Genomic DNA, 57,671 nt, shown 5'->3' with positions numbered 1-57,671 from the left:
GCTAATATGGCCCAGCTCAGTGGCGGCGCCGAGCGTGCCGTTGATGAGTGTGCCGCTGTCGATGATGCCCAGTCCCACGCCCTCGCCGATCAGATAATACGCGAGATTCGAGCAGGAGCCACTGCGGTCGAACAGATAGTTGGCGAGCGCGCCGGCCCTGGCATCCTGCTCGATGAAAACGGGAACGCGGAAAGCGCTCTTGAATTCACGCAGGAAATTGACCGTGCGCCAGGCGCGCATCGAGGAAACGAGCACGGTGCGCCCGACGGTGCGCAGATAAGGCCCGGGAACTGCCATCCCCACGGCGATGATGCGCGGGTCGTTGCCGAGCAGTGCATCCACGCTGGTATGCACGAGCTGTATGGTCTGCGGAACCGTGTCGTTGGTGACGGTGGGCAGATCGCGCAGCGAAAGACACAATCCGGCGAGATTGAAGACCCCGATCTGCACGATGCTGCGCGCGAACTTGACGCCGATGAAATGGAAGAGGTTCTCGTCAAGCCGCAAGCCGATGGAGCGCCGGTTCTTATCGCCTTCGATGTCGCCGGTCTCTTCGATGATGCCGGCGTCGAGCAGGCGGGCAGTGATCTTGGTGATGGCGGCAGGAGTGAGCCCCAAGGCCTTGGATATCTGCGCGCGTGAGCATATGCCATTGCGGAACAGGTGGTGCAGGATGCGCGACCTATTGGATTCGGAAACCTTCGCTTGGGATGTGACGGTCTGTACCGTGCGCATGACACCCCCTTAGAGCTTTGGCATCGAATTCGTTCCTCGTTGAATCAGAACTCACAGTATAGGTTAATCGAGTTAATTCTCTGACGCAAGTCGCGTGTGTCACTTGCAAGTCGCGTGTCGTCGCGCCACGCCTGTGGCGAAACTTGCGGGTAACGACACGTCATTTATACTCAGTGGGATGCCGGCCCCGACACGGGGCCATGTGATCCGGCCGTGGTTTGGCTCGATCCGATACACACAGCAGATAGCTCATCGATAGAGAGGAAAGCAGTGAAGTACAAGAAGACTCTGGCAGCGTTCGCAGCGATCGCGACGCTTGCCTCGCTTGCCGCATGCGGCGGCGTGAAGGACAGCGGTTCCGCAGGCAGCGGTTCCGCCATCACCATCGGCACCACCGATAAGGTCGTCAGCCTCGACCCGGCCGGCTCCTATGACAACGGCTCCTACGCCGTGCAGATTCAGGTGTTCCCGTTCCTGTATGCGCAGAACTACAACACGGCGAAGCTCAGCCCTGACATCGCCGCGGACAACGGCACGTGGAGCGCCGACGGCACCAAGTTCACGGTCAAGCTCAAGAAGGACCTGAAATTCGCCAACGGCCATGACCTGACCTCCTCCGATGTGAAGTTCTCCATCGACCGCATCAAGAAGATCAACGACGAGAACGGCCCCAGCTCGCTGCTGGCCAACATCTCCTCGGTTGACACGCCCGATCCCACGACCGTGGTCTTCAATGATGCAGTGCCTCATGATGTGACGCTGACGCAGGTGCTGTCCAGCCCGGCAGGCCCCATCGTCGACGAGCAGGTCTTCTCCGCCGACAAGCTCACGCCTGCGGACGCCATCGTCAAGGCCGATGCCTTCGCAGGGCCGTACAAGCTCAATTCGTTCAAGCTCAACGAGACGGCATCCTACGCCAAGAACGACTCCTACCAGGGCCTGACCCCGGCCAAGAACAGCGCCGTGCAGGTGCAGTACTTCGCCGACGCTTCGAACCTGAAGATGGCGGTGCAGCAGGGCCAGGTCGACATCGCCTATCGCTCGCTCACGCCTACGGATATCAGCGACCTGTCCAAGGACAAGAAGATCGACATCGTCAAAGGCCCAGGCGGCGAGGCTCGCATGCTGACCTTCAACTTCAAGATCCAGCCCTTCGGCGCGTCCCAGCCTGACGCCGACCCGGCCAAGGCATCCGCAGTGCGCCAGGCCGTCGCCGACCTCGTCGATCGCCAGGAGCTGGCCACCAAGGTCTACAAGGGCACTTACACGCCGATGTTCTCCTACATTCCTGACGGGCTGGCCGGCCACGAGGACACCCTCAAGGCGGCCTATGGCGATGGCAGTGGCAAGCCGAGCCTGGACAAGGCGAAGCAGACGCTCGCCGCCGCGGGCATCACCTCGCCGGTGGACCTCAAGCTGCAGTACAACAACGACCACTACGGCTCCTCCTCGTCCGACGAGTACGCGGCAGTCAAGTCGCAGCTTGAAACCGGCGGCCTGTTCAAGGTCGATCTGCAGCAGACCGAGTGGACGCAGTACAACAAGGAGCGCGTCGTCACCAAAGATTCCGACGGCAGCTACCCGGTCTATCAGCTCGGCTGGTTCCCGGACTATTCGGACCCAGACAACTACCTCTCCCCGTTCTTCCGCGATGGCAACTTCGTCAACAACGGCTATGCGAACAAAGAGGTCAACGACCTGATTGCGAAGCAGGCCGGCCAGACCGACGCCGCCGCCCGCGAGCAGACGCTCAAGCAGATTCAGGCCCTCGTGACCAAGGATCTGCCGACGCTGCCGCTGCTGCAGGGCAACCAAGTCGCCGCCACCAGCACGAAGATCAAGGGCGTGGTGCTTGATGCGTCCTTCCGCTTCCGCTATGCCTCGGTGACCAAGTCCTGAACTCATGCTGCCTGAGGGCGTTCGCGGTCCCCATGACCGTGCCGCCCCTAGGCGTCGCAGAGACGAAGTCCTGACCAGCAGGGCAACTAGCAATGATGCCGGGGTCTGTCGCTTGCAGCGCACAGGCCCCGGCATTGCTGCATTGGCTGCGCTTGTGGTTGTGTTTGCAATTGCGCCTGTGCTTATATCGTGTTTATGTCATGGTATGAACTGATTGAGTTATTACCTGACGAAGTTATTACCTGTACTGATTAACTGATTGTTTGATTATTGTGTTTGATTATTCCTTGATTGAAGGAGCTGCTCCAAGTGTCGCAGAGCGCCATACAGTCCGCAGCCGTGCCTGAGCCGTTGGCCAGACACGAGGCGGAGAAGAAACCGCCCGAGAATCCGGTCGCAGGGCCGCCGGAACAACCATCCGGAGCGCCGGCCAAAGCTGCCGAAAAACCTAAGAAGAACAGGATCTCAGGCGGATTCTTCCGCTTCGTCGTCACCAGATTCCTGCTGATCATCCCGACCGTGTTCATACTCGTCACCGTCGTGTTCTTCGTCATGCGCGCTACGGGCGACCCGATCTCCGCGGCCCAGGGCGGCCGTCTGAGCCCGCAGGAGCTGCAGCGGCGCATCCATGATGCCGGGTACGACCGTCCGCTTATCGTGCAGTATTTTCAATATCTGGGCAATCTGCTGCACGGCGACCTGGGCACCACGCTTACCGACAACCAGCCGGTCAGCTCGATTCTGGTGCACTACGGCGCGGCTACGCTTGAGCTGGCGATGCTTTCGCTGATCGTGGCGCTTGTTGTAGGCATTGGCCTGGGGCGCATCGCCGCCAAGCACCGAGACCACGGCGCGGATGCGGGCATCAGGGTCTTCGCGATCCTGTGCTACGCCACGCCGGTGTTCTTCCTGGGGCTTGTGCTCAAGCTGGTGTTCTCCACCTGGCTCAACGTGTTGCCGAGCTCCGGGCGCTCCTCGCTGTCCACGGATATGCAGTTCAACCGGCTGGTCTCGCCGACCGGGCTCTACATCATCGATGCGCTGCAGCTGGGCGATATGCATGTCCTGCTGGATGTGCTCGCGCATGCCGTGCTGCCCTCGCTGGCGCTGGGGCTGCTGACCGCAGGCGTGTTCATCCGGCTGGTGCGCACGAATGTCATCTCCACGTATAATTCCGACTATATCGAGGCCGCCCGCTCGCGTGGCGTTTCGGAGAAGCGGCTGCTGTCCAAGCATTCGTGGAAGCCGGCGCTCATCCCAATCATCACCGTCATGGGCATGCAGATAGCCATGCTGCTCGCCGGTGCGGTGCTGACCGAGACGACCTTCGAATGGAAGGGCCTGGGCTTCATGCTGTCCAACTATCTCAAGGCCCGTGATTTCGTCGCCGTGCAGGGCATCGTGATTCTCATCGCGATCATCGTGTCCGTGGTGAACTTCATCGTGGACGTGATCAGCGCCCTCATCGACCCGAGAGTGAGGTACTGACGATGAGCGACAATACAGCGAATACCGTTACGGTCCCCGGCGACGAACGACTCGACAATCTCAAGGTGCGCAAGCCCGTGCCGTGGCTGTCCCGGCTGCCGCTCGCGAAGGACCTCTCCATCGCCGTCGGCTGGCAGAAGGGCATGCTGGTGGCCGGACTGGTCATCACCGCGTTCTTCCTGCTGGTCGCCATCTTCGCTCCGGTGATTGCGCCATACGGCTTCTCGCAGATCAAGGGTGCGAACGGCGTGGCATTCCCGACGCAAAGTGCGCCGGGCGCCGGGCACATCTGGGGCACCACGGTCGGCGGCTTCGACGTGTTCAGCCGTACGGTCTGGGGCACGCGCACCGCAGTGATCGCCATCGTCATAGCAGTGCTGCTCTCCATATTCGCCGGCGTGCTGCTGGGCCTGGTCTCCGGATACTTCGGCGGCTGGGTGGATCGCGTGCTCGTGGTAATCGCGGACGCCATCTATTCCTTCCCCTCGCTGCTGCTGGCGATTCTCATGGCCATCGTTATCTCCGGCGGTCAGTCGAGCCTGTGGGGGGGCATTCTCGCCTCCGGACTTTCGATTACGGTCGTCTATATTCCGCAGTACTTCCGCACGATTCGCGCTGAGGTCATCCGCATCAAGGAATCGGCCTATGTGGAATCGGCCAAGGTAGTCGGGGCCTCGACCTGGCGCATCATGACCAAGCATTTGCTCAGGAACTCGACGCGCACCCTGCCGGTCATCCTGACGCTCAACTCCTCCGAGGCGATTCTGACGCTGGCGGGGCTGGGCTTCCTTGGCTTCGGCATCGAGCCGACCGCCGCAGCCGAATGGGGCTACGACCTCAACCGCTCGGTGGCCGATGTGACCGCCGGCATCTGGTGGACCGCCATCTTCCCGGGGCTGGCCATTGTGCTCATCGTGCTTGGCATCACGCTGGTCGGCGAATCGCTCAATGACCTGGCCGATCCGCGGCTGCGTGCGCGCAAGTCTGCAGGCGAGGTCGTCGGGTCCATCGAAGACACGTCGGTCGATCCGAATGAGAAGCCCGGCGAAGCCAACGAGGTGGCGGCGGAGCTGGAATCCCTGCGCATTGCGGCGGCTGCGGACGAGGAGTCTGGCGGCGCTGACAGAGCAGACGCAACGACTGAAAAGGAGGCGCGTGATGAGTGAAACCACAACTACGGCGACGCCGCATCTAGGCAAGGATGAGCTGGCTCGCATCGACGATCTGAGCGTGTCATTCATGACTGACGCCGGCTCCATCAAGGCCATTGACGGCGTCGACTTCACGATTCCGAAGGGCAAGGTCGTCGGCGTGGTCGGCGAATCCGGCTCCGGCAAATCCGTCACGGCGCGCTCGATCATCAAGCTGCTGCCGGTGACAGCCGCCACTTCGGGCGCGGTCTATCTCGCGCGTCGTGACGGCACCGGCGAGCTGGATGCCTTGGCGCTGTCCGGCGAGCAGCTGCGCCGTATGCGGGGCGATGAGGCTGCGATGGTGTTCCAGGAGCCGGGATCCGTGCTCAATCCTGTGTTCACTATTGGCTGGCAGATCGAAGAAGGCCTGCGCGCACATGGCCTAAAAGATAAAAAGGAGCTGCGCGCCAAAGCCGTCGATATTCTCAAGAAAGTCGGCATCCCTGACGCTGAGACCCGTGTGGACTACTATCCGCACCAGTTCTCCGGCGGGCAGAAGCAGCGCATCGTCATTGCGATGGCGCTTGTGCTCAATCCCGGGCTTATCCTCGCGGACGAGCCGACTACCGCGCTCGACGTGACCGTGCAGGCCGAGATACTCGACCTGCTGCGTCTGGCTCGTGACGAGTTCGGTGCCAGCGTGCTCATCATCACGCACAACATGGGCGTGGTCGCCGACATCGCCGATCAGGTCGTGGTCATGTACCGCGGGCATGTGGTCGAGCAAGGCGATGTGGAGCAGATCTTCTACCATCCGCAGGCCGAGTACACGCAGCGTTTGCTGGCGGCGGTGCCGCGCATCGGGCAGCAGCTCACGGTGCACGACGACGAAGGCAAGGCGCTCGAGCGCTCGTCCGACTGGCGTCAGGAGCCGGTCGCAGTCGAGGCCAAGGGCCTGACCATCACCTACCCCGGGCGTCTCATGCAGCCTGATTTTGTGGCGGTCGACGGCGTCGACTTCACGATTCACCGCTCCGAAGTGCTTGGCTTGGTAGGGGAGTCCGGCTCCGGCAAATCCACGACCGGGCGGGCGATCGCCGGCCTGCAAAAGGTCTCCGGCGGTTCGCTAAACGTGCTCGGCGTCGAGATGAACGGCGTCAAGGAACGCGACTTCAAGCCCAAACGCGCCGATATCGGATTTGTATTCCAGGATCCGGGAAGCTCCTTCGACCCGCTGATGACCATAGCCGAGAACGTTGCTGAGCCGCTGCTCGTGCATCACAAGTACTCGTCGGTGGCCGATGCGAAGGACTATGTGGGCGACCTGCTCGAAATGGTCCAGCTGCCGAGAGCGTATATGAACCGCTTCCCGCACGAGCTTTCCGGCGGCCAGCGCCAGCGCGCCTCGCTGGCCCGGGCGCTCGCGCTGAAGCCGTCATTGCTTATCGCTGACGAGCCGACTTCGGCGCTCGATGTGTCGGTGCAGGCCAAAGTGCTGGAGCTGTTCAAGAAGCTGCAGATCGAAATCGGCTTCGCCTGCCTGTTCATCACCCACGATCTCGCGGTTGTCGATATGCTCGCCGACCGCATCATGGTGATGCATCAGGGCCGCATCGTCGAGCATGGCGACGCCGACCAGGTCATCGAACGCCCGGAGAATCCTTACACGCGCAAGCTCCTCGCTTCGCTGCCGGTGCCTGATCCGCGCGAGCAGCGGGCGCATCGCGAGCATTTGCACGCGCTGGCCGCCGAGGCGGTGTAAGGGCAATCGGGTTGCGCGGGTGCGGCGGGCATTGGGCATGGGCACTGGGTGTCTGTGCGCTGATTATCCGCCGCAGCCCGGTACGTCAGCGTACGTTTTCTGTCATGGGAACGATGTGCGTATCGGAAAACGTACACTGACATCGACTAAGCGTACGTTTTCCAATACGGAGTCAGCAAACGTGCCGGAAAACGTACGCTGCCAATGCGAGGCAACGCGCAAAGACGGCCGATCAGACGGCCTGTCCGTTGAACGTGAACAAAGCGCGGGGGTTGCCCTGCGCGAGCCGGCGGCGATACTCCTCGACATACGCCATGCGCCCCACGGTGCTGGCGGCGAGTGGCTGGGGCAGCTCGCCGGGCGCGAACCAGCCCACCTGAAGACTTTCCTCGTCGCCGACGAAGGCGGCCGAGTTTCCTTGCGGGTCGGGCTTGCATAGGAACAGATGATCCATGTACATCGTCCGGTCGCCGTTGGCGTAGGTCACCACCTGCGATGAGGATTTCACCGACACCAGGTCGGTGACGATCGCATCGACCCCGGTCTCCTCCTTGATTTCGCGCGCCACCGTATCGGCAGGCTCCTCGCCCGGCTCGTTGATGCCGTACACCAGCGCCCACTCGCCGGTGTCGGCGCGTCGGCCGAGCAGTACCCGGCCATCAGCGTCCTCGACATAGGCGGTCACGCCGATCATCCAGAGGAGCTGATGACCGATCTTCTTGCGCAGATCGAGTACGAATTGCGGTGTTGGCATGGGGATTCCTTGCGGTCGTTAGCGTGTGCGTGCAGAGGACTGCTGATGTATCCACTGCTCGACATCCTCGATCTGCTTGGGAATGCCGGCGGAAAGCCATTCGGGGCCGTGCTCGGTCATGAGGACGTCATCTTCGATGCGGATGCCGATGCCGCGCAGCTCGGGCGGCAGCAGCAGATCGTTCTGCGCGAAATAGAGGCCCGGCTCGATGGTGAAAATCATGCCCGGCGTGATTTTCGCGCCCTGATACGACTCGTAGCGGGCCTGCGCGCAGTCGTGCACATCAAGGCCGAGATGGTGGGCCACACCGCAGGCGATCCAGCGGCGATGCTGCTGGCCTTCGGGGGAGAGCGACTCCTCCACGTCGACCGGCAGAATGCCCCAGTCATGCAAGCGTTCGGCAATCACCCGCATGCAAGCATGGTGGATGTCCGAATAGGTGGCACCGGGCTGCGCGGCTTCGAAGCCGGCCTGCTGGGAGTCCAGCACCGTCTGGTAGAGCTTGCGCTGCAACGGCGTGAACGTGCCGTTCACCGGGAAGGTGCGGCTGATATCGGCCGTGTACAGGCTTTCCACCTCCACGCCGGCGTCGATGAGCAGCAGCTCGCCGTCGCCCACCATGCCCGTGTTGCGCATCCAGTGCAGAATCGGCGCATCCTTGCCCGAGGCGATGATGGTGTCGTAGCCGACCGTGTTGCCCTCCTCGCGGGCCACGGAGTTGAACGCGCCTTCGAGCATGCGCTCCGAACGCGGCTTGCCGACAGCCTCGGGCAGACGGGACAGAATCCGGTCGAAGCCCTTCTTGGTGGCGGCGATGGCCTTGCGCATCTCGTTGATTTCGAAGGAATCCTTAACCAGTCGCGCCTCGGAGGCGTATTCGAGCAGCTTGTCATCCTCGGCGGCGTTATCGCCAGGGTCGGCGAATCCGTTGGCCTGCCGCGCCGCTTCGACCATGCCGGTGACCTCCGGGTCGGCCTGGCGAATCGCGCGCACCCGCACGGCTCCGGCCTCGGCGCCGACATCCTTGCCGATTGCGTCAGCTAGTTGCGCGATGTCATGCGTCTCCAAGCCGGTCATCGCATGCAGCTCCTTGAGCCCGGCGCGCGGGCCGACCCAGTACTCGCCGTAATGCGCGTTCGCGTAGTAGTCCTCGGTGCTGTTGTCGGCGCGGGGCGGCACGAAGAGCTCCGCATGATGCGTCGCGCCGGACTTGGCCTCCGGATCGGCGGGGTCGATGGGATTGAGCACCAGCACGGCTCCGGCCTCGTAATCCTGGCCGAGGCCCGTGTAGTACGAGAAGACGGAATCGGGGCGGAAGGCGTAGTCATCGTCGTTGTTGCGCACCTTGGGCTGGCCGGCCGGGATGACCAGCCGCTCGCCGGGGAACTGCCTGCCGAGTGCTTCGAGCCGGGCGGGAATATACGTGCTGGATTCCAGCGGCTTGATGTCGGGCTCCTGATTGTCCCAGCCGGTCGTCATGAAATCGCGGAAGGCGTCGCTGCGGGGGCGCAGCGTGCGGTTGTTTGTCCGATCGTGCATCGGCTGATCGGCACCCGGTGCCTGCGAAGCCTCCTGTGCCTCGTATTCCTTGTCCTTGTCGGTCACGACGTCGCCCATTCATATCTCCATTCATTCGCATGCGTGATTGCATATGCAGTCCATCGTAGTTCGAGCAGCTTAACAGCGTGTGATGCCCGTTTGCGCCAGCTGAATTGTCCGCGCGTCGTCTTTCGACCGCTAACAAGATGCTGACGTACGTTTCGTCACATTGTGCATCGAATTTGCGTAGCATTTCGTACGGTAAGGTCGCTATGGCGTACAAAGCGCAACGTTCTTACGTCTTGCTCGCCGTCGGATGAAACGAACGCTGGTTCACCCGCTCGCCTAGAATAGGAAAGATTGTGAAGCGTGTGAGGCAAGTAGAGAGATGAGGGGTAACGCACAGCATGTCATATGAGCATCCGAACCAAGGCAAGACTACGATCCGCGAGGTCGAACGCGATATCATGAGCCGCCCCACGGAGCATAACACCACGAATCTCGATCTCGACCGCATGGCGATGATGCTCGACCTGCTGGGTCACCCGGAGGATTCCTTCCGCATCATCCACATCACCGGCACGAATGGCAAAGGCTCGACGGCCCGCATGGCCGAAGCCACCTGCCGGGCGTACGGCATGCGCACCGGGCTGTACACCTCGCCGCACCTTGAGCGCATCAACGAGCGCATCGCGATCGACGGCCAGCAGCTGAGCGACGACGATTTCATCGACGCCTGGGAGCAGATCAGGGATTTCGTGGAGCTTGTCGACGCTGCGATGGCGAAGCAGAGCAAGCCGAAGATGAGCTTCTTCGAAGTGCTCACCGCTATGGCCATCTGGAAGTTCGCTGATGCGCCGGTCGATGTCGCCGTGGTCGAAGTGGGCATGGGCGGCAGTTGGGACGCGACAAATGTGCTCGACGGCGACGCGGCGATTATCGGGCCGGTCGATATGGATCATATGCAGTGGCTCGGCGACACTGTGGAGCAGATCGCGACTGAGAAATCAGGCATCATCAAGCCCGGATGCACCGCCATCATCGGCGCGCAGCCGCATGCGGACAAGGTCATGCCGATTCTCGAAGCCGCTGCGGCGAAGAACCACGCGACGCTGGTGCGTGACGGCATCGAGATGGAAGTCGTCGCCCGCACGCTGGCCGTGGGAGGCCAGGTGGTGACCATGCGCACGCCCAACGGTACCTATGAGGATGTGCCGGTCGCCAAATTCGGCGAGCATCAGGCTCATAACGCGCTCGCTGCGCTGGCTGCGGCCGAAACGGTCATTCCTGTCAATGGCGTGCTCGACGGCGACCTGGTGGCCGAAGGCCTGAGCGGCGTGAAGATTCCGGGGCGCATCGAGCAGATTCGCACCTCGCCGACCATCATCCTCGATGGCGGGCACAATCTGAATGCGGCCGAAGCGCTGCGTCGCGCCATCGAAGAGAACTACGACTTCAAGCAGCTCGTCGGCGTCATTGCCATGATGGAGGACAAGCAGGTGGAGGAATACCTCGGCGTGCTTGAGCCGCTGCTCAGCCATGTGGTTGTCACCGAGAACTCCTGGCGCGAGCGCGTGATGCCCGCCGAGGAGCTTGAGAAGATCGCGGTGGACGTATTCGGGCGCGACCGCGTCACGCGCGTCGATGAGCTGCCCGACGCCATTCAGACCGCTGTCGATATGGTGGATGCCGAGGATGAGCTGGGCGTGGGATACGGTCACGGCGTGCTCGTCGCCGGCAGCTTCGTCACCGCAGGCGACGCCCGCACGCTGCTCAAGGAGCAGGTCGATCCTGATTTGCAGCGCACGAAGGCCGAGCGGGTACATCAGCCGGCGGTGGAGCCGGAGCCGCGGGATGCTGCGGAGGATGGCTCAGCTACACCGGACGGGGATTCCGTAACGGATGATGAAACCGATCCGGAGTCGTCGGTGTCGTCCCCAACGGCATCATCGTCCCCAACGCCGTCGTCATCGTCACCGTCACCGACTGAAAACTGAGCATCGGGCTGCGACATGTACCTCAAAGAACTGACCCTGCGGGGGTTCAAATCCTTCGCCTCCGCCACCACCCTGCGCTTCGAGCCGGGGATTACGGCGGTTGTGGGCCCGAATGGCTCCGGCAAGTCGAATATCGTCGACGCGCTGACCTGGGTCATGGGGGAGCAGGGTGCGAAGAATCTGCGTGGCACGTCGATGGAGGACGTGATTTTCGCCGGTACGTCGAGCCGTCCGCCGCTCGGGCGTGCACAAGTGACGCTCACGATCGACAACGCGGATCACGCGCTCGACATCGACTATGCCGAGGTGACGATCAGCCGTACGATTTTCCGCAACGGTGGCTCGGAATATGCGATTAACGGCACGGTCTGCCGCCTGCTCGACATTCAAGAGCTGCTGTCTGACACTGGCCTCGGCCAGCAGATGCATGTGATCGTGGGGCAGGGGCGGCTTGACGCCATTCTGCGCGCGGATCCGAGCGGGCACCGGGCCTTCATCGAGGAGGCTGCGGGCATTCTCAAGCATCGCAAGCGCAAGGAGCGTTCGCTGCGCAAATTGGCGAATACCGAGGCCAATTTGTCGCGGCTTGACGATCTGCTGCATGAGATTCACCGGCAGCTCGGGCCCCTGGGACGGCAGGCGCGTATCTCGCGTCGCGCCGAAAGCATTCAGGTCTCGCTGCGCGACGCGCAATCGCGCATCTATGCTGAGGACACGATCGAATCGTTGCAACGACGCGAATCGCTGCGCACGGAACTGACTGGCATTCGCGGCGAGCTGACGCAGCAGCAGCGCGAGCTCGCACAGATTCGGCTACGCATCGAGCAGGTAGAGGCGCTGGGTTCTGCGGCAAGCCCGGCCATCGTCAAGGCCAATCAGACGTGGCATGAGCTTGCGGGCATCGAAGAGCGGCTGCGGTCGCTGGCGCAGCTCGCGCAGGAGCGTGCGCGGTCGTTGACGACGCAGATCGTGACGAATTTCGGCGAGGATTCGGAGTTGCTGGAACGTCGCGCAGCTGAGCTTGACGGGCAGGCGCAGGCTTCGCAGCATGCCGTCGAGGAAGCGCGGCTTGCCTATGACAAGGCGGTCGAGGAGCGTGCTGGCGACGAGAAGCAGCTTGCCTCGCTGCGTCAGACGTTGGCCGAGCTGCGTGTCAACGCCCGGCAGCGCGAGACGCGCGTGGCGAACTTGCGCGAAATGGTGGCGCGTGAGGAGTCGGCTGTGCAGTTGGCGCATACCCGCGCCGCCGATTTCACGGCGCAACGCACGGATATCGCCGCGCAGCGCGACGCCGCGCAGGCGCAATATGACGAGCTGAGCAAGTCAACCGCCGAGATCGGCGATGACGATGGCAAGGCACTGGACGCGGCCCGCGAGCAACTGCGCCAATGCCAGGAATCGTTGGCATCGCAGGAAGACAAGCTGCGCAAGGTCAATGGTGAGATCATATCGCAGCAGGCCAAGGCCGATGCGCTGAATGACACTTTGGACAGCCGCAACGCCTCAGGGGCGCTGGAACGCGATGGCGATATCGCCGCCTTGGGCCGGCTCACTGATTTCATCCATGTTGCTGATGGCTGGGAGGAGGCCGTCGCGCATGCCTTGGACGAATTCGCCAGCGCCATCGTCGTTCCCGATGCCGATGCGGTGCTGCAAGCCTTGGAACGCGCCAAGAATAGCCAGCTCGGCAAGGCGGTGCTGCTGCGGCCAATGGACAATGCGCCAATGGTCAAGAGCGATGGCGCTGGGGCTGATGCGGACCGTGCGGCGCTTGAAAACGCTGATGCTGTGGATATTGACGCGGAGAACGAACATCCGCAAGGCACGCCAACACGCGGTGCCACACACTCAGCTGCCGCACTGGTGTCGGTCAATCCATCGCGAGATGACGGTGAGCAGCAGATTCGTGCCGTGGTCGCTGCGGTGCGTGCGTTGCTGGCCGACGTATGCGTTGTAGAAAGCCGCGAGGATGCGGCGCGGGCGGTGCGCAGCGGTTTGTGGCGGCAGGCGGTGACGCGCGAAGGCGAGGTCATCAACCGTGTCGGTGCGATTGGCGGGTCGTCGCTGTCGCAAAGCGATCTGTCGCTGGCGGCGCGTCGCGACAAGGCATTAGGCCAAGTGAAGGCCTTGCAAAAACAGCTCGCGCAGTTGCAGAACGAGGTCGAGCGGGCGCGTCAGGCCCGGGATCAGGCGCGTCTTGCCGTTGATGCTGCGGCACAGCAGCGCACCGAGGCCAGAATGAAAGCGCAGCAGGCGCAGCAATCACTGCACTCCGCGCAGCAGCGGGTGGAGGCGTTGACGCGGCAGTTGAACGGCATTGAAACCAAGTGCTCCGCTGCCGCAGAAGACGGCGAGGCGCATGAACTCAAGCTTGCTGATTTAGGCCGTGCGTTGGCGCAGGCGCAGGAGTCGACGGATGGGCAGGATGATTTCGATGAGCTTGCTGACCGTGAGCATGAGCTCGAAACACGGCTGACCGCCTCCCATGAGCATGAGATCACTACGAAACTCGCATGGAACGAGGCGACGCGCAAGGGCGAATCGCTGCAACGGCAGGCTGGATTGCTGCATGACAACGCCAAGGAAGCGGTTGCCAGACGAGCCCGGTTGGAGACACTGAACGAAACGCGCCGTCAGCAGGCAGCAAAGGTCGAGCAGGTGGCAGCCGATGCGCTCGCTGTGGCGCAGCTCGTGCATCGTGATTTGGACGCCGTCGCCGCCAAACGCGAGGAATTGCAGCGTGCGGCATCCAGCCATGACGACGAGCTTAAATCGCTGCGATCCCAACGCAATGCGCTCGAACCGCAGGTGGCGCAATTGCAGCAGCGCGAGCATGCGTTGGATGTTGACCGTGAGCGGCTGGCGGCGAATCACGGGCAGCTCACGCAGAAGATTTCCGACGAGCTGGGCATGGGCGTGGATGAACTCGTATCCGGGTATGGGCCCGAGCAGCCGGTTCCCGTGCTTGACGACGAAGGGCAGCCTGTTGTGCTTGAAGACGAGGCTGCTGAAGCTGATACGGAAGGCGGGGATAAGGCTATTGCGGAGGAAGCGCCGCGCTACAAAACCGTGCCCTATGTGCGCGAGGAGCAGGTCAAGCGGTTGGACAAGGCCCGCCGCGACCTCAAGGCGCTCGGCAAGGTGAACCCGCTGGCCACCGAGGAATACGATTCGCTGCAGGAACGCAACCAATATCTCAACGATCAGCGCAACGACGTGGCTAAAAGCCGCGACGACCTCATGCAGCTCATCAAGGACCTCGACGCCACCATGACCCAGGTCTTCGCCAAAGCCTTCAACGATACGGCCCAAGCCTTCGCCAAGGTTTTCGCCACGCTTTTCCCCGGTGGTACCGGTCGCTTGCGATTGGAGAACCCGGACGATATGCTCACCACCGGCGTGATCGTGGAGGCCAGCCCGGCCGGCAAACGCGTCAAGCAGCTCAGTCTGCTCTCGGGTGGCGAGCGCTCGCTGACCGCGCTGGCGCTGCTCTTCGCTATCTTCACCGCCCGCCCCAGCCCCTTCTACGTCATGGACGAAGTCGAAGCCGCGCTCGACGACATCAACCTCATCCGCCTGCTCCATGCCTTCGAAGATTTGCGCGAGCACGCCCAGCTGATTGTTATTACCCATCAGCAGCGCACCATGTCTATCGCAGATGCCTTATATGGCATTACCATGCGTGCTGATGGAGTGACAGCGGTCATGAGTCAGCGGTTGGAACATATGGGTGATAGCGCTGTGCAGTAATGGCGGTTTTGCATGAACTATGTCTTGTTTGTGACATTTACTGGCTATAGAAGGCAGAAACAAGACATAGTTCATTGGATAATGCGTTATTTCTGACATTTAGACTGGATACAAGGCACAATGAAGACATAGTGGTTGGAGTGGCTTTGTCAGGCAGCGGAACGGCGGAAAAGGTGGGAACGAGCATGAAAATCGTTATTGCTCCGGACTCGTTCAAGGGGTCGCTCACTGCGCGGCAGGCGGCTGAGGCCATCAGACGCGGCGTGCTTCGTGCGCAGCCTGATGCCGAATGCGTTATGGTCCCTATGGCTGATGGCGGCGAAGGCACCGTGCAGTCCCTGGTTGACGCGACTGGCGGGCGAATCGTCAGCGCACGGGTTACCGGGCCTCTCGGCAAGTCTGTGGATGCCGCCTATGGGCTGCTCGGCGACGGGCATACCGGCGTGATTGAGATGGCCGCCGCCAGCGGCATCCAGTTTGTCGATGCGCAGACTAGAAACCCGCTGACTGCTACGACCTACGGCACCGGAGAGTTGATGCTCGACGCGCTTGACCACGGTGTCGATACGCTCATCATCGGGCTCGGTGGCAGCGCTACCAACGACGGCGGGGCGGGCATGGCTCAGGCGTTGGGCGTCAAGCTGCTGGACGGCGTAGGCAATCCGTTGCCTTATGGTGGCGCGGCGCTTGCTAATCTCAAGACCATCGATTGCTCGCATATTGACCCAAGACTCAGCGGAATCACCATCAATCTGGCATCCGACGTGACGAATCCGTTAACCGGCGAGCACGGGGCCTCGCATGTTTTCGGTCCGCAAAAAGGTGCCACGCCAGAGATGATCGAGCTACTGGATGCGAGTCTGGCGCATTATGCGCGCATCATCCGCGAGCAGACCGGACGCGATGTCGAACAGCTTTCGGGCGCAGGAGCCGCCGGGGGACTGGGAGCCGGATTCCTGGCCTTCACGAACGCCACCATGCGCTCCGGAGTCGATCTTGTTGTGGACGCCACCAGATTGAAATCCAAAGCCGCCGGAGCACAGTACTGTATCACCGGCGAAGGCGGCATTGACTTCCAGACCCGCTACGGCAAAACGCCAGTGGGCGTGGCGCAAGCAGTGAAAGAAGTTGCGCCAAACTGCACGGTAGTCGCGCTGGCAGGCAATGTCGGCGAAGGAATCGAACAACTCTACAATTCAGGCATCGACGCCATCTTCGACATCTTACCCAGCGTATGCACGCTCGAAGAAGCCATCGCCCCAGAGCAGGCCCAAATAAACCTGTCAAGAACCGCCGAAAACGCCGCCCGGCTGTTTGTGTGAGGTTGCGTGAGTCCGCATAGGCAGCGGTTCGACTAGCGCTAAGTCGAGGAGCAATACTGGCGGTAAGAGCGGCAGCATCAAGGCATTACTTATGCAACGGTCCTTGCTTTGTATCGGTAAATACGTCGGAAAGCACGTACTTCGTGTTCGGACCAGCTCCGACTCTTTGAATTAAACCGAGTTCGAAAAGTTCTCTGAGCACGTCTTGTGCACGGCGGCGGCGTGTGCCCAGACTACGAATCACATCAGAGGTGCTGATATGTGATTGCCGATGCAGCAGATCAATGACGGCGCGTTGCTGATCAGTCAGAAGTTGCGGCTTAATGGCATCATTTTCAGAATCGCGCACTTATCGCGCACTTTGCGTGCGCTCTTCATCGCTATCGCGCACTAATCGCGCACTCGTCGCGAACTTTTCATCAGCATCCCGCACCAATCCCGCACCGTCCTCAGCGCCACCCTGCTCCGGTTGCCGATAAATATTGATGCGCAGCTCGGTGTCGCCGCCGAGGAATTCGGGCGCTGCAAGCCCTGCTTCCTGAACTTGCGTGAGGATGCGGGGGATACCGCTACCCCAATGCTCGATGAAGCCCATGTATTCGAATGCCGTGGCCAGAGCCTCGTTGCGGACTTTGGAGTAGCCTTGCTTCATCTTTTCGATGGTCTGGCCGAGCGGCAGACGGCCCGGGGAAGTGATTTCCAAGCGGTTGTCGTAGATGGCGACCTGCACGCTGGAATGGTCGATGTAGCTGCGGTGAACGAGCGCGTTGACGATCAGCTCGCGAATCGCGTCCGGCGGGATTTCGTAGACATCCTTGCGATATACGCCTTGGAATCGCGCCCCCAAGTGGATGTTCCTGAGCACGTATTGATAGGCTTCCTCGATGAGCTCCTGAGGAGAGCCGGTGAAGGTGCGGCGATCCACGAAAATCGCCTTCGTGTCGCCTTTGAACACGCCGCATTGCACGGCGAAATTCAGAGGTTCGCTGCCGGAAAGGATTGCATAGGCGTTCGTTGCGACAAAGGTTCCATGACGCTCTGCGAGTACGCCCCACGACCTGAGCTGTTGCGATGTTACCGGCCTTACCTTCTCAGGATCATCGGCGTTGCCTCGGGCGGCAGCCGTCAGCGATGTGCATAGCGCCGCGATGTCATCCTCGGTAATGGACAGATCGAGGCAGGGCTCCTTGTCGAAGCTGCGGTTGCTGCCTTCGAACATCAGTTCCTTGATGGTAGGGGCGTCGGCCAGCCTCGTGGTGCCGGACACGCGCACGAAGGTGCCCTGGTCGCGGCCCAACGACTTGATGTAATACGGCCGCTGCGGGCCGGGCGCGATGGTGGCGACGATGACGGTCTTGCCGTCCAAGGTCTGCATGGCGATGTCCGGGATGATGAGCGGCTCGCAGCTGTCTGCAATCGCGTTGGAGATGGAATCCATGACCGAGAACACTGTGCTGTCAGGAATCCCAGCCACGCGAAGCGTCTTGTCTTCGATGCCGAACAAGATGCGCCCGCCTTGGCCGTTGGCGAAAGAGACAGCCATTTTGGTGTAATTGATGCTGCGGGATGGCACGGCAAACTTGAACTCAAGGTTCTTGGATTCACCGGACTGCAAGTCTTCAATACGCATAGCCATATCGCCTCCCTGCCGGTCCAGTGTTTGCCATTGTCCGCCAGTGTAGCAGCTACAGCAGCGCTTTGGCCCTTGCCACGGTTTCTTCGGCCAGCACTTCCTGCGCGTCGATGATGGGCAGCTCGGGCAGTGGGAACGCCTCATTAAACACCGAAAGCTCGGTGCACCCCAGGATGACCGCGTTGCAACGATATGGCCCGTTTGCGTCGAGGAACTCCTCGATGACGCCGCGATACAGTGGTTTGCTCAGCGGCAGTCCGCCCTTGACCTCGTCGTAAATCAGCGTGTCGATGCGTTGCTGCAGATCTTCGTCCGGCTCGACATAGGCGTACCCGGCCGACTCCACTTCGCCTCGGTAGATGCCTGCGGAGCAGGAGCCGCGCGTGCCCATGAAGCCTACGTGCGGATGGTCGTGCACGGGGTAGCGCTGCAGCATGTGCGCCACGGCGAGCTTGGGCATATGCAGAATCGGCACGTCGGCGCGCGATTGCAGCTCATCGAAGAAATAGTGCTCGGTGTTGCACGGCAGCGTGATGAAGCTGGCGCCAATCGCGTTGGCCTTGTCGATGTCATCGAACAGCGCGGGCACAGGGCTTTCGTCGCTCTCTCCCAGGATGAAGGCGGTGCGGTCGGGCACGGCGGCGTCGTTGAACACCACATAGTCCAGATATTCCTGATCGGTATGCGCGTGCGTGAGCTGATCGACCAGGCGGATGTAGCTTTCCGTGGCGAGCGTGCCCATGCCGCCAAGCACGGCGAAGAAGGGACGTCTCATGCCAGGTCCTCCTTATGGCTGAAGTACTGCGCGTAGCGCTTCTTGTAGATCGAGAACATGTGGCGGATCATCAGCCAGCGCGTCGGGTTCATGTCCTTGCGGTATTCCAAGGTCGTGCCCCAGTCGCCGCGCTTGATCATTGCAAGCCCGCGCTGTTTGTCCTCGCCGTCGCGCACGTAATCGCGGAAGATCGAGCGGGGTATCTCCATCCACAGCTTCGAGCCGTGCGCGAGCAGTGGCTGCCCATCGAAGGCGGTGTCCTCGACCAGGTCCTCAACGAAGTAGCGCGCCAGATTGCAGCCGTTGAGCGTGACGAAGTAGCTGCTGCGGCCTTGGCGCAGATTGATCTCGAAGAGCTTGTATTCGCCATCGCGCTCGTCGTATTTCATATCGAAGTTCGCGACGCCCTGATAGCCGATGTCCTCAAGGAAATCCTTGATGCGCAGCATGATCGGCTCGTTGTAGTCGGGGATGATGGCCGCGTAGTTGCCCACGGCTTCGGGCGTGGGATCCTCAAGCAGCGGGTGGCCGAGGAACATCATGCGCACGCGGTGATGCTGATCGACGTACGCATTGAGCACGCGCATGCGGCTGTCGTCGCCGGGAATGAAGTCCTGGATGATCATGTCGCCGGCGTATCCCGCCTCGTAGGACCGCCGAATCAGCGTGTCGAGTTCGTCCGGATCGTTGATGACGAAGGCCTTCTTGCGGCCGGGGAAGTCGATATCGAGCCACAGCGCGCTATCCGCAGGCTTCATGGCGACCGGGTAATCGAAGGGCAGCTCGCGGTAGTCGCCGCGCGACACGCCTTGGGCAGACACGACCTTTGTGGCCGGATGCGGCAGCTCGTACTGCTCGCAGGTCTCGTAGAAGCTCGATTTGAGGCTCAGCCGTCGGTTGAGCGCCTGGTCGAGCGTGTTGAAGACGAAGTATTCGTGCAGTTCGCTGCCGCATTGGCTCAGCAGATTCGCATAGAGATCGCCGCACGGTATCACCAGCAGCATCGTGTCCGGGTGCTGCTCCTTCATGCGCCTGCCGTAATCCAGCAAGGTGGCGCGGAAGGTTTCCGGCTCGCCGAAACCGGGGACGATATGCATGTTGAGAATATGACTGAACTTGGTCGGCGAGAGCTGGAAATGCGCGAATGCCGTGGATACGAGCCTGTACTCCTCATGGAAGGCTCGCGCCATGCCGTAGGCATTGATGTCGCTGCCCAGCAGAATCGGTTGGAATTGCTTCATGCCGTTACCTTACCTCGGGGACCGCGCATGCCGTTCGCATGCCGGTTGACTGCGCGAACAGTCTGGTAATTACCTCAGCGTCGCCGGGGTAGGAGACCGGCTTGCCGTTGATGGTATTGGCGGTCTCATTGCCCTTGCCGATAAGCATAAGTATATTGAGCCGGTCTGGATGCTCGCGGGCGTCCTGCAGCGCAGCGTCGACCGCCTGCTCGCGATCGACGACGATGCGCGTCATGGCCTGCGGATCGGTCACATAGGAGCTCATCTGCCTGGCGATTTCCTCGGGATCCTCGCGGTCCGGGTCATCGGTGGTGAACACGAAGGATTCGGCCCGGCCCAGCGCGCCTTTGACGATGCCCTCGCGCCGGTCCAGCGCCTTGCCGCCAGTGGAGCCGGCGACCACGACGATGCGCGGGTTACGGCCTGCATACTGCCGTTCGACCTCGTCAATCAGCGTTTTGGTACTCAGATAGTTATGCGCGAAATCGACATACGCGATGATGCCGTCGCTGCTGACGAAGCGCTCCATGCGCCCCGGCACCTGCACGTCATTGACGGCTTGCAGCGCTGTGTCGTCAGGACTCACACCAGCTTCGAGAGCGATGGCAATGGCCGCCAGGGCATTGGCGATGTTGAACTTGCCGCGCATGGACAGCTGGAAGTCCTGCACCTTTTTTCCGCGAACGAGCACGCTGAACGCCCCAGGATTCGCGTCGTCATCCACGGCGACGACATCGGCCGGTGTCGACAGGCCAGCGGCCTGATCGTGCAGCGCGAACGAGGTGACGGCGACGCCTTGCGAGGCCGCATCCTCGCGCAGCAGATCGGCATGGTCGCAGTCGGCGCCGAGCACCAGCGTGCGGCTGTTGGACACCAGCTGCCGCTTGCAATGGAAATAATCCTCGAAGGTCGGGTGCTCGATGGGGCTGATGTGATCCGGGCTGATGTTCAGGAACGCGCCGACGTCGAAGGTCAGGCCGAACACGCGATTGCGCTTGTAGGCCTGCGACGAGACCTCGGTGACGAAATAGCGCATGCCGTTATCCGCAGCCTCATGCATCATGCGGAATAGATCCAGCGATTCCGGCGTCGTCAGATGCGAAGGCTCGAAGTGCTGCCCGTCCAGGCAGCGGGCGAGCGAGGAAGACAGGGCGGCCTTGCCATGCGAAGCAGCGCTCAGAATCGCATGTGCGAAATACGCCGTGGTCGTCTTGCCTTTGGTGCCGGTGATACCGATCAGCATCATGCGCTCCTGCGGCCGGCCATAGAATTCCGCGGCGAGCAGGCTCATGGCTTGCTGCACGTTGCTCACGATGATGCCCGGCGCGTCGGTGTGGGTCGAGTAGTCGGTTTCGGCCACGTAGCAGCGCAGCGTCTGGGCGGGTATGGCTTCGAGGAATTCGGGGCGGAACTGTCCTTTGATGAACAGCAGTGTGCCGGGCCTGACCTCGCGCGTGTCATAGGTAACCGCGTCGAAGGGCGTGTCGGCGTCCGGAATCGCTTGGACGTCCAAGGTCCAGCGTTCGCCGTTGATGATTTCGTGCAGCAGGTGGTGCTGCTGCAGCAGGGCGACCGCTGTGGCCGGAGTCAGTGGAGACGCCGGCGAGGAAGGCCACGTAGGGGAAGAGGACGATGAAGCGGAAGACAATGCGGAAGAAGATGAAGATAACGAGGAGCGGTCTGCAGACATTCGGCTGGTCTCCCTTACAGCCAGGTATCGCGCACGGGCTGGCGACCCTTGCGCTCCAGCCAGGCATTGAAATTGTCGCGCCATGCGGCGTGCGCGTTGCGCTGCCAGTCCATCAGCTCCGCGAGCGTGAGATGGCCGATCTGCGGGTAGAGCGTGCTGATCGGCGCGATGAGATCGACGGCGGCGGTGGTGTCGGCGGTGGCATCATGGAAGTCGCCGTGCGGGTCGACGCCATAGTATTCGGTCGTGTATTCCAAGGTGCGCTTGCCCGAGCGTTTCGAAATCGCCCGGTCGATGACCAGCGGGTCCACGACGAGCAGTCCGCTGGGCAGGGTTTTGAGCTTCCAGCGGTGCAGGTCGCCTTCGAGCATGCGCACATCGAAGGGCGCGTTATAGGCCAGCAGCGGGATGTGCTTGGACTGCGCGGTTTCGATGAGCTGCGCGATGCGCGCGATGGCCTCTTGAGGCTCTTCGCCGTGCTCGGCCAGGAATTCGTCGGTGAAGCCGTTCACCGCGCTCGCACGGGGATTCATTGGCCGATGCGGGTTGATGACCCATTCGCCCACCGTGTCGCCGGCGTACCCGGCGCTCGGGTCGCGCAGCACCAGTGTGGCGGAAACAATGGCATCGCGACCGGCATAGGTCCCTGTGGTTTCGGTGTCGAAGCCGAGCAGCAGCGAATCGGGGAGCGTGGTGTCCTCGCCCTGCTCGGGGGCCGCCGACAATGCGGCGTCAAGTGCGTCAGAAGAAGCGGTCATGAGAGCCATTGTGCGCCAGCAAACCGACAAAGCGGTGCGCTGACGAATCGGCAGGCGGCGTGTCCGTTAGCGTGTCACCAGCTTCGACATACCCCCAGCCAAACGTCAGCTAGCGGGTGCATAGAATGGTGTGCGTGACGAACGAGCAGACTGAGACCATGGCGCACAAGCGCGCGCGCTTCGAGAAGCTTGCCATGCCCGCCGTCAATGCGCTGTACCGCCAGGCGATGAAGCTGACCAACAATCCCGAGGACGCACAGGACTTGGTGCAGGATGCCTATGAACGCGGCTTCAAGGCCTTCGACAGCTTCCAGCCCGGCAGCAATTTCGAAGCGTGGATGATCACGATCGAACGCAATGCCTACTTCAACCAGTATGCGAAGGCGAAGCGTCGTCCAAAGCGCGCGAACGATTCAACCGGCGAATACGACGACTGGGACATCTATTCGGCCGCCGAGCATTCCTCGGAAGGACTGCGCTCCGCCGAGCAGGAGTACCTCGACAACTTCGCCCCCGATGAGATCCTCAGAGCCTTCGACAAGCTCAGTCCCGAGCGGCGGCAGGTGTTCATCGACACGGCGATCGACGGCAAGTCCTACCAGCAGGTGGCCGATGAACAGGGCATCAAGATTGGCACGGTGATGAGCCGGCTCAACCGCGCCCGCAACCAGCTCAAACGCGAACTGGCGACGTATGCGAGCGAACGCGGGTATGGCGACGCCGATGGCCGTAGCGCACGCAAGCAGGTGGCGAGTTCACCATCCGCGAACCCTGGAATAGCGCCGAGCGGTCATAATGAGAGGGAGAGCGACGCTTCGTCGGTTGTGAGCGATATCGCGAAAGGCGGTATCGCGGAAGGCAGTATCGCGGAAGGTGGCGTCGTGAAGAACCAAGTCGTGGGAAACAGGGCTGCAGAAACCCGAGCTGTAGAAGATCGAGCTGTAAAAGATACTGTGAAGAAGGAGCAGGCATGAGCGAGTCGATGGGCCATCGCCATATCCGTATCACACGGAGCACTGGCTTGGGCGTGACGCGCACTGAGGTGGAGATCACCGAGGTGACTGCCGGAATCAGCGGCGCGATCACCGAAGAGAGCGCTGCGGCGATTCCCGGAACGCAGGTGCTGGCCTCACAGCTGCGTTCGCAGGCCTATGACTATGACTACGCCCATCAGCACCTTCATGATGGTCTCCACGACGGTCTTCATGATGGCGAGGAATGCTTCGACCCTTCGTGCTGCGATGCGCGCGAGAAGGCGCTTATTCGTTCGCTGCGTGCCTATCTTCGTCCGCAGATTGCCCCGGATTGCCTCATTGCACGACTCAGTCAGACGCTGGATCGGTATTGCGAGGTGAACCACCTTACCGACGGGCGCAGCGACGCACGGTAGCGGGCATGCTGGTACAGACGGCTGCGGGCAAGGGATGCGCTACAATCGGTGTTTCGTGAATAGGCGGCTCGGGTGCGGTTCACAGAGTCTTGGATTTGGCATCGTACCAACTCTATGACACCCTGTATGACGCCAGAAAACACTGTATGACAAACACTGTATGACTCCGGAAACGATATGGAAGAGACAAGAAACATATGACATTAGGCAAGAAGCAGACCAAGCAGTTGCGCTCGCAGGCGAACACGCTGCAGCCCATGCTCTGGATCGGCAAGAGCGGCGCTGGCGAGGCCACGGCCGCGCAGGCCGCCGAAACGCTCGACTCCCATGAGCTCATCAAATGCGTGGTGCAGGACGGCTGCCCCGTCGATGCGCGCGAAGCGGGGGAGGACTTGGCTGGGCGTCTTGGAGCCGAGCTCGTCCAGGTCATCGGCCATCGCTTCGTGCTGTTCCGGCGCAGCGACAAGGACGGCGTCAAGCATATCGAATTGGCGCGGTAGCGCGCTGCGATAATGCGCTGCGGAAGCAGTCGCTTCCCGTGGCTGACTTACACTCTTTTGAAGAGCATCGAAAAGTGTGAGCCGAAACGAACATTGCATGTTCGATTCTTGCGAGCGGAATCATTGAATTTCTGCCGTTGACATGGCTCAAAGCTACTATTTATGCTGTTCGTTTGGCTCACACTTTTTTCGGCAGCATCGAAAAGTGTGAGCCGTAATGCTTTATTTCCGTTCGGTTGCGTACAGTGGGTCATGTTGTGACCGTTAAATTTTGGAGGTTCCTTATGCCGGAGCGCACCCCGCAAGTGGCGGTGATCATGGGATCGGCGAGCGATTGGGAGACGATGAAGCATGCCTGTGACATCCTCGATCGTTTCGATGTGCCATATTTCAAGCAGGTGATATCCGCACATCGCACGCCCGAGCTGATGGCCGAGTTTGCGAACGGCGCCCGTGCCAAGGGCTTCAAGGTCATCATCGCCGGGGCTGGCGGTGCCGCTCACCTGCCCGGCATGGTCGCCGCGCAGACCACGCTGCCGGTTATCGGCGTGCCGGTGCAATCGCACGCGCTGTCCGGCTGGGACTCGCTGCTCTCCATCGTCCAGATGCCGGCTGGCATCCCGGTGGCGACCACGGCGATCGGCAAGTCAGGAGCCAGCAACGCTGGTCTGCTTGCAGTGAGCATCCTGAGCACGAATGACGGGCGGCTGGCCGATGCGCTGCATGACTACCGCGAAGAACTCAAAGATTCTGTGGAGGCGTCCAATGCCAAGCTTGTCTGAGGAAACGAACGGGAAAATCTCTCAGCTGATGCCAGGTGCGACCATCGGCATCATCGGCGGCGGCCAGCTCGGCCAGATGATGGCCATATCCGCGAAATACCACGGGTTCCGCGTGGGCACGCTCGACCCGACGCCTGACTGTCCGGTCGCGCAGGTGGCTGATTTCCAGATCGTCGCCGAATACGACGACAAGGATGCGATTCACGAGTTGGCTGAGCGCAGCGACGTGCTCACCTACGAGTTCGAGAATGTGGACGCCGACGCCATCGACGAGGTGCGCGACCTGGCCGCAGTGCCGCAGGGCACCGATTTGCTGCGCGTGACGCAGGACCGCGTGCATGAGAAGCAGTTCATCAACGATCATGGCACGCCGACGGCCCCGTGGAAGGCCGTGGACGACGCCGAGGGCCTCCGTGCGGCGGTTCAGGAGATCGGTTACCCGGCAGTGCTCAAAACCCGTTGCGGGGGCTATGACGGCCACGGCCAGGATGTGCTGCGCAGCGACGACGACTTGGACCGCGTGCTTGCCCGTGCGCAGGAGGAGGGGAGCTTCCCCGCCTCGATTCTCGAAGGCTTCGTCGATTTCGCCTTCGAGGCCTCGATTCTGGTATCGGGCAACGGCACGGATTTGGTGACCTTCCCGATCGTGCGCAATGAGCATCGCAACAATATCCTGCATCTGACGATCGCCCCGGCGCAAGTCGAGCCGCGCATCGAGCGCGAGGCGCATGAGCTCGCCGTGCGACTGGCTAAGGGCTTCGAGCTGGCAGGGACGCTGGCCATCGAGCTGTTCATCACCAAGGACGGCCGCGTGGTGGTCAACGAACTGGCGCCCAGGCCGCACAATTCCGGCCATTACACGATTGAGGCCTGCTCGCTCGACCAGTTCGACGCGCATGTGCGCGGCATCGTGGGCTGGCCGCTCGAACAGCCGCGTCTGCTCAGCCCGGCGGTCATGGTCAATGTGCTCGGCCAGCACGTCGCCCCCACGCGGGCGCTGATCGCCAAGCATCCCGAATGGAACGTCCACGACTATGGCAAGGCCGAAGTCAAGCACAATCGCAAGATGGGCCATATCACCGTGCTCACCGACGATATGGCCGCCACTGTCGACGCTCTGGAAGAAACCGGTTGCTGGAACGATCTGAACGACTAGAATCACTGTAACCAGCGGTTTCGATTGGGGCGACATGATGATGCGTGATGCGATGACGATACAGAGGAATGGCGGCGTGGCGATAGCTGTGAAAAAGCCGGCGGAGCGGCATACCAAGCAGAAGGATGCCGTGCTGCAGGCATTGCGCGGCTGCGAGGACTTCGTTTCAGCGCAGGATCTGCACCGCCAGCTCGCCGAGCAAGGTGAGCACATCGGGCTCGCCACCGTCTACCGGCAACTCAACGGGCTCGCTGCCAAGGGGAGAGCGGACACGATTCGCCTCAACGAGCAGCAGATGTTCCGCATCTGCGACGAGAGCGGGCACCACCATCATCTGGTATGCGAGCAGTGCGGCAGAACCGTGGAAATCGATCCGCCGGACGAGAATTGGCTGCGCAAAGTGGCGCAGGAGCACGGCTACACGGTCATCTCGCATACGGTCGAAGTGTTCGGACTGTGTCCCGACTGCCAGGCGATGCAAGCGCAGGAATAGCGGTAGAACGTTTTACTTGTACGTTTGCCACGCAAAGAGGCGAGGTTGCGTGACAAACGTACGAGCAGACCGCTTTCCTAGTAGTTTCGTCACGCAAATAGACCGATTTGCGTGACGAAACTACTAGTAGGCAGTGGGAATTCGGCGCGGTTTCGGTTTTACCCGCGCATCGTTTTGAGCATCTCGGCGATCTGCGAGGCCTTGAATTCGGGCACGTAGGCGCTGACGACGGCGAGTCCGATCTGCGCAGGCTTGGCAGGATCCGGATAGCACAGATAGATTGGCGCCTCTTCGGGCTGGAACTTGCGTTTGAAGAAGAACAACGATTTGAAGCCATAGGCCGGTTCGAGCATATCGGCGACGATTTGCATCGCATGCTCGATGATCTCGGCGTCAGCCGTGCTCTGCGTGTCTTCGCCGCCCAATCCGGCTAGGGGTGCCGCCGATAGGCTCATGAACTCTGCGGCATGCGCGGGATCCTTCTCGCCTTCGTCGCGCAGCCGTTCGGCCATACGTGCGATGAGGAACTCCATGATGCCGTTGGGGGAGTCGGTGCGGTGCCGCATGAAATCAAGCGTCCAGCCGATGACGCGGCCGCCGCGATAGGTCGGCATCCAGCTGGTGACGCCCTGCACCACGCCATCGGCATCGACTGCGTACAGCAGCGCAACACGCTCGTCGCTCAGCTCCTCGACACCGCCGAGCGTGAACTTCATCTCGGGCAGCGCCTTGAGCTGCGCCCACTGCTCGGAGATGCCGACGATCTGCTGCTGCACCGTCCACCCCGCGCCTTCGAAGGTCGTGAGCACATCGGTGACGCCGCTGCGCTTCGCCTTGTTGATGGCGGTGCGGATGTCCTGCCATTTCTTGCCTTTGGTCTGCCACTGCCCGGGTATCACGATCATCTCGGTGCCCACCTTCATGCAGGAGCATCCCAGACGTTCCAATTCCTCGCGCATGGCCTCATGCACGGCGTAGAAAGCCGGAGACCATGATTGGCGAGCGCAGAAGCGGATGAACTCGCGCAACGAGGAGGCGTATTCCGTCGGATCGCCGAAGGGTCCGGTCACGGTCAGCGCCACACCGTGAAGCACGCGATAGGCTATCGCGCTGCGCCCGCTGGCGGAGAACCAGTAGCGGTTGCCCTCCCAGGTGGTCATGAAGCTCATTGATTCGCCGTCCTGCTCGACCAGCCGCCCGGCGGCCGTTCTGCCGCGGCCTGACGAGTCGGGGGAGTCACGGAACCACAGCAGGAACACCGCCAGCACAATCAGCCAGAGCGCAACTGTCAGCAGCTGCGCAAGCATGCTCATCCCTATGGTGCGAGGACGCAAGGTCGGCGTGATGCGCCCGGCGAATCCCACTGGCAGAAAACGGTGCAGAATATCGAGCACCAGCGTCGAGAAGCGGGCTTTGGGGACGAAGTCGCGCGGATGGGTCAACCCGGCGAACACATAGACGATTCCCAAGGCAAGTGCTCCCGCAGCGACGGCAATGCTGCCGCGCAGGATGTGACGTCTGGTCGTCGGGACCGGGAAATGTGCCAGATTGCGCGCAATCATGATGGCGAGAATCAGCGGCGGCAGCGTGGTGACGATGAAATCAGGCGTCAGCGCATAATGGTGCTCCGCTGCCTTGTCGGTGAGATTGAACACCAGCGGGAATACCAGATAGTCGATGAGCACGAACAGAGCCGTTGCGGTGTTGAACAGAATGCTGGTCCAGGCGGCGAGCCTTCTTCCCCGATACAGTCCCCAGGCCACGGTAGCCAAGGCGGCGACGGGCAGCAGCACCCCGATCCACACGACCAGCAAAGCCGCATGGTGCACGCCAGCCAGGGCGATGCAGCTGCTTGCCGAGTTGTTTGCGGTGCAGACGTTCATCAGCGTATCGTCGCCGAAGCTGTTGCTCATGAACAATCCCAGATTGGTCAGGATGCCGGCGTGGATGTGCGAGGTAATGGCCAGTACGGGCCCGACCGCCAGAATGAGCTGCACTGCCGCCAGCAGCCTGCGCATCTCATAGTCCGTGCCACGCCACCACATCGTACGGGCGGCCTCGTCGGCGCGCTCGGCCGGCGACATGGATTGCGCGTCACGCTGGTCGTAGCGCCGCAGGAGCCGGCCAGCGATATGCCCCAGCACCACCACTGCCAGCGTGCAGTAATCGCCAGGATTGCCGCTGAAAAGCAATTCGGCGCTGACGAACGCATAGCACAGCAGCGTGATCCTGCGCTGCCACAGCGCCGAGGTGAAGGCGCTGGCGGCCATGACCACGCCAGCCACCAGGATGAAAGGCGAAAGCGAAACCGTGACGTGCCGCAGCCATATCCAGTTCACCAGCGGCCGGTTGACGAGGACGCACACCAGCAGTCCCAGCGCGATTCCCGCCACCGTATTGACTACGAGCAGCACTGCGGTTCTGGCTGTGCCGAATCGGGATTGGGCGAATCCTATGCCGCCGAGCAGCAGCGCCGCGAAAATGAGCAGCGCTATCGGGCCGTGCACGAAGAATGTGGACTCGAGCAAATGGGTGAATTGCGCGAAGAGAAAGTCCTGCGCATTGGCAGGATTGGCGCCATGCCCCGCACCTGCCCCCGGCATAGTCGGCCGGCGCATGGCATTGGGCGATGGCGTCGATGCCGCGACGCTGAGGCGAAGCACCGCAAGCCATATCCAACGCACGATATTGGCGGCTACGAATATTCCGGTGATGATGATGGCGAACAGATGGTCGGAGAGCCATGAGCGCAGATCGGTGCCCAAAGGTGCCCAGCTGGAGTGTCTGGATGCGCGCTTGGATGTAGCGGTGCCGTTCATTGTATGTCTTTCCCTATGCTGATGTCATTGGTGGCGGTGCCGCGTTCGGAAGCGCGGTGTACGCGGGCGCTGCTCATGGAATGTTTGGGAGCCATCGGCACCGGGGGAATGTTGACTTCCCTGAGGTTGCTGAACTTGCCCAGCGGCGTGACCTGCGTACCCAGACCGGTTTGCGCGCAGAAGCGTTCCAAGGCCGGACGCAGACCGGCTTGGACGCTATGCCAGTCATGCCCGGAGTTCAGTGCGGTCACTGCGGTCACCTGCATGCCGGCTCGCACGGCCGCCTGGCCGATGGCCAGCTGGTTGTGCCGCGAACCTGAGTCCCACGCTCCGGCGACGGAGAACATCGTCTGATTGCTCGGGGCGTGCTGGGCGATGATATGTGCTGGCACGTGGAGCTCGTAGGCTTGCTCGTCCCCGCCGAAGTAACGGTTGATGGTATCTTCGCGCGTGTGATCGGTAGGTTCGAGCTCCCCGTCGGCGGAGAAGATATGGCCGTATATCTTCGGATGCGCCGGCCCTAGCTGCGTGCTGCAGGTGCCCCCTTGCGAGAAGCCGCCGATGAGCCACTGGTTCGATGATGAAGCGACAGGCAGGTTCTTTTTGACCCAATTGGTCACATCCACGGTCAGGTAGGTTTCCGCATTGCCGTACACCGGCGTGTCAGCGCACAGAGAGTTATGGGTCACCGCGCCGTTCTGGTCGGGGGAGACCACGACGGGAGCCAATCCGTCATGGGAGGCGGCATACTCGTCGAGCATGGCGGCGATCTTGCTGGCTCCGAAGAAACGGTCAGGGCTGCCCGGCTGCCCGGCGAGCATGATCATCACGGGCAGCTTCGGCGGATGCTTGCTCAGAGCGGCCGGCGGCAGATAGACGTCGGCCGTGCGCGCGGCGAATCCGGAGACCGTTGGCGGGATGGTGATTGCGCTTATCTTGCCATGCTCGGGTATGGCGGGCGCATGTCCATCGCGCACCAGTTGACGCCAGGCGTCCACGCTGATGGTGCCGTTGCTCGCGTAGATCGTCGTATCGAGATGCTCGTAGGTCGCGATGTTGAACAGCGAGCCGACGGTGGTGTATTCGCCGTAGATCATATTGATCTGCAGCGCGCAGCTCCCGACGATGAGGGGAATGGCTGCGATGGCGAAGATGCGCCGCTTATGCCGTGAATCGATGACGGTGACAATCAGCCAGCAGGCCAGTGCGCTGACCACGGTGATGACCGACATGACCAGCCATCCGACGCTGACGCCGAACACCAGCAGAACATCGGAAAGCAGCCAGATCAGTGCGAAGCCGGCCGCCGCGCCGATCAGCGCCGCCACGAGTTCCCAGCGCATCGTCTTGCGCCGACCCTTGTCGGGCTTCATGAGCAGAACGGCGGCGAGGCAGATGAGCGTGGCTCCGAACACGCATATCGGCAGCCAGCCGGTCAGCAGATGAATATGCAGGAAAGCGTTCATCACGCCCCCTTTCCGCCGGTGTGTTGGCTCATCGGTATGTTGATTGCTTCACTATGTGTTAATTACGGACGCCTGACGATACTAGTCCTTTCCGAGGGGATGTATCCTCATCCATCAGGATGATGACACAGAATCTGTATGAATCGGTACAAATGTGTATGAATGCCCGGTTGAGCATCGGGCTGAATGCAAGAGAGGCAAGGCCGTGTACTACGGCCCTGCCTCTCTGGGCAACCATGAGCTGGCGATGCGCCCAGCGTGGAATCGCCCAGCGTGAATCAGCCGCGTAGCGTCTTAGGAACTTAGCGGTTCAGAGCTTTTGCGCCGATGTCGTGGCGATAGAACAGGCCGGTGACATCCAGCGAATCAAGCAGCTCGTAGACCTGCTGCTGTGCGGTGGCGATGTCGGCGGCGGTGCATTCCACCAGCAGGACGCGCCCGGAATCGGAAACCAGCTGAGATGCAGCCGAATCTGCGCTCTCGCCTTGATGCTCCGCATTCTTGACGCCTGCGTAGAAGACATGGGTGTTCGCTCTGTCAGGAATCGCCGGAATCGCGGCCCCAGTGACGGGCTCATCCGGGTAGCCGGCCGAGGCCAGGATGACGCCCACAGTGGCGTTGCCATGGGCCCAGTCGAACTGCGGCGTTTCGTCGTTGAGTATCGCGCTGATGCCAGCGCCCAGATCGGAGGTGAGCCGGGGGAGGATGACTTCGGTTTCGGGATCGCCGAAGCGTGCATTGAACTCGATGACCTTTGGGCCGTCGGTCGTGGCGATCAGGCCGGCGTAGAGGATGCCGGTGAATGGCGTGCCTTCCTCGCTCATAGCCGCCAAGGTCGGGCGGATGATGGCGTTGATGGCTTCGTCGATAACGTCTTGGCCGATCTGCGGCACCGGGCTGTACGCGCCCATGCCGCCCGTATTCGGGCCCTCGTCGCCGTCATAGGCACGCTTGTGGTCCTGCGAGATGGGCATCGGCCAGAAATCGGTGCCGTTTGCGAAGCACATCAGCGAGAACTCCTGACCTTCCAAGAAGTCCTCGATTACGACCTTGGCACCCGCCTGGCCGAAGCGGCGATCGATGAAGATGTCGTCCAGTGCCTGCATCGCGGTGCCCTCGTCCATAGCCACCGTCACGCCCTTGCCCGCTGCCAGGCCGTCGGCCTTGACGACGACGGGGGCGCCGTGCTCGCGCACATAGCGCTGCGAGCTTTCCAGATCGGTGAAGACCTGGTATGCGGCTGTCGGTATGCCGTGGCGCTCCATGAGCTGCTTGGCGAAATCCTTCGAGCCTTCGATCTGCGCGGCGGCCTTGTCAGGGCCGAAGGCCTTGATGCCAGCGGTGGCGAAATCGTCGACGATGCCTTCGATCAGCGGCACTTCAGGGCCGACAAACACCCAGTCGTAGTCATTGTCCTTGACGAAGTCGATAAGCGCCGCGTGGTTCGCAGGGCTCAGCCGCGTAGTCCGGATGCCGTCCGCCTCCATGCCGGGGTTGCCCGGGGCAACGGTCACCTCCTGCACGCTGTCGCCGCGCAGCAGAGTGTATGCGATCGCATGCTCGCGTGCGCCCGAACCGATGACCAGAACCTTCATGCCCATATCAACGCTCCTTGTGATTCCTGTGATGGTGTTGTCGTATTGTCTGCCGTCCGGCCTGGTCGCAAATCGTATGCGACGCCGCCTGATGGACGGATTGCTGATTTCCGTTCTACTGTCACTGTGTTTATTACCACTGTGTTGCTGTTGCCATTGCTGTTGCTGCCTATTGCAGGCTGCAAGTGCTGTCTCTACTGTAAGCCTTGCAGCAGAAACTACCGCAGCTCGACGTCGGCGTCGCCACGCTTGACGATTGCGCCGATGACCTTGCCATCCTCGCCTATGGAGCGCAGCAGGTCAAGCGCCTCGTCGGCACGACTCGAATCGACGGCGAGCACCATGCCGATGCCCATGTTGAACACGTTGAACATCTCCTCGTGATCGATGTCGCCGGCGTGCTCGATCACGTCGAAAATCGGCGGGATATCCCAGCTGCCGAGCGTGATGCTGGCAGCCAGGCCGTCCGGAATCATGCGCGGGATGTTCTCGATGAAGCCGCCGCCGGTGATATGCGCGACGCCTTTGACAAGGCCGGCCTTGAACAGCGGCTGCAGCGCCTTGACATAGATCTTCGTAGGGGTGAGCAGCACGTCTCCAAGGGATTTGCCACCCAGCTCGTCGAGCGTGGTGTCGACGCTGTAGCCCGCCTGTTCGAACAGGGCCTTGCGTATCAGCGAGAAGCCGTTGGAATGCACGCCTGTGGAGGGCAGGCCGATAAGCGTATCGCCCTGCGCGATGCCGGAGCCGTCGACGATGGCCGACTTCTCCGCCACGCCGACCGTGAAACCGGCCAAGTCGTATTCGTCCGCGTCATACATGCCCGGCATTTCCGCGGTCTCGCCGCCGATGAGCGCGCAGCCGGCCTGCACGCAGCCATCGGCCACGCCGGCGACGACCTGCTCAAGCAGTGCCGGATCGTTGACGCCGCAGGCGATGTAGTCGAGGAAGAACAGCGGTTCGGCACCCTGCGCGGCGATGTCGTTGACGCACATGGCGACGCAATCGATGCCGATGGTATCGTGCTTGCCGGCCATTTTCGCCACCATGAGCTTGGTGCCGACGCCGTCGGTGCCCGAAACGAGCATCGGTTCGCGGTAGCCAAGCGAAGCGAGGTCGAAGAGGCCGCCGAAGCCGCCGATGCCGCCCACGACTCCGGAGCGCTTTGTGCGCTCGACGTGCGAGGCGATGCGGTGGACGACTTCGTAGCCGGCTTCGACGCTGACCCCAGCGTGTTCATAGGCTTGTGGCATGGCGGACCTTTCCTTCGGTGTGGCTTGATGTTGATTGGGCAATATATTGAAAATCGTGACTGCGTTGTGGGTTGCTCTGTGCTACGGGTTGCTGTGCTGTCGGTTGCTATGCTGTGATTTTGCACAGCACGGTTGCGGCATGACAGGCGGGTTAAGCGGTTACGCTGTCGGTCCGTAGGCCGGCTGCGCCCGGTACTCGTTGTCGGCGTAGCGGCTGATCTCGCGGGCGTACTTGGGCAGCCGCGTGCGGTCTTCGGGAGTGAGCGAGCGCAGGAAGTCGCGCTCGTAGTCGTCCAATGCGGTGGGGTAGTCGCCGTTGAAATAGGCGACGCACAGCCCGCCATAAGGCGCGTCCTCCTGCATGCCAATCGACTCCACCAGCCCGTCGAGGCTGAGGAAGCCCAAGGAATCAGCGCCGATGTAATCGCGCATGTCATCGACTGACTTCTTGGCTGCGATGAGCTCCTTGGTCGTGGCGATGTCGATACCGTAGAAGCAGGGGTATTTGAGCGGCGGCGAACTGATGAGCATATGCACTTCGGCCGCTCCGGCCTCGCGCAGCAGGCGCACGATGCGCTTGGAGGTGGTGCCGCGCACAATCGAGTCATCGATGATGGCGACCTTCTTGCCCTCGACCACGCCGCGCACGGCCGAAAGCTTCATGCGCACGCCCTGCTCGCGCAGCTCCTGGGTCGGCTGGATGAAGGTGCGGGCTACGTACTGGTTCTTGATGAGTCCCATTTCGTTGGGCAGCCCGCTCTCTTCGGCGTAGCCGGAGGCGGCGGAGAGCGAGGAGTTCGGCACGCCGATCACCATGTCGGCGTCCACCGGATGCTCCTGCGCCAGCTTCCTGCCCATGCGCTTGCGGGCCGAGTGGACATTGATGCCGTAGATGTTGGAATCCGGGCGGGCGAAGTAGATGAATTCCATGGAGCAGATCGCCAGCTGCGTCTTGTCGGTGTAATGCTCGATTCGGTAGCCGCTGTCATCCACGATGATGATTTCGCCGGGGCCGATATTGCGCACGAGCTGCGCGCCCACGGTGTCCAGTGCGCAGGTCTCCGAAGCGAGCACATAGGCGCCGTTGGTCATGCGGCCCAGCGACAGCGGCCTGAAGCCGTTGGGGTCCAGCGCGCCGATAAGCGCATGCTCGGTCATGAGCAGGTAGGCGAAGCCGCCGTGGACGATGTTCAGCGATTCCTTGAGCTGGCCCATGAAGTCGGGTTGCGATGATCTGCGAATAAGATGCATGAGCACTTCGGTGTCGGAATCCGAGCGGAAGATCGCGCCCTCGTCCTCCAGCTTGGTGCGCAGCGAAACGCAGTTCGTCAGATTGCCGTTGTGGCATAATGCCATATCGCCGTCATGGAAACGGAAGAGGAAAGGCTGGATGTTGTCCACGCTTTTCGAGCCGGCCGTGGCGTAGCGCACATGGCCCACCGCGTGCTCGCCTGAAAGCCGGGAGAATTCCTGCTCGTCGGAGAAGACCTGGGTGAGCAGGCCCAGGCCGCGGTGCCCGATGAGCCGGCCGTGATCGTTCGTGACGATGCCGGCCCCCTCCTGGCCGCGGTGCTGCAGCGCGTGCAGACCAAAGTAGGTCAATCGAGCGGCATCGGGATGGCCCCAGACGCCGAAAAGACCGCATTCCTCATGGATGTCCTCAAGTTCAACCGACAAACCAGATCCCCTTTCGCGAGGCAGGGAGATAGAGAAGACGTGTTTACGGGTTTACCCTACCAATCGCAGGCTACATCGGTGTGACGTGAGTGGGGTGTGGCGTGTGGGGAAGGAGCCGGACAGCAGATGAGACGCTCAATGAAAGTGCCGAGCTTATTCTGCAGCATCCGCACCGGCAAGGTCATCGTCTCTGCCCAGCCCCATGTGACGACGGTACACTGAGCATCATATCGTTGCGAGTGAAATGCGAACTGCATATAAATAGGTATCTCCAAATCCGGTTGATTTTGATATAGAATGTTATCAGAATGATTAAAGGAGATATTATGAGTATGCAAATTGCTACCCGTGTTGATGACAATCAGGCGGCTTTGTTCAAGGAGACCACCAAGCGACTGGGCACTACGCCGGCCGATGCTCTGCGCATGTTCATCAACGCGTTCAACGAGTACCGTGGCTTTCCTTATGAGGTGAGGCTTGCGCATGAGGAGCCGGAGCTTTTTTCTTCCGAAAACGATGCTACGGACTACGCTAGTCGGCTCGCGTTGAGGCTGTCCGATGAAACGCGGTGAAATTTGGACGCTGCAGGCTGACGGGTATGCGAGCAAGCCTCGCCCGGTCGTTATTGTGCAAAACGATTCGATCGATGGTTTCGATTCCATCGTCACCTGCTTGCTGACGTCATACGATTCCTCTGACATTTCGACGCGGGTGCGGGTAGACCCGGCCGCAGAAAATGGTTTGAAGAAGGTCAGCTATATTATGACCGATAAAATCGTCACTGTAGATCGTAGGCTGCTCGGTTATCGTTGTGGCGTGGCAGGCGATGACATCATGAAAGAAGTTAATCGGGGACTCGTGCGGATGCTGGGGTTGTCCTAAAGTTCTAGGCTGAAGGCGGCAGGCATAGGGGATTTTTTGCGTTTGAATATGCGCGACCGAAGTCCTAGTCGCTGTGCCGATGCCTAGGGCAGGTTGCTATGGTCTCCTGATTGCAATTCGCAGCTCAAAATCACGTATCTCTCTTATGTGTGGCGTTATTGGGGTGTTGCGGAGGTCTATCTGCGTTGCGTGAGGCGCTAATTTGCAGAGCTGCGAGTATCAGACGGCCCAGAACCGCCGTTTTCGGCCAACGGTACTTGGGATACCAAGGAATTAGCGCCTCACGCAACGCAGATAGACCTCCGCAAGGCCAAGTTAACGCCTCACATAACGCAGATACCTATGTCCGACCAACCGATTTCCCACGTGTCGAAGCTCGAAGGGCAAGCAAACCACACGCAACATGACTTGAAAGCTTCATGCCGCGCTCAATGACTGCGGTTCAGGAGCAGCGCGGCGAGCAGCCCGAGCGCGGACAGTATGGCAGAGAGCGCAAGCACGGAGCTGAACCCAGCGGCGAAGGTGCCGGCGGCGAGGCGGAATGCGATGACGGACAGGGCTGTTCCCACCGCGCCGCCGAGCTGGCGGAACATGTTGAACACGCCTGAGGCCTTGCCCATGAGCATGGGTTCGACGGATCCCAGCACGCCCTTCTGCAACGCGGGCCCGGCTAGGGCGAGACCGGCTCCTGATAGGACCAAGAGGACCGCGAGCAGCCAGTACCAGCCGCCGAAGGGCACGGCAGCGGCAAGGCTCGCATAACCGACGACTTGCATTGTCATGCCCGCCAGCGCCATGTTGCGTTCGCCATAGCGATCGACAAGCCTCCCCGCGAAGGGAGAGAGCACGGCAAACGCGCCGGTCCACGGCAGCAGTCCCAGTCCCGCGCCGAGCGTGCCCAGGCCGAGGGCCGCGTGCAGATACTGCGGCAGGAAGAACACGACGCCGTACATCGCCGCATACAGCAGGAACGTGGCCGCGACCCCGCCTGACAATGCCTTGGACGAGAACAGGCGCAGCGGCACCAGAGGATGCTCTTTGCCCCGCTGTCTGGCGACGAACGCCACGGCGGCCAGCACGCCGGCCAGCCCGGCCACGCCCGCAGGCAGGCGCATCGCCGCGTTCGGTGCCTCGGAGAGAGCCCAGACGGCCAGCCCGGACGCGGCCACGACCAGCACCGCGTCAAACGGGTCGATGCGGGAGGCGGGCACGCGTGACTCGGGCAGCTTATAATGCGCGAGGATCATGCCGGCCAGGCCGGTGGGCACGTTGATCCAGAAGATCCACTGCCATGACAGGGACGCGGTGATCAGCCCGCCTAAGGCAGGGCCGACCACCAGAGCCAGTCCGCCCACGCCGCTCCATATGCCCAGCGCGCTGCCTCGCTTGCTTGCCGGGGTCGCCGAGGTCAGGATCGTCATCGACATGGGCGTCATTGCGCACGCGCCCACGCCCTGGACTATCCGCCCGGCCAGCAGCCATGCGAAGCTGCCGGACAATGCGCAGGCTATCGATCCCAAGGTGAACAGGCCAAGCGCGAGGATGTAGGTCCTGCGCCGCCCGATCCGGTCGCCGATGGCGACGCCCAGCAGGAGCAGCGCCGCAATCGTGATGTTGTACGCGTTGAGCACCCACTGCAAACGCACCACATCCAGGCCGAACTGACGTCCGATCGCGCCCGAAGCCGTCGTCACGATCATCGAATCCATCATCGCCATGAAGAACCCCAACGACGTTAACGCCAACAACCACTCCTGCGAAACATTGCGGCTGGGGAGTGGTGGTCTGGATTCTTGTATGCTGCTGGGTTGACTGGGTTCATCCGCCGTTTCGGCGGCGATATTGAGATTCGTCATAAGCGTGGATAACCTCTGCTCTATATTTGAATAGTTAAACAACTGTTCAACTATAAAGCGGAATGATGACATCGCTGACGCGGACTTTAGCTTCCTAGCTCAGCGACTCGAAGAAGTGGGTAACGTACCTGTCGAAAGTCTCGTAATCGAGAGTGACGTACTTCTCCCGAGCCTCCTTGTGCATGCGAATCAGGCCGGCCTCGCGCAGTGTGCGGAAGTGATAAGACCCTGCGGACTTGCTGATATCAACGACTTTGCCGATTTCCCCGCACGTCACGCCCCGCCCGACCTTTTTCAGATAACGAACGATCTCAAGCCGAACCGGGTCTGACAGCGCCTTGAACACCTTCGCGTTCGTCTCATTGTCGCCGGGTTCATTGTGTTCAACAGTCATGCAACCATGATACAAAAACAACTCCCCAAAACTCGATAATTGCGTACTGCAGGTTTTGTGTTTTCGAATGAGGAATGCGATGCTTCAGGGGCGAATGTGAAGTCAAGAGTCAGGTGCCTTGAATTCCCGCAGGACGTAAATTCGCGTGCCTGCGGGTTTGGGGTCGTACTGACGTTTGTCGAGCCAAACGGTTCCGCGGTGTTATTTTTTAGCTGTCAGCGGTGATGATGCCGAGTTTATCGAGGGCTTTGAGGAAGCGGTCTTCCATGATGGCGTTGTCGATGAGCGGGTCGGATTGGGTGCGCACAAGGTAGTCGAACTGTTCGAGGTCCTTGTACTCGAACGCAGTCTGCAGATGGGCTTTCGCACTCTCGTCGAGCTGGTCGTAGTACCGGTCGGCGATGAACGCCAGATCGTACAGGTCGCGGATCTTGTCGCGATTCAGGTAGGCTCCTGTCTTCAGCTCGCACAGTCGGCTGATGGTGTACACGAGGATTCCATTGACCTGAGCCGTTTCCTGGCTGGGCACTTGGCGCCGCCGGAAGCTGGCTTCGATCTTCAGCGGCCGTTCGGGGTTGCCATAGTCGACGAACGCGCGGCGCACTGTGCTGGTGTCCTTCGCCTTGCGCCACGAATACCCGTGCATGCGGCATGTCTGGTCGATGATGCTGAAGAACCGGTTTGAAGGCACGTTGGCGCGCTGTCCATCCAAGTCGATGTCCTCGCTGAATCGATCCAGCCCATAGCATGCCATGAGTGCCGTTCCGCCTTTGAGAATAAAGGGATTGTCCGGCTCCGCGTTGATGCCGCGCAACATCGCATCGATCGCCTCGCGATGCGCTGTCCTCCACGATTCATTGTCTTCGCTCATATGTGCGCCTTTGCATCCTGCGGTTGCTTTTCTTTGAAATCGAGCCACTGGCCGTAGTACTCGTGCCCCATGAGCCAGTCGATCTGCGGCCACTGCTGACGGCCGCGCAGCTTCCACACCTGCTGCATGATGGGCAGGGTGGTGGACGGGTTGTCCAGGAACTGGTCGCGCATGCCTTGTGCGGAGCCGTACTGGCCCTGCTCGATCAGGTCGACGCAGGCGCGCATATGCCCGGCCACCGGCACGCGTCCCATGCCGGGAACCTGACTCTCGTGGATGTCCCACTCGCCGAACGGAGATGTGCTGCTGTCCAGTATGAAGGGACGTTTCCAATCCATCGACGAATAATGCCAGTCGCCCGGCGTCGCGCGCCGATCTCCGAGATTGAGGGCGTGCAAGCCGCTTACGTACCGCGTCATGATGCCTCCCTCATGTATTGATTCCTGCACCCATTCTACTGGTTTCTCTTTGTTTCGCGGGCAAAACTGCATGTTCTTGCGCGCGACACGAGTTCGAACATATGTTCTACTGTTTGTGTATTGTATGACGTACCGAATAGGAAAACCGGCCACGAAGGAGCGCATAAGGAGGCGAGCTATGGCAGATCGTACTTACATCGCGATCGATCTCAAATCGTTCTATGCCTCCGTCGAATGCGTGGAGCGCAACCTTGACCCGCTGACGACCAATCTGGTGGTGGCCGATGTCAGCCGCACCGAGAAGACGATCTGCTTGGCGGTTTCGCCGTCGCTCAAGGCCTATGGTCTTCCTGGCCGTGCTCGGCTGTTCGAAGTGGTGCAGAAGATGGCGGAGGTCAATGAGCGCCGTCGTCTGAACGCTCCGGGGCGGCATCTCGAAGGGGAATCCTTCGACGCCGGCGAACTGAGCGCGTCGCCGAATCTGAAAGCGACCTATATCGCCGCCAAGCCCAAGATGGCGCGGTATCTGCAGCGCAGCGCGGAAGTGTATGCCATTTATCTGCGATACGTGGGGGCGCAGGACATCCATGTATATTCGGTCGATGAAGTGTTCATGGACGTGACCCACTATCTCAAGGCCTCGGGCATGAACGCGCATGAGATGGCGGTCGCCATAGTGCACGATATCCAAAAGGACACGAAGCTGACCGCCACAGCCGGAATCGGCACGAATATGTACCTGAGCAAAGTCGCGATGGATATCGTGGCGAAGCATATTCCGGGCGATGAGGACGGCGTGCGCGTCGCCGAACTCGATGAGACGTCGTATCGTCAGCTGCTGTGGGCGCACAAGCCGCTGACCGATTTCTGGCGGGTCGGGCGCGGCTATGCGAAGAAGCTCGAAGCGCACGGGTTGCTCACCATGGGGGACATCGCCCGCTGCTCAGCCGGAAGACCTTGCGACTACTACAACGAGGACCTGCTCTACCGAATGTTCGGCATCAACGCCGAGCTGCTCATCGACCATGCGTGGGGCTACGAGCCCTGCACCATCGAGGAGGTCAAGGCATACAAGCCCGCAGCCACCAGCATGAGCTCCGGTCAGGTGCTGCAAACACCCTACGACTGGAAGCACGCCCGGCTCGTAATCAAGGAAATGACCGATATGCTCGTCCTAGAAATGGTGGACAAGCGGATGCAAACCGATCAGATCGGGCTGTACGTTGGCTACGAGCGGCTGAATAATGTTGCGCCGGGTGCCAGTACTAGTGCCGATCGAGCGCGTGCTGCTGGCAGCGTTGGTGGTGCTGGTGAGAGACATGCTGGCGGCGGGCATGTTGACAGAAAAGGTGCCGACGCGGAGAATGTCAGCGCTGAAAGTGCCGGCGGCGAGAGCGTCGGTGCAGAAGGCATTGACGTCGGTGCCGTCATGCGCAAGCCGTCATCGCGAGCTGTGGTGCAGGACCGTTTTGGCCGCAAGGTGCCCAAACCCTCGCGGGGCACGACAAAGTTGGATTCGTATACTTCATCGTCCAAAGTTATTATCGAGGCCATGATGGCGTTGTATGACAGCGTGACTGACCCGCTGCTTATGGTGCGTCGGATGAATGTCGTCGTGGGCCGGCTGCGACCGGCGTATGCATCGGGCGCGGGGGAGCAGCGCTACGAACAGCCTGACCTGTTCTCATGCGGAAACGAGGAGGAAGCGGCGCGTCGGGCAGCCGAACAGGATCAGCGCAACGAACTCGAAGTGCAGCGTGCAATGCTTGGCGTCAAACGCCGATTCGGTCGCAACGCCATCGTCAAAGGCATGGATCTGGAAAAGGGTGCCACCGGAATCAAGCGCAACGCGCAGATAGGAGGCCACGCCGCATGACGCTTGAAGCAACCCATCGATACGATGACATCATCGCGATGCCGCACCACCAGTCACGCACTCACGCGCGGATGGCCCTGCGCAATCGCGCCGCGCAATTCATGCCCTTCGCCGCGCTCACCGGGTACGATGCCATCATTATGGAGGCGGCGCGTGAGATGCATCAGCGCCTGATTTTGGACGAGGATGCGCAACGCGAACTCGACGCGAAGCTGCAACGAGCTTTGGAACAGCGCGGATCCCGTCATCGGCTCGCAATCACCTATTTTCGCAAGGATAACAGCAAGGACGGAGGCGACTACATCACCGCCGAAGGCGTCATCCACCTACTCGACCGAGAGCGGAAAGCCCTTATACTCGAAGATCACACAGTTATTCCGCTTGAAGAAATCATCGCCCTAGATGATTTGGATAAGCTGGGCGATGGGGAAGATGCGGATATAGGCAGCGAAAGAGCAATGTGGTGCAGTCAAGCGAGGGACGGCGCAGACATATCATGGAGCTATGCGTGATATGCCCAGTTACCCGACTTGGATCAAACGATCGAGGATCCGATTGTTCTGGATGCTTTCGGTGGCGATTGTGCTTGCAGCGGTTGTGGCTGGCGTCGTCTGGAGGCCTGGATTCGCGTTGGCCATATTGGCGGTGCCTTGTATCTACATCGCTGTCGTCATCAGCGTGACATCGTGGTGGCTGAGCCCGCAAGGCGATGATATTCAGGCAAAAGTTCATCAGCAGATTGTCGAGCGAGTAGGCGACGGTGAGAACTATCTCGATATCGGGTGCGGGAGCGGCGAACTGCTGATCAAGCTTGCAAAGACGTGGTCGGGGAAATTCGTCGGTCTGGATTACTGGCCTGGGGAGTGGGGCCAGTTCGCGCAGACGCAGGCGGAGCGGAATGCGAAATTGGAACATGTCCAGCGAGTCGCATTCGTTCATGGTTCCGCGTCAAGGTTGCCATTCTCAAATGGCGAGTTTGATCGCGTGGTAAGTTGCCTCGCATTCCATGAAGTCAAAGATGCTGACGACAAAACCGTGAGCATTGCCGAGGCCATCAGGGTTGTAGCGGACGGTGGTCGTTTTGCCTTTGTTGATTTATTCGATGATCCGAAGATCTACGGAAGTCGTGAGCGAGTATTGGCTGCTATCCGTGATGCTGGCGGTCGAATCGAAGAGCAGACCGTACTATCCTCAGTGTTCCCCTTGCGGTGGCCGATGAACACGCCAAAGGTCCTGCGCTACGCCGTCATCATCTCCGGAACAAAACGTGCGTCATAGGAACAATGCGCATCGGCACCGCTATACCAGGTCTCATGCTATATATCTACGACATTGCCAGCGAACCGAGGCCGGGGTAAATTCAGGTTCACACACAACATCTACTGGCTCCCGGGAACCGGTTGGCGTTATGCCAATCTTTTGATACTCGCTTATTAGCAGGTATACGGGCGAAATGACAAGCAAAGCCGCCAAGGAACCGTACGACACTCATGTAGTGCCCGATTTCCTAGCAGCCTTGTCTTATATACCGGTTTGCCCTAATCTGCGTTGGTGTAGCGCAATCCGCCTACGCCGTGAAGTACTCGACTCCGGCTGCGAAGATCGGCTGGCGCTCGGTGCCGGGGACGTTGCGGTACAGGCCTGCGCCCGAGCGCTCAGAGTGGGCCATCTTGCCGAAGACGCGGCCGTCGGGGCTGGTGATGCCTTCGATGGCGAGCAGGGAGCCGTTCGGATTCACGTCCAGACTCATGCCCGGCACGCCGTTTTCGTCCACATATTGCGTCGCTATCTGGCCGGAGGCCTTGAGCTGGTCGAGCACAGGCTGCGGAGCGACGAAACGGCCTTCGCCGTGGGATATCGCAATCGTATGAGTATCGCCGACCCGCGTCTTGGACAGCCACGGCGAGAGATCGGAGGCCACGCGCGTATGCACGAGGCGGCTCTGGTGGCGGCCGATGGTGTTGAAGGTCAGCGTCGGGCATTCGGCCGTTATCGGCACGATGTCGCCGAAGGGCACCAGTCCGAGCTTGACAAGCGCCTGGAAGCCGTTGCACACGCCCAGCATCAGCCCGTCGCGGTTGTTCAGCAGGTCGCGCACGGCTTCGGTGACCTGCGGCGAGCGGAAGAACGCGGTGATGAATTTGGCCGAGCCGTCCGGCTCGTCGCCGCCGGAGAAGCCGCCCGGAATCATGACGATCTGGCTGTGTGCTATCTCCTGTGCCAGCTGCGCGGTCGATTCCGCGACAGCGCTCGGAGTGAGATTGTTGATGATCAGCGTGCTCACCTCGGCGCCTGCCTGCTCGAAGGCCGCCGCTGAATCGTATTCGCAGTTGTTGCCGGGGAAGACGGGAATCACGACGCGCGGCCTGGCAACGCCTTTACCGGAACGGCGTGTCGTCTTACCAGCAATATGACTAATCGTTTCAACTTCTGGACCATCTGCGCGGTAGGGATACACCGATTCGATGCCGCCCTCCCAGACCTCCTGCAATTGCGCGAGATCCAACGTTTCCTCGCCCGCGCGGAACGTATAATCCGCTGTCGTGGTGCCGACTGTGCCCATGCACACCCGGTTCGTCACCTTCGGCAACGTGGCACCATCAGCCAGCTCCACGAAGAATGAGCCATATTCCGGCTGGAAGAGATCGTCAACGGCGATTTCCGGCTCAAGCGCGAGCCCCATGCCGTTGCCCACGGTCATCTCGAACAGCGCCGCAGCGCTTGCGCCGTAGCCTGGCGTGGACACTGCCAAGGCGGAACCGTCTTCGATAAGCTCTTCGACGGCGTTCATCGCCCCGAGCAGGCCCTCTGTATCAGGAGTCAGGCCATCGGCGGCATAACGCGGCGCGATGCGCACAACGCGATGGCCGGCACCCTTGAACTCAGGCGAAGTGGCGTGATTCACCGGGCCGATGGCCACGGCGAAGGAAATCAGGCTCGGCGGTACATCGAGGTCCTCGAAGCTGCCGCTCATGGAGTCCTTGCCGCCGATGGCGCCCACGCCCAGATCGACCTGCGCGTTCAGCGCGCCGAGCACTGCGGCCAGTGGCTTGCCCCAGCGGCTCGGCTCGGTACCGGGCTTGCCGAAGTACTCCTGCAAACTCAGGTAAGCGTTCTCGCGCTTGAACCCGCTGGATACAAGCTTCGACAGCGACTCGACCACAGAAAGATACGCGCCGGTGAACTGGTCGCGCTCCATGATGTACGGGTTGAAGCCCCACGCCATCGCCGAGGCGGTGGTCGTTTCGCCGAAGACCGGCAGCTTCGCCACCATCGCCAGACTCGGCGTGAGCTGGCGCGAACCGCCGTAGGGCATCAGCACCGTGCCCGCGCCGATGGTCGAGTCGAAGCGCTCGCCAAGCCCCTTGTTCGAAGCGACGTTCAGATCGCTCACCAGCGCGTGCATGCGCGTCGCAAATGTTCCCGAGTTCCACGATGTCGGCGTGGCATAGCTGCTGCTCGACCCTACCTGCACCTGCTGATGCTTCTCGGCACCGTTCGAGGCGAGGAATGCGCGACTCAGATCAACGATGGCGTCGCTCTGCCAGTTCATGCGCATGCGAGCCTCTTCGGTAACAGTCGCGACAACTGTGGCCTCAAGATTCTCCTGACGCGCATATTCGAGGAACTCGTCCACATCGGAAGCGGCGACATCCACTGCCATGCGCTCCTGCGACTCGGATATAGCCAGTTCAGTGCCGTCGAGTCCCGCGTACTTCTTGGGCACCGCGTCCAGATCGATGATCAGCCCGTTGGCGATCTCGCCGGTCGCTACCGACACGCCGCCAGCGCCGAAATCGTTGCAGCGCTTGATGAGCTGGCAGGCGTCCTTGCGGCGGAAGAGCCGCTGCAGCTTGCGCTCGACAGGGGCGTTGCCCTTCTGCACTTCGGCGCCGAGTTCAGTGGTCGAGGTGACATCCAAGGACTGCGAAGCGCCCGTGGCCCCGCCGATGCCGTCGCGGCCGGTGCGCCCGCCCAGCAGAATGATCTTGTCGCCCGGAGTCGGGGTTTCGCGGCGCACATGGTCGGCCGGCGTGGCACCTACTACGGCACCGACTTCCATGCGCTTGGCCACGTACCCGGGGTGGTAGATCTCGTCCACTTGCCCGGTGGCCAGGCCGATCTGATTGCCGTACGAGGAGTATCCGGCGGCGGCCCCGGTCACCAGCTTGCGCTGGGGGAGCTTGCCTTGCAATGTTTCGCTCACCGGCACAGTCGGGTCGCCGGCTCCGGTGACACGCATCGCCTGATACACGTAGGAGCGGCCGGAAAGCGGGTCGCGGATGCAGCCGCCGATGCAGGTGGCCGCGCCGCCGAAGGGTTCGATTTCCGTGGGATGGTTATGCGTTTCGTTCTTGAACAGGAACAGCCAGTCCTCGTCGTGCCCGTTCACATCGACCTTGACCTTGACGGTGCACGCGTTGATCTCCTCAGACTCGTCCAGCCCAGTGAGCAGACCCTTGGCCGAAAGCCATTTCGCGCCGATGGTGGCCATATCCATAAGGCATATCGGCTTCGCGTCGCGGCCCAGCTCCTTGCGCATCGCAAGATAGCGGTTGAAGGCCTCGCTCACCTTGTCATCGTCGAAGGCGATGTCGTCAAGCCGTGTGCCGAAAGTCGTGTGCCGGCAGTGATCGGACCAGTACGTGTCAATGACCTTGATTTCGGTGATGGTCGGCTCGCGCCTCTCGCCGGCGAAGTAGCGCTGGCAGCATTGCGCATCTGCCAGATCCATCGCCAGTCCGCGATCCGCAAGGAAATCGCCCAGGCCCTGTTCGTCCAGTTCGTTGAATCCCTTGAGGATTTCGACCGGTTCGGGCTGCTTGACCTCGTCGTTCAGACTGGTCACCGGGTCGAGCGAGGCCGGTCGCGATTCAACCGGATTGATCACATAGCGCTTGACGGCCGCCAAGTCCTCGGGGGAGAGATCGCCCGAGATGATGTAGATTCTGGCTGTACGCACGGTAGGGCGCTCGCCTTGGGAGATGAGCTGGATGCATTCGCTCGCAGAGTCGGCCCGCTGATCGAACTGGCCGGGAAGATATTCCACGCCGAAAACGGCGTTGGATGTGGCTGAGGCGCCGGCGTCTTCGGCGGTATCGTCGCCAATTTCTGGAAGCGTCGCGGAAACCGTATCGACCTGCGGCTCGCTGAACACGGTCGCCACGGCCTGATCGAACAGCGCGGCGTCGATGCCTTGCACGTCATAGCGGTTGATCATGCGCAGCCCGGTGATGCCCGTGATGCCGAGAATCGTGACGAGCTCGCTGCGCAATTGCTGCGCCTCAACGTCGAATCCGGGCTTCTTCTCCACGTAGATACGAAAAACGATCGCATTGTCATGATTGCCATGAGCTGTTGCGTTCGCCTGTGCCGCAGTGTTTGTCTGAGCCACTCTTGTCCTGTCCTTCGGTCGGTGCTTGAGCACGGAATACACGGAATGCCTATGTGCTTATTGTTGGATGGTTGTGGTTTTCACCGAGTGTTGTATTTCACTGGGCGTCGTATTTCACAATGTGCTGTATTTTACTGAGTGTTTCATTCCACAGTGTGTCGTATGATGCGCGGCCAATGCAGTGTGGTATCGCACCATACAAATGAACATCGCCTGCATCCGAGGCTGACGGATGCAGGCGATTGCGGTCATGCGCTGGGGGTGATGCCCTCGTCCTTGGCCAGCGCGGTCAGGCGTGCGTAGATATCCTCATAGGCAGGGATGATGTCGCCCAGATCTCTGCGGAAAAGGTCCTTGTCGAGATGCTCGACCTTGCCGTCCTTGCTGTCCTTGTTCCACAGGCGGCAGGTGTCGGGGGTGATTTCGTCGGCCAGGAGAATCTTCCCGTCGCCCGTCTTGCCCTCTTCGATCTTGAAATCGACCAGCTGCACGCCGATCTTCGTGAAGATGTCGAGCAGCGCGTCGTTGACAGCGCGTGCCTGACGCGAAATCGTGGCAAGCTCTTCTTCGCTGGCCAGCCCCAAGGCAATGATGCCGTCATCGTTGATGAAGGGGTCGCCCAGCTCGTCGGACTTCACGCAGAATTCGAGGATGGGCTTCTTCAGCTCCGTGCCTTCAGCGACGCCGTAGCGCTGCGCGAACGACCCTGCGGCGGTGTTGCGCATGATGATCTCAAGCGGGAACATATTCATGCGGCGCACCAGCTGCTCGGTGTCGGACAGGCGCTGCACGAAGTGGCTTTCCACGCCTCGGGCCTTGAGCAGGTCGAAGATGACGGAGGTGATGTGATTGTTCAGCTCGCCCTTGCCCTCGATCTGGGCTTTCTTCGCGCCGTTGCCGGCGGTCGCCTGATTCATGTATTCGACCCAGAGAATGTCCGGATCGTTGGTTGCGTAGAGTTTCTTGGCCTTGCCCTCGTAGAGCTTCTCCAGTTTCTCCATGACCCGCCTTTCGCGTATGTCTTTTCCACAAGATTTGGAGCAGTGAATTGACGCTCACAGCGTAGCAAGCAGAGGTTACAACGACACGGATGACCGAGCAGACGGCGAACTTTGTGCTGTTATCTCCCCGCAAGGGTGGATAAGCACTACACATAACGTAGATACCATCGAAAAACGGACAATTCGCACGCATTGCAACTTGAAGACACCTGAACAAGGTGGCTAACGGGCCGACATGGCACACAAATTGTATGGAAACATCAGGCAATCGCGATGTTGAGCGTATCCGCCACCTGTGCGGCTCGCGCTCGCGCCTCGTCAACATCCTTGCCGGTTGCCAGCGACACCGCCATGCGCCGATGGCCGTGTACGGCGGGCTTGGCGAAAATACGCAGGTCAGTGTCCGGCTCGGACAGCGCCTCGGGCAGATTCGAGAACACAGCCTCGCCTTCGCCCTCAATCACAATCGCGTGGCTCGCCGCGACCGAACCCTGTCGCACGGTCAAATCCAAATGCTCCTGCGTCACCGGCAGCCCCAGCACGGCTCGGGCGTGCAGTGCGAATTCGCTCAGGCGCTGCGACATCATGGTCACCATGCCTGTGTCATGAGGCCTGGGGGAGACCTCGTTGAAGAGCACGGTGCCGTTGTCTAGCACGAACAGCTCCACGCCGAACACGCCCCAGCCGCGTTCTCCTTCGCGCTGCGCCTGATCGACCATGCCCAGCACCGCAGTGCAGGCGATGCGTTGTGCGGTCGCCAGCGTCACCTCATCGACGTTGGCTGGCTGCCAGGACTCGCGATAATCCCCATGATCCTGCCGCTGCCCGATGGGTGCGCAGGTGACCACGCCCGCACGGGAGCTGACGGTGAGCACAGTCAGTTCATAGGCCAGCGGCACCAGTGCTTCAACAATGACGCGCGAAACAGTACCGTCGTTCGCTGCCCGGCGGCCGGTCTGCGCCTCCTGCCAGGCCTGTTCAAGATGCTCCGAGCTTTCAACAACCGACTGCCCATGACCGGAAGAGCTCATAATCGGCTTGACGACGCAAGGGTAGCCTACGGCTTCGGCACCGGCGCTAAGCTCCTCGAAGGACCCGGCAAAACGGTATGGCGTCGTGGGCAGGCCAAGCTCGTCATGGGCCAGCACGCGCAGCCGCTCGCGATCCATGCAGATCGCGGCGATGCCGGAGCTCGGCACCACCTGAATGCCTGATTGGGCCGCCTTGGCCAGCTCGGCAGTGGCGATGGCCTCTACTTCGGGGATGATGATGTCCGGCTTTACGCGGGCTATGAGTGCATTGAGTTTCTGCGCGTCCGCCATGTCAAGTACCTGCGCCTCATGCGCCACCTGGGCCGCAGGGGCACCAGTATAGCTGTCCGCAGCGCATACCCAAGCGCCAAGTCGCATCAGCTCGATGGTGACCTCTTTGCCCAGCTCGCCTGACCCCAGCAGCAGCACGCGGGTCGGCTTCGTGCCCAAAGGCGTGCCAAGGGGTCGGTCGATGGTCAAGGAAGAAATGGGAGGAATGGACTGCGTGGTGGCGGACGTCGAGGCAGGACGATTCAGGCTGTTTTCGCTCATATGACCATTGTGCCATCCGTGGTGTATCGGGAAACGTCAAGGCATGGCGATGCCGGCTCACACTTTGTGATCCCTGCCAAAAAAGTGTGAGCGAAACGAACAATGAGACAGTGATCGACAGTGATAAGCGCCTACAGCAGCGCGATGAGCTGGTCGGTGTGCTCCTGCGTGGTGGCCCAGCTGGTGCACAGGCGCATGATCGTATGCCTGTCGTCGACCTTGCGCATGAAGCCCATCTCCACGTCCTTCGACAGGCGTTCGACAATTGCGGTGTCCATATTCACCATGATCTGGTTCGTAGGGTTCTCGTAGGCCAGCTCGTAGCCATTGGAGACCAGCGCCTTGCGAATCTGATTGGCCTTGTCGTTAGCATTTCGGGCGATATCGAGATACAGCCCGTCGGTGAACAGCGTGTCGAACTGCAATCCGGTCAGCCAGCCCTTGGCCAGCAAGGCGCCGTGCTGCTTGATCAGCGTGAGGAAATGCTTCGGACTATTGCCCTTCGGGAAGACCACCGCTTCGCCGCACAGCGCGCCGACCTTGGTGCCGCCGATGTAGAACACGTCGGTGAGCCTGGCGATGTCCTCAAGCGTCACGTCGGTGCCTTCGGCGCTCAGGCCGTAGCCAAGCCGTGCTCCGTCGAGGAAGAAAGCCAGCTCATAGCGATGGCATACCGCGGCGAGCGCCTCAAGCTCAGTCTTGGAATACAGCGTGCCGTATTCGGTGGGGTGCGAGATGTAGAGCGTGCCGGGGAAGACCATGTGCTCGTAGTTGGCGTCGGCGTAGAAATCGCGGCAGTATTGGTCGAGTTCGCTGGCGTCCACCTTGCCGTCGTGCTCCGGCAGCGTGAGCACCTTATGCCCGGTATGCTCGATGGCCCCGGCCTCATGCACGTTGACATGCCCGCTGCTCGCGGCGACGACTCCGGCATATGGGGGAGTGACGGCGTCGATGACGGTCTGGTTCGTCTGTGTGCCACCGGTTAGGAACCACACGTCAGCCTCGGGAGCGCCGCACGCCTCACGGATTTTCTTCGCGGCGCTTTCGGTGTAGCGGTCACAGCCGTATCCCGGCAGCTGCTCCATGTTGGTCTCGGCGAAGCGCTCGAGGATGCGAGGATGCGCGCCTTCGCTGTAATCGTTCGTGAATGAAAGCATGGCAGGCTCCTTGGATCGGGGTGAGGCGGGTATCGCGTTGACGGGCGCTGCGCTGGCAAGACGTGCGCCAATGATCACTGCGAAAACCGGCAGACTGCAGCGAGTCTATCGCGCGTGGCCCCCTGCGGATGGCTGCATGTCGTGAACGACGCTAGGGGCGAAAAGAAGGCGGCTCGCAGAAGGTTCCTCATGGTGCGCCGCGCCACGACGCGACAAGCCGAGCATGGGGCGCCCCGTGATGGGCCGATTCCCTCCGGGCCGCCTTGATTCCGATTCCACACGAGGCGCGCAATCAGGCTCCGGCCTGGCAGCCATCGCAAATTGACAGACGAGTGCGCGTATCGTACAGTTTTAGGTAAACTCATAGTTTACTTAATTGCAAGTATGTGCAATCAAAGAGGGGGGGGGCGGATGGGATACAGCGGAAGAAAACAGCAGGAACAGGAAATCAGGAAAAGGGACATCGTCGATGCCGCCGAGCGGGTGTTTTCCCGCAAGGGATTTGAAAACGCGTCGATGGACGAGCTGGCCAAGGAGGCGGAGTTCAGCAAACGAACCGTCTACACGTATTTCAGCAGCAAGGAGCAGATCTATTGCGAAATCATGATACGCGGCTACCGGTTGCTGATCGGCATGATCGAAGGCAGCCGTCATGCAAGGCCACCCCAGAATGCCGCGGACGAGCTGCATGCCATCTTCTTGGCCTTCTTCGAATTCAGCAGGAGCCGCCCCGACTACTGCACGGCGATCATGGAATACGAAACGACGGATTCCGCCAGTCAAAGCAGAATGCAAGACGAATCGAAAGCGGAATGCTATCGACTGGGCGAAGTGATATTCGGATATCTGTCCCGCGCGCTGCGTAAAGGCGTCGCCGAGGGAACGCTGCGCGGCGGGCTCGATACCGAGCAGGCCGCCGTGCTGTTATGGGCGTGCACCATCGGAATCTATGCCACAGGAAAGAAAAAGGCCGATTATCTGAAGCACTACCACGGCATCGAATCCGATGAGTTCATATCGCAGTCCTTCCGGCTGATGATGAGGCTGATCGGCGTGAATGGAGAAGAGCCCGATGAAGAAGGCGTTTAGCATCCTACGATTGACCGTGGCGGTCATCGCCGCGCTGTGTCTCGTCGCAGCGGCCGCGCTGTACTGCGTGAGCGGAGGTTTTATGAAGCAGACGTATATGGAGCCTTGGTCGAAAAGCTATGCCGGCAAATATGCCGATCCTAGAATGCGCCTCGCGTCCGTCGGGCTGCTGGCGGCAAGCAACCACAATATGCAGCCGTGGAAGATCAGCCTCGACAAGTCCGATCCCATGGTGTTCTATTTGTATGCCGACAGCTCTCGGATGACCAAGGAGGTCGACCCATACTCGCGGCAGCTGATGATCTCGCAGGGGACTTTTCTCGAATACGTCGCGGTGGCAGGCGAAAAAGAAGGGTACCGCGCCGACATCAGTCTTTTCCCTGACGGCGCGTACGACGAATCCGATCTCGCGAAAAGCATGGATTCGAAACCGGTCGCGCGTATCGCCTTAAACAAGCAGCAGCCTGGAAGCAGCATGCTGTACGATGCCTCCTTCCTGCCGGACACCAACCGGGGGGCGTATCGGGCGACGAAACTGACCGGCGCGCAGGTCGCGGCGCTCGAAGCGCTGTCCTCGGCGGACGGGGTTTCCGTCACGCTGTACCAGGATCGGATCGATCTCGGCGACATCGGCAGGTTCGCGTTGCGCAGCGCGTCGATCGAGGCAGGCGTTTCGCGCGTTATGGGCGAATCAGATGCCATTTTCCGCGCGAACGAACGTCAGAAGAACCAATACCGATACGGTTATTCGGTGGAAGGGCAGGGCGTCTCCGGATTCATGAAGCATATGCTGCAGGGGTTGGTCACGATTTTTCCGTCCATGAACGCCGGCGCGGCTGCATCCGAAAACTTCATCAAATCCACCGCGGCTTCCGTCGGGCATACCCCCGCATACGCCATGATCAGAACCGCCGGAAACAGCCGCCTTGACCAGGTCGAAAGCGGCATGGCGTACAGCAGGATGGTACTGATCGGACATACGCTGGGGCTGGCGATGCAGCCGTTGAGCCAGGTGTTGGAGGAATATCCGGAGATGAAAGCACCTTATGACGAATTCAAAAAAGCCTATGCGCCGGATGGCGGCACCGTGCAGATGCTGCTGCGCGTCGGCGTCGCCACGCGAAGCGTTCCGCTGAGCATGCGCAGGGATGTGCAGAGCCTGATACGGCCATGATGCGGCAATGCCCGTTTTCGTGATACCGTGTCCAGCCTGGTCGCTTCACGGATGCAGATACTGCTGATTCGTGAAGCGCGACTTCTATGAAAGTGGCGCGAATCGTCCTCTGCCTGCTCTGTCTGCGCAGGATCGAACTTGGCTTAGCGGCCGTCCGCGCCGCCGGCGGCGCGCGATGTGCAAGCCGAGGTGCGGCCCGTCAAAGGCGTGGAAACCATGGCGTATTCTCGCGTGTTTTCGTGATGCTTCGTGCCATCGGGGTTGTCGGCGAAGGAGATGAACTCGAGGTAGGGCGCCTCATGCCTTATGCCAGACATGGATTTGCATTCACGTGCAGGCGTGTGGGTGGAACCCAAGTGCATTGGCGGATACGGGGACGCCGTATTTGAATCTACGAAACGCTCTGACATGCCGTAGCCTTATTGATGTCCCGCGGTTTGTTGAGAGCACGCCCTTGCTGTTCTCAGCAGATATGATCCCCGTTCCGCGATTCTCCTAGAGTCGCGTGTACTCTGATGCCGGTCGGAATGTGGTTCATCCATAGGAGAATCGTTGGGAGGTGGAGATGGCGGGATTGATTAACGAGATCGCAGCCGTCGTGGTGCTCCTGTGTCTGCTTGTGGTGGTGATCGTAAAGCCGCGTGGCGTGCCTGAGGGTTTGGCAGGCTTCGCCGGAGCGTTGCTGCTTGTTGCCATTGGGGCCACCACCGTGACTGCCGCCGTTTCCCAGATCGGCGAGCTGATGCCGACCGCATTGTTCCTGGGGGCATGTCTGATTCTTGCAGGGTTATGCGAGAGGGAAGGTCTGTTCTCTTATCTCGGGAGGGAAGCGGTCAGGCTTTCGCACGGCAATCCCTTGCGATTGTTTCTGCTGTCATTTCTCATGTGCGCGACAGTGACGGCTGCACTGAGTCTTGATGCAACCGTGCTGCTTTTGACGCCGGTCATACTGCATATGACGAGCCGGGCGCGTGCGGATTTTCGTCCGTATACATATGCGGCCTGTCATCTGGCCAATACGGCGTCATTGCTGCTGCCGGTGTCGAATTTGACGAATCTTCTCGCCATGAACAGCTCCGGTCTTGACTTTCTTGGTTTCGCGCGGACAATGTTCCTGCCGTGGTGCGCGGCTGTGGCCATTGAATACATCGTGATGCGTGTGGCGTTCCGATCCTCTTTTTCAGATGACGTCCTGCTCGAAGGCAGCGCCAATCCTGATGGGGAAGATACCAGTGAAGGCTCAAAGGGGAACGTCCCGATATTTGCCCTGTGTGTGGTGATAGCTTCCCTAATCGGCTTTATGATATCGAGCTCGCTGGGAGCTTCCCCATTCTGGGTTGCCGTGTTGGCTTGCATGGTGTTGTTCGTGCATAGGGTGATTCGCGAAAGTGCCGTACTGGGGAAAGAATTTCGAAGGATATGCAAGGATTCAAACCTATCGTTCCTGGTATTTGTGCTGTCTCTGGCAGTCGTCGTGTCCGCGCTTTCCGGGAATGGTCTGGGAAACCTCCTCTCGCCTCTGTTCTCCGGCGAAGCGATATTGGTGAAGCTGCTGGCTGTAGCGGGCTGCTCGGCTCTGGCTGCGAATCTGTTGAATAATCTCCCAGCGGCGATGCTGCTGATACCTCTGGCTGCCTCCAGCGGATCGACCATGGTGATGGCGGTACTCATCGGAGTCAATATCGGCCCCAATCTTACCTACGCGGGTTCTCTGGCAACAATCCTGTGGAGAAGGATCGTACACGGGCATGGGAAACGCATCACCCTCACACGCTTTACAGTCATCGGGCTTGTCAGTGTGCCCCTGTGTATATTCTTCGCAACATTGTCCCTATGGCTCGTGAACCTGCACTGAAGCCCGCAGCCACACCCTCATAAACGGGGGTGCCAGTTCATGCGTGGAGAACCGGTCCAGCCGTTTCTAGGGATTCCTTCTCAATCTATGGGCTGCAGCAGTCGTGCATTCAGGAAAACATAGGACAGATGTCCTTGAGAAATGGGATGTCCGCCGATGATCAGGGTCGCCCCGGAGCCAACAAGGCGCGTGGAATCGCAAACTGGCTTGGAACGCACAGTGCCTCCGGGACTCGCGCCCGACACATATCTGCGAAGCAGGCACGTGAACATGGCTTAAAAGTCGTCAATCGAGAAGCGGATAGCACTGTTCAAGATATAGTGCTGACTCTGCATCACATTTATATGCTCACTGGTACTGCAACTCCCGCTACCACAATAATCGAGAGTTCACATGGGTCTCCTTGGATCACGATGGCGGCGCACCCCAATCGGCAGATTCATCCATGGCCTTTGCTTCATGAATCCCAGGCCTTGCCCGTAATCCCACACGCTTGTGCCCCCTGCTTTCGGCTATGAACCGAAAGCAGGGGGCACAAGCGTGTTCTGGGCGCGCCGAATCGATTTCAGTTTCGCAAAGCTGACAAACATATAGTGGTCATAATCTGCCGAAATGTGGATTGCTAAAAAAAGAAAGCCTTGCAGCCGTTGCGGCTGTAAGGCTTCGACGGGGTGGACGACGGGTTTCGAACCCGCGACCTCCTGAACCACAATCAGGTGCTCTACCGACTGAGCTACGTCCACCATGTGCGTGACTGCGCAAACGGAATCACGCAACAGGGCAAGAATATACATGGCCGCCACGACTGCTGCGCCGCGATTTTCGGAAGATGGCATGGGCTTAGGCGGCAGCCCTCTGGCATTCTGGGCCGGCGAGCCGACAGCCCACTGGGGCAATCGCCGAGCAGAGGACGGGCGTTGGCTGCTATCGTCTGTTCGATCGCGAGGGGTGCAAGGCCCGCGAGCGCGGAGTTCGACGCTGTCGCGATGGCAAAGCCCAGTCCTCGGCGATTGGGCCGACGTCCTCGCGGCGCATCACACCGTCAGTGATGGAATACAACGCATCCATGTAGTGTTCCAGGCGGGTGTCATGCGTGACGACGGCGATGGTCTTGTCGAGCGCATGGGCCAGATCGCGGAAGATCTCCATGACCTCGAAGGCGCCCGCGGCAGCGAGCGGGGGGATGTTGAAGCTCATCGGCACAGACGGGAATGAATATCGAGGTGAGCACGGTCAAGGCCGTGCCGATGACCGTGATGAGCATGCCTGCGCGATGGTATTGAGAATGAGATACCGCGTGAGGATGCCTTGCATTTTGAGCACGGCGAAGTTCGGTATCGTTTGCATGGTGAGGATGTAGAGGAACACGGCGATGGTCGCCAGCATAATGATGAACAGGAACACGAGCATGAACTGGGACGTGAGATCCTGCGCGCGATAGCCGGGAAGCTTCTGAATGAAATCGCCGATGGGCAATTGTTCCGTGCCATCCGGAGCCGTCGAACCCGCCGCCTCGCCGAACATGACGGCGCTTGCGGCTGGAGCGCTGGCTGCTGTTGCATGGCCGTCCGAGGGCGCGCCTGCGGCCTCTGGAGCGGCGGATTCATCCAAGCCGGAACCGAGTTTCAGATGGCTCCAGGCGCTCAGCGGCACGTAGATCACCGGCGTCACGCTCAGCTTGGCGCCATCGGTGAATCCGGTTATGGTGAACTGGGCGCCGTCCGAACCGACCGTGACGATGTCGCCTATTCGGTAGCTGTCGTTGCGCAAGCCCGAGTAGGCAATCGCGCCACGCCCGTCGAAGTCCTTGCGGCCGTCGGAAACCCGCAGCTGCCGGTAAATGAACCCATCGGTTCGGATGCCGATCGGCTGAGCGGTTGTTTTGTCCTTCGCGGCATCGGTGGAAACGGTGGCGGCGAGCTGCCCGATGCGCGCGGCCGACCCCTGCGAGACAGGCGCCGATGTTTGCGCGGCGCTGAGCACGAAATGAGATAGCTGATGAGCACGATCATCGTGATGATGAGCGGAAAGCGCAGTTTGCTGTGTTTCATTTCCTTGGGCGCGAGGAACACAGTCCTCCCTCTCTTCTGCCGTGGCGTTTTCCGTGAACGCATGTCCTTGTGCCGGTCGCGGCATGCCGCCGCAATCCGTCTAGCATGATTTTGAGCAGCGTGGCGGAATCGGCCATGGCGTCCTCGGCCGGTCTGCCCTAGGGTGGTGCAGCCGAGGACACGACGCGCGAGGGTCGCTCAGAGGCCGAAGGGCGACATCGCAATGTCGAGCAGATCCTCCAGAGAGCGCGTCTCGGCGGCGTCCGCCCAACTCGACATGGCCGCCGCCACAGCGCCGATCGTTGCGGCGACAATCGCCGCCGGGCGTGGTTCGTCGATGGACAGCGCCACTCCGAGCCTGCGTGCGATCTCGGGACCGAGCAGGCCGAGCCACAGATCCGATTTTCCTGCCTCTGCCACGCGTAGCGCCGGAGTCTGCGATACTACGCGCGCCAAGGCCG

The 57,671-nt window shown here is 60.8% G+C and carries 46 protein-coding genes, 1 tRNA gene and 1 pseudogene (2 of these 48 running past the window's edge); 21 read left to right on the top strand and 27 right to left on the bottom strand.

Annotated features, from left to right (window positions below):
• Positions 1-735, bottom strand: the 5' portion of a protein-coding gene (locus tag DDF78_RS08335; RefSeq protein ID WP_152581318.1) for an ROK family transcriptional regulator. It extends 504 nt beyond the left edge of the window; 735 of the gene's 1,239 nt are visible here — the first part of the coding sequence; it begins with the start codon at positions 733-735; its stop codon lies beyond the left edge, outside the window.
• A 270-nt stretch (positions 736-1,005) separates the two neighbouring features.
• On the opposite strand from DDF78_RS08335, the gene DDF78_RS08330 reads away from it, so the two are divergent.
• The 4 genes from DDF78_RS08330 (at position 1,006) to DDF78_RS08315 (ending at position 7,017) form a co-directional block, all read left to right on the top strand.
• The gene (locus DDF78_RS08330) at positions 1,006-2,634 is read left to right on the top strand and encodes an ABC transporter substrate-binding protein (RefSeq protein WP_152581319.1); all 1,629 of its coding nucleotides are present in this window, start codon (positions 1,006-1,008) and stop codon (positions 2,632-2,634) included.
• 462 nt (positions 2,635-3,096) lie between these two features.
• Positions 3,097-4,122: an ABC transporter permease gene (locus tag DDF78_RS08325; protein ID WP_237564614.1), complete on the top strand. Its 1,026-nt coding sequence runs from the start codon at positions 3,097-3,099 to the stop codon at positions 4,120-4,122.
• A 2-nt stretch (positions 4,123-4,124) separates the two neighbouring features.
• Entirely contained in the window at positions 4,125-5,288 is a 1,164-nt protein-coding gene (locus tag DDF78_RS08320) for an ABC transporter permease (RefSeq protein ID WP_152581320.1), read from the top strand.
• Positions 5,281-7,017: a dipeptide ABC transporter ATP-binding protein gene (locus DDF78_RS08315; protein WP_152581321.1), complete on the top strand. Its 1,737-nt coding sequence runs from the start codon at positions 5,281-5,283 to the stop codon at positions 7,015-7,017. The genes DDF78_RS08320 and DDF78_RS08315 overlap by 8 nt, the downstream gene beginning before the upstream one ends.
• 232 nt (positions 7,018-7,249) lie before the next feature.
• Here DDF78_RS08315 and DDF78_RS08310 read toward each other — a convergent pair whose 3' ends face one another.
• Together DDF78_RS08310 and DDF78_RS08305 are read right to left on the bottom strand one after the other, a co-directional pair.
• A complete protein-coding gene (locus DDF78_RS08310) occupies positions 7,250-7,771 on the bottom strand; it encodes an NUDIX hydrolase (RefSeq protein ID WP_152587869.1) in 522 nt (173 codons plus the stop codon).
• Positions 7,772-7,789: 18 nt separating this feature from the next.
• Complete coding sequence (locus DDF78_RS08305) at positions 7,790-9,388, bottom strand: aminopeptidase P family protein (protein WP_152581323.1); 1,599 nt, start codon at positions 9,386-9,388, stop codon at positions 7,790-7,792.
• A gap of 329 nt (positions 9,389-9,717) precedes the next feature.
• Between DDF78_RS08305 and DDF78_RS08300 the strand changes: the two genes are divergently transcribed.
• The 3 genes from DDF78_RS08300 (at position 9,718) to DDF78_RS08290 (ending at position 16,379) form a co-directional block, all read left to right on the top strand.
• Positions 9,718-11,307, top strand: a complete 1,590-nt coding sequence (locus DDF78_RS08300; protein ID WP_152581324.1) for a bifunctional folylpolyglutamate synthase/dihydrofolate synthase — start codon at positions 9,718-9,720, stop codon at positions 11,305-11,307.
• A gap of 15 nt (positions 11,308-11,322) precedes the next feature.
• A complete protein-coding gene (locus DDF78_RS08295; protein WP_152581325.1) occupies positions 11,323-15,057 on the top strand; it encodes an AAA family ATPase in 3,735 nt (1,244 codons plus the stop codon).
• A gap of 185 nt (positions 15,058-15,242) precedes the next feature.
• Complete coding sequence (locus DDF78_RS08290; RefSeq protein WP_152581326.1) at positions 15,243-16,379, top strand: glycerate kinase; 1,137 nt, start codon at positions 15,243-15,245, stop codon at positions 16,377-16,379.
• Positions 16,380-16,464: 85 nt separating this feature from the next.
• Here the strand turns inward: DDF78_RS08290 and DDF78_RS12125 are convergent, their stop codons facing one another.
• Genes DDF78_RS12125 through DDF78_RS08260 form a run of 6 tightly spaced genes read right to left on the bottom strand, consistent with a single transcriptional unit; the run spans position 16,465 to position 22,485 of the window.
• Positions 16,465-16,728: a hypothetical protein gene (locus DDF78_RS12125; RefSeq protein ID WP_152581327.1), complete on the bottom strand. Its 264-nt coding sequence runs from the start codon at positions 16,726-16,728 to the stop codon at positions 16,465-16,467.
• Positions 16,729-18,015, bottom strand: a complete 1,287-nt coding sequence (locus tag DDF78_RS08280) for an ATP-binding protein (protein WP_237564608.1) — start codon at positions 18,013-18,015, stop codon at positions 16,729-16,731. It lies immediately after the preceding gene.
• 49 nt (positions 18,016-18,064) lie between these two features.
• Positions 18,065-18,787, bottom strand: coding sequence for an aspartate/glutamate racemase family protein (locus tag DDF78_RS08275; RefSeq protein WP_152581328.1), 723 nt, complete (start codon positions 18,785-18,787; stop codon positions 18,065-18,067).
• On the bottom strand, positions 18,784-20,028 hold the full coding sequence (locus DDF78_RS08270; protein WP_152581329.1) for a carboxylate--amine ligase: 1,245 nt from the start codon (positions 20,026-20,028) through the stop codon (positions 18,784-18,786). The genes DDF78_RS08275 and DDF78_RS08270 overlap by 4 nt, the downstream gene beginning before the upstream one ends.
• A gap of 4 nt (positions 20,029-20,032) precedes the next feature.
• Complete coding sequence (gene murE, locus DDF78_RS08265) at positions 20,033-21,718, bottom strand: UDP-N-acetylmuramyl-tripeptide synthetase (protein ID WP_152581330.1); 1,686 nt, start codon at positions 21,716-21,718, stop codon at positions 20,033-20,035.
• Between the two features lie 14 nt (positions 21,719-21,732).
• Complete coding sequence (locus DDF78_RS08260; RefSeq protein WP_152581331.1) at positions 21,733-22,485, bottom strand: exonuclease domain-containing protein; 753 nt, start codon at positions 22,483-22,485, stop codon at positions 21,733-21,735.
• 149 nt (positions 22,486-22,634) lie between these two features.
• Here DDF78_RS08260 and DDF78_RS08255 point away from each other — a divergent pair.
• The 6 genes and pseudogenes from DDF78_RS08255 to DDF78_RS08230 all read left to right on the top strand — a co-directional run.
• Positions 22,635-23,273, top strand: a pseudogene (locus tag DDF78_RS08255) (sigma-70 family RNA polymerase sigma factor); the annotation flags it as partial.
• A 173-nt stretch (positions 23,274-23,446) separates the two neighbouring features.
• Positions 23,447-23,866 carry a hypothetical protein gene (locus tag DDF78_RS11990; protein WP_152581332.1) on the top strand — a complete coding sequence of 140 codons (420 nt, stop codon included), beginning with the start codon at positions 23,447-23,449 and terminating at the stop codon, positions 23,864-23,866.
• Positions 23,867-24,063: 197 nt separating this feature from the next.
• Positions 24,064-24,366 (top strand): YhbY family RNA-binding protein, encoded by a 303-nt coding sequence (locus DDF78_RS08245; protein WP_152581333.1) that lies wholly within the window; start codon positions 24,064-24,066, stop codon positions 24,364-24,366.
• 284 nt (positions 24,367-24,650) lie between these two features.
• Complete coding sequence (gene purE, locus DDF78_RS08240) at positions 24,651-25,148, top strand: 5-(carboxyamino)imidazole ribonucleotide mutase (protein ID WP_152581334.1); 498 nt, start codon at positions 24,651-24,653, stop codon at positions 25,146-25,148.
• Positions 25,132-26,304, top strand: coding sequence for a 5-(carboxyamino)imidazole ribonucleotide synthase (gene purK / locus DDF78_RS08235; protein WP_152581335.1), 1,173 nt, complete (start codon positions 25,132-25,134; stop codon positions 26,302-26,304). The genes purE and purK overlap by 17 nt, the downstream gene beginning before the upstream one ends.
• Before the next feature lie 52 nt (positions 26,305-26,356).
• On the top strand, positions 26,357-26,797 hold the full coding sequence (locus tag DDF78_RS08230) for a Fur family transcriptional regulator (RefSeq protein WP_152581438.1): 441 nt from the start codon (positions 26,357-26,359) through the stop codon (positions 26,795-26,797).
• 158 nt (positions 26,798-26,955) lie between these two features.
• Here the strand turns inward: DDF78_RS08230 and DDF78_RS08225 are convergent, their stop codons facing one another.
• The 5 genes from DDF78_RS08225 to purF form a co-directional block, all read right to left on the bottom strand.
• The gene (locus DDF78_RS08225; RefSeq protein ID WP_152581336.1) at positions 26,956-29,616 is read right to left on the bottom strand and encodes a bifunctional lysylphosphatidylglycerol flippase/synthetase MprF; all 2,661 of its coding nucleotides are present in this window, start codon (positions 29,614-29,616) and stop codon (positions 26,956-26,958) included.
• A complete protein-coding gene (locus tag DDF78_RS08220; RefSeq protein ID WP_152581337.1) occupies positions 29,613-31,082 on the bottom strand; it encodes an alpha/beta hydrolase-fold protein in 1,470 nt (489 codons plus the stop codon). Before DDF78_RS08220 ends, DDF78_RS08225 begins: the two co-directional genes overlap by 4 nt.
• Positions 31,083-31,384: 302 nt before the next feature.
• Positions 31,385-32,683 (bottom strand): phosphoribosylamine--glycine ligase, encoded by a 1,299-nt coding sequence (gene purD / locus DDF78_RS08215; protein WP_152581338.1) that lies wholly within the window; start codon positions 32,681-32,683, stop codon positions 31,385-31,387.
• 212 nt (positions 32,684-32,895) lie between these two features.
• Positions 32,896-33,930: a phosphoribosylformylglycinamidine cyclo-ligase gene (gene purM / locus DDF78_RS08210; protein WP_152581339.1), complete on the bottom strand. Its 1,035-nt coding sequence runs from the start codon at positions 33,928-33,930 to the stop codon at positions 32,896-32,898.
• Positions 33,931-34,089: 159 nt separating this feature from the next.
• Complete coding sequence (gene purF, locus DDF78_RS08205; protein ID WP_152581340.1) at positions 34,090-35,607, bottom strand: amidophosphoribosyltransferase; 1,518 nt, start codon at positions 35,605-35,607, stop codon at positions 34,090-34,092.
• 326 nt (positions 35,608-35,933) lie between these two features.
• Here purF and DDF78_RS08200 point away from each other — a divergent pair, with 326 nt between their 5' ends.
• Positions 35,934-36,179, top strand: coding sequence for a type II toxin-antitoxin system RelB/DinJ family antitoxin (locus tag DDF78_RS08200; RefSeq protein WP_152581341.1), 246 nt, complete (start codon positions 35,934-35,936; stop codon positions 36,177-36,179).
• A complete protein-coding gene (locus tag DDF78_RS08195; protein WP_152581342.1) occupies positions 36,166-36,489 on the top strand; it encodes a type II toxin-antitoxin system PemK/MazF family toxin in 324 nt (107 codons plus the stop codon). Before DDF78_RS08200 ends, DDF78_RS08195 begins: the two co-directional genes overlap by 14 nt.
• Positions 36,490-36,917: 428 nt before the next feature.
• Here the strand turns inward: DDF78_RS08195 and DDF78_RS08190 are convergent, their stop codons facing one another.
• The 4 genes from DDF78_RS08190 to DDF78_RS08175 all read right to left on the bottom strand — a co-directional run bounded on the left by DDF78_RS08190 (position 36,918) and on the right by DDF78_RS08175 (position 40,029).
• On the bottom strand, positions 36,918-38,345 hold the full coding sequence (locus DDF78_RS08190) for an MFS transporter (RefSeq protein WP_152581343.1): 1,428 nt from the start codon (positions 38,343-38,345) through the stop codon (positions 36,918-36,920).
• Between the two features lie 94 nt (positions 38,346-38,439).
• Positions 38,440-38,739 (bottom strand): ArsR/SmtB family transcription factor, encoded by a 300-nt coding sequence (locus DDF78_RS08185; protein ID WP_152581344.1) that lies wholly within the window; start codon positions 38,737-38,739, stop codon positions 38,440-38,442.
• 208 nt (positions 38,740-38,947) lie between these two features.
• Positions 38,948-39,610: a nucleotidyl transferase AbiEii/AbiGii toxin family protein gene (locus tag DDF78_RS08180; RefSeq protein ID WP_152581345.1), complete on the bottom strand. Its 663-nt coding sequence runs from the start codon at positions 39,608-39,610 to the stop codon at positions 38,948-38,950.
• Positions 39,607-40,029: a hypothetical protein gene (locus DDF78_RS08175; RefSeq protein ID WP_152581346.1), complete on the bottom strand. Its 423-nt coding sequence runs from the start codon at positions 40,027-40,029 to the stop codon at positions 39,607-39,609. Before DDF78_RS08175 ends, DDF78_RS08180 begins: the two co-directional genes overlap by 4 nt.
• A 178-nt stretch (positions 40,030-40,207) precedes the next feature.
• On the opposite strand from DDF78_RS08175, the gene DDF78_RS08170 reads away from it, so the two are divergent.
• The 3 genes from DDF78_RS08170 to DDF78_RS08160 are packed head-to-tail and all read left to right on the top strand — an operon-like array spanning position 40,208 to position 43,183.
• The gene (locus DDF78_RS08170) at positions 40,208-41,905 is read left to right on the top strand and encodes a Y-family DNA polymerase (protein ID WP_152581347.1); all 1,698 of its coding nucleotides are present in this window, start codon (positions 40,208-40,210) and stop codon (positions 41,903-41,905) included.
• Complete coding sequence (locus tag DDF78_RS08165) at positions 41,902-42,417, top strand: YolD-like family protein (protein WP_202613249.1); 516 nt, start codon at positions 41,902-41,904, stop codon at positions 42,415-42,417. Before DDF78_RS08170 ends, DDF78_RS08165 begins: the two co-directional genes overlap by 4 nt.
• Positions 42,410-43,183, top strand: coding sequence for a class I SAM-dependent methyltransferase (locus DDF78_RS08160; protein ID WP_152581348.1), 774 nt, complete (start codon positions 42,410-42,412; stop codon positions 43,181-43,183). Before DDF78_RS08165 ends, DDF78_RS08160 begins: the two co-directional genes overlap by 8 nt.
• Positions 43,184-43,472: 289 nt before the next feature.
• Here DDF78_RS08160 and DDF78_RS08155 read toward each other — a convergent pair whose 3' ends face one another.
• From DDF78_RS08155 to DDF78_RS08140, 4 genes are all read right to left on the bottom strand, one after another.
• Complete coding sequence (locus DDF78_RS08155) at positions 43,473-47,237, bottom strand: phosphoribosylformylglycinamidine synthase (protein ID WP_152581439.1); 3,765 nt, start codon at positions 47,235-47,237, stop codon at positions 43,473-43,475.
• A gap of 311 nt (positions 47,238-47,548) precedes the next feature.
• The gene (purC, locus tag DDF78_RS08150) at positions 47,549-48,301 is read right to left on the bottom strand and encodes a phosphoribosylaminoimidazolesuccinocarboxamide synthase (protein WP_152581349.1); all 753 of its coding nucleotides are present in this window, start codon (positions 48,299-48,301) and stop codon (positions 47,549-47,551) included.
• A 260-nt stretch (positions 48,302-48,561) separates the two neighbouring features.
• Entirely contained in the window at positions 48,562-49,884 is a 1,323-nt protein-coding gene (purT, locus tag DDF78_RS08145; RefSeq protein WP_152581350.1) for a formate-dependent phosphoribosylglycinamide formyltransferase, read from the bottom strand.
• Between the two features lie 131 nt (positions 49,885-50,015).
• On the bottom strand, positions 50,016-51,041 hold the full coding sequence (locus DDF78_RS08140) for a threonine aldolase family protein (protein ID WP_152581351.1): 1,026 nt from the start codon (positions 51,039-51,041) through the stop codon (positions 50,016-50,018).
• Positions 51,042-51,452: 411 nt separating this feature from the next.
• Here DDF78_RS08140 and DDF78_RS08135 point away from each other — a divergent pair, with 411 nt between their 5' ends.
• Both DDF78_RS08135 and DDF78_RS08130 read left to right on the top strand, forming a co-directional pair.
• The gene (locus tag DDF78_RS08135) at positions 51,453-52,130 is read left to right on the top strand and encodes a TetR/AcrR family transcriptional regulator (protein WP_152581352.1); all 678 of its coding nucleotides are present in this window, start codon (positions 51,453-51,455) and stop codon (positions 52,128-52,130) included.
• The gene (locus tag DDF78_RS08130) at positions 52,114-53,304 is read left to right on the top strand and encodes an Acg family FMN-binding oxidoreductase (RefSeq protein ID WP_202613246.1); all 1,191 of its coding nucleotides are present in this window, start codon (positions 52,114-52,116) and stop codon (positions 53,302-53,304) included. The genes DDF78_RS08135 and DDF78_RS08130 overlap by 17 nt, the downstream gene beginning before the upstream one ends.
• A 143-nt stretch (positions 53,305-53,447) precedes the next feature.
• Here DDF78_RS08130 and DDF78_RS11745 read toward each other — a convergent pair whose 3' ends face one another.
• Positions 53,448-53,621, bottom strand: a complete 174-nt coding sequence (locus DDF78_RS11745) for a hypothetical protein (RefSeq protein WP_154677519.1) — start codon at positions 53,619-53,621, stop codon at positions 53,448-53,450.
• A gap of 248 nt (positions 53,622-53,869) precedes the next feature.
• Between DDF78_RS11745 and DDF78_RS08125 the strand changes: the two genes are divergently transcribed.
• Positions 53,870-55,159 carry an SLC13 family permease gene (locus tag DDF78_RS08125; RefSeq protein ID WP_152581354.1) on the top strand — a complete coding sequence of 430 codons (1,290 nt, stop codon included), beginning with the start codon at positions 53,870-53,872 and terminating at the stop codon, positions 55,157-55,159.
• A gap of 670 nt (positions 55,160-55,829) precedes the next feature.
• On the opposite strand, the gene DDF78_RS08120 is transcribed toward DDF78_RS08125, so the two are convergent.
• From DDF78_RS08120 to DDF78_RS08105, 4 genes are all read right to left on the bottom strand, one after another.
• A tRNA-His gene (locus DDF78_RS08120) sits at positions 55,830-55,902 on the bottom strand.
• Between the two features lie 181 nt (positions 55,903-56,083).
• Entirely contained in the window at positions 56,084-56,356 is a 273-nt protein-coding gene (locus DDF78_RS08115) for a hypothetical protein (protein ID WP_152581355.1), read from the bottom strand.
• A 36-nt stretch (positions 56,357-56,392) separates the two neighbouring features.
• A complete protein-coding gene (locus DDF78_RS08110) occupies positions 56,393-57,142 on the bottom strand; it encodes a hypothetical protein (protein ID WP_152581356.1) in 750 nt (249 codons plus the stop codon).
• A 266-nt stretch (positions 57,143-57,408) separates the two neighbouring features.
• Positions 57,409-57,671, bottom strand: the final stretch of a protein-coding gene (locus DDF78_RS08105) for a TetR family transcriptional regulator (protein WP_152581357.1). It continues 328 nt past the right edge of the window; 263 of the gene's 591 nt are visible here — the last part of the coding sequence; its start codon lies beyond the right edge, outside the window — the gene reads right to left on this strand; it ends in the stop codon at positions 57,409-57,411.

Origin of the sequence: Bifidobacterium tibiigranuli (genome assembly GCF_009371885.1) — a bacterium.
Taxonomy (GTDB): domain Bacteria; phylum Actinomycetota; class Actinomycetes; order Actinomycetales; family Bifidobacteriaceae; genus Bifidobacterium; species Bifidobacterium tibiigranuli.
Note: the sequence above shows the minus strand (reverse complement) of the source record. Positions and strands in the feature narration are given on the sequence as shown.

Excerpts from the sequence above, each read along its gene's own strand:
- DDF78_RS08320 (WP_152581320.1), top strand. The coding sequence starts at position 4,125 with ATGAGCGACAATACAGCGAATACCGTTACGGTCCCCGGCGACGAACGA.
- DDF78_RS08315 (WP_152581321.1), top strand. The coding sequence starts at position 5,281 with ATGAGTGAAACCACAACTACGGCGACGCCGCATCTAGGCAAGGATGAG.
- DDF78_RS08310 (WP_152587869.1), bottom strand. The coding sequence starts at position 7,771 with ATGCCAACACCGCAATTCGTACTCGATCTGCGCAAGAAGATCGGTCAT.
- DDF78_RS08305 (WP_152581323.1), bottom strand. The coding sequence starts at position 9,388 with ATGGGCGACGTCGTGACCGACAAGGACAAGGAATACGAGGCACAGGAG.
- DDF78_RS08300 (WP_152581324.1), top strand. The coding sequence starts at position 9,718 with ATGTCATATGAGCATCCGAACCAAGGCAAGACTACGATCCGCGAGGTC.
- DDF78_RS08295 (WP_152581325.1), top strand. The coding sequence starts at position 11,323 with ATGTACCTCAAAGAACTGACCCTGCGGGGGTTCAAATCCTTCGCCTCC.
- DDF78_RS08290 (WP_152581326.1), top strand. The coding sequence starts at position 15,243 with ATGAAAATCGTTATTGCTCCGGACTCGTTCAAGGGGTCGCTCACTGCG.
- DDF78_RS08280 (WP_237564608.1), bottom strand. The coding sequence starts at position 18,015 with ATGGCTATGCGTATTGAAGACTTGCAGTCCGGTGAATCCAAGAACCTT.
- DDF78_RS08275 (WP_152581328.1), bottom strand. The coding sequence starts at position 18,787 with ATGAGACGTCCCTTCTTCGCCGTGCTTGGCGGCATGGGCACGCTCGCC.
- DDF78_RS08270 (WP_152581329.1), bottom strand. The coding sequence starts at position 20,028 with ATGAAGCAATTCCAACCGATTCTGCTGGGCAGCGACATCAATGCCTAC.
- murE (WP_152581330.1), bottom strand. The coding sequence starts at position 21,718 with ATGTCTGCAGACCGCTCCTCGTTATCTTCATCTTCTTCCGCATTGTCT.
- DDF78_RS08260 (WP_152581331.1), bottom strand. The coding sequence starts at position 22,485 with ATGGCTCTCATGACCGCTTCTTCTGACGCACTTGACGCCGCATTGTCG.
- DDF78_RS11990 (WP_152581332.1), top strand. The coding sequence starts at position 23,447 with ATGAGCGAGTCGATGGGCCATCGCCATATCCGTATCACACGGAGCACT.
- DDF78_RS08245 (WP_152581333.1), top strand. The coding sequence starts at position 24,064 with ATGACATTAGGCAAGAAGCAGACCAAGCAGTTGCGCTCGCAGGCGAAC.
- purE (WP_152581334.1), top strand. The coding sequence starts at position 24,651 with ATGCCGGAGCGCACCCCGCAAGTGGCGGTGATCATGGGATCGGCGAGC.
- purK (WP_152581335.1), top strand. The coding sequence starts at position 25,132 with ATGCCAAGCTTGTCTGAGGAAACGAACGGGAAAATCTCTCAGCTGATG.
- DDF78_RS08230 (WP_152581438.1), top strand. The coding sequence starts at position 26,357 with ATGACGATACAGAGGAATGGCGGCGTGGCGATAGCTGTGAAAAAGCCG.
- DDF78_RS08225 (WP_152581336.1), bottom strand. The coding sequence starts at position 29,616 with ATGAACGGCACCGCTACATCCAAGCGCGCATCCAGACACTCCAGCTGG.
- DDF78_RS08220 (WP_152581337.1), bottom strand. The coding sequence starts at position 31,082 with ATGAACGCTTTCCTGCATATTCATCTGCTGACCGGCTGGCTGCCGATA.
- purD (WP_152581338.1), bottom strand. The coding sequence starts at position 32,683 with ATGGGCATGAAGGTTCTGGTCATCGGTTCGGGCGCACGCGAGCATGCG.
- purM (WP_152581339.1), bottom strand. The coding sequence starts at position 33,930 with ATGCCACAAGCCTATGAACACGCTGGGGTCAGCGTCGAAGCCGGCTAC.
- DDF78_RS08200 (WP_152581341.1), top strand. The coding sequence starts at position 35,934 with ATGAGTATGCAAATTGCTACCCGTGTTGATGACAATCAGGCGGCTTTG.
- DDF78_RS08195 (WP_152581342.1), top strand. The coding sequence starts at position 36,166 with ATGAAACGCGGTGAAATTTGGACGCTGCAGGCTGACGGGTATGCGAGC.
- DDF78_RS08190 (WP_152581343.1), bottom strand. The coding sequence starts at position 38,345 with ATGACGAATCTCAATATCGCCGCCGAAACGGCGGATGAACCCAGTCAA.
- DDF78_RS08185 (WP_152581344.1), bottom strand. The coding sequence starts at position 38,739 with ATGACTGTTGAACACAATGAACCCGGCGACAATGAGACGAACGCGAAG.
- DDF78_RS08180 (WP_152581345.1), bottom strand. The coding sequence starts at position 39,610 with ATGAGCGAAGACAATGAATCGTGGAGGACAGCGCATCGCGAGGCGATC.
- DDF78_RS08175 (WP_152581346.1), bottom strand. The coding sequence starts at position 40,029 with ATGACGCGGTACGTAAGCGGCTTGCACGCCCTCAATCTCGGAGATCGG.
- DDF78_RS08170 (WP_152581347.1), top strand. The coding sequence starts at position 40,208 with ATGGCAGATCGTACTTACATCGCGATCGATCTCAAATCGTTCTATGCC.
- DDF78_RS08165 (WP_202613249.1), top strand. The coding sequence starts at position 41,902 with ATGACGCTTGAAGCAACCCATCGATACGATGACATCATCGCGATGCCG.
- DDF78_RS08160 (WP_152581348.1), top strand. The coding sequence starts at position 42,410 with ATGCGTGATATGCCCAGTTACCCGACTTGGATCAAACGATCGAGGATC.
- purC (WP_152581349.1), bottom strand. The coding sequence starts at position 48,301 with ATGGAGAAACTGGAGAAGCTCTACGAGGGCAAGGCCAAGAAACTCTAC.
- purT (WP_152581350.1), bottom strand. The coding sequence starts at position 49,884 with ATGAGCGAAAACAGCCTGAATCGTCCTGCCTCGACGTCCGCCACCACG.
- DDF78_RS08140 (WP_152581351.1), bottom strand. The coding sequence starts at position 51,041 with ATGCTTTCATTCACGAACGATTACAGCGAAGGCGCGCATCCTCGCATC.
- DDF78_RS08135 (WP_152581352.1), top strand. The coding sequence starts at position 51,453 with ATGGGATACAGCGGAAGAAAACAGCAGGAACAGGAAATCAGGAAAAGG.
- DDF78_RS08130 (WP_202613246.1), top strand. The coding sequence starts at position 52,114 with ATGAAGAAGGCGTTTAGCATCCTACGATTGACCGTGGCGGTCATCGCC.
- DDF78_RS11745 (WP_154677519.1), bottom strand. The coding sequence starts at position 53,621 with ATGTCTGGCATAAGGCATGAGGCGCCCTACCTCGAGTTCATCTCCTTC.
- DDF78_RS08125 (WP_152581354.1), top strand. The coding sequence starts at position 53,870 with ATGGCGGGATTGATTAACGAGATCGCAGCCGTCGTGGTGCTCCTGTGT.
- DDF78_RS08115 (WP_152581355.1), bottom strand. The coding sequence starts at position 56,356 with ATGAGCTTCAACATCCCCCCGCTCGCTGCCGCGGGCGCCTTCGAGGTC.